General features: G+C 71.8%; 51 protein-coding genes and 1 tRNA gene (1 of these 52 running past the window's edge). 29 read left to right on the top strand and 23 right to left on the bottom strand.

All coding sequences use genetic code 11. The features are described 5' to 3' along the window. Nucleotides 1-1,206: the 5' portion of a glycosyltransferase family 4 protein gene (locus AC0ZLC_RS11380; protein WP_476751791.1), read on the bottom strand. Its footprint begins 204 nt before the window's first position; the window shows 1,206 of its 1,410 coding nt (coding positions 1-1,206); it begins with the start codon at nt 1,204-1,206; the stop codon falls past the left edge of the window. Nucleotides 1,207-1,486: 280 nt separating this feature from the next. On the opposite strand from AC0ZLC_RS11380, the gene AC0ZLC_RS11375 reads away from it, so the two are divergent. Further along, nucleotides 1,487-2,164: a TetR family transcriptional regulator gene (locus AC0ZLC_RS11375; protein ID WP_476751790.1), complete on the top strand. Its 678-nt coding sequence runs from the start codon at nt 1,487-1,489 to the stop codon at nt 2,162-2,164. 160 nt (nt 2,165-2,324) lie between these two features. Here AC0ZLC_RS11375 and AC0ZLC_RS11370 read toward each other — a convergent pair whose 3' ends face one another. After that, nucleotides 2,325-2,558 carry a ferredoxin gene (locus AC0ZLC_RS11370; protein ID WP_476751789.1) on the bottom strand — a complete coding sequence of 78 codons (234 nt, stop codon included), beginning with the start codon at nt 2,556-2,558 and terminating at the stop codon, nt 2,325-2,327. Between the two features lie 2 nt (nt 2,559-2,560). After that, entirely contained in the window at nt 2,561-4,018 is a 1,458-nt protein-coding gene (locus AC0ZLC_RS11365) for an aldehyde dehydrogenase (protein WP_476751788.1), read from the bottom strand. A 199-nt stretch (nt 4,019-4,217) separates the two neighbouring features. Between AC0ZLC_RS11365 and AC0ZLC_RS11360 the strand changes: the two genes are divergently transcribed. The 7 genes from AC0ZLC_RS11360 to AC0ZLC_RS11330 all read left to right on the top strand — a co-directional run bounded on the left by AC0ZLC_RS11360 (nt 4,218) and on the right by AC0ZLC_RS11330 (nt 12,695). Continuing rightward, nucleotides 4,218-5,243 carry an MBL fold metallo-hydrolase gene (locus AC0ZLC_RS11360; RefSeq protein WP_476751787.1) on the top strand — a complete coding sequence of 342 codons (1,026 nt, stop codon included), beginning with the start codon at nt 4,218-4,220 and terminating at the stop codon, nt 5,241-5,243. 303 nt (nt 5,244-5,546) lie between these two features. Further along, nucleotides 5,547-6,788: a prenyltransferase/squalene oxidase repeat-containing protein gene (locus AC0ZLC_RS11355; RefSeq protein WP_476751786.1), complete on the top strand. Its 1,242-nt coding sequence runs from the start codon at nt 5,547-5,549 to the stop codon at nt 6,786-6,788. Next, nucleotides 6,785-7,456 (top strand): SCO2322 family protein, encoded by a 672-nt coding sequence (locus AC0ZLC_RS11350; RefSeq protein ID WP_476751785.1) that lies wholly within the window; start codon nt 6,785-6,787, stop codon nt 7,454-7,456. The genes AC0ZLC_RS11355 and AC0ZLC_RS11350 overlap by 4 nt, the downstream gene beginning before the upstream one ends. 861 nt (nt 7,457-8,317) lie before the next feature. Then, complete coding sequence (locus AC0ZLC_RS11345; protein ID WP_476751926.1) at nt 8,318-9,403, top strand: CbiQ family ECF transporter T component; 1,086 nt, start codon at nt 8,318-8,320, stop codon at nt 9,401-9,403. Next, nucleotides 9,400-11,079, top strand: coding sequence for an ABC transporter ATP-binding protein (locus tag AC0ZLC_RS11340; protein ID WP_476751784.1), 1,680 nt, complete (start codon nt 9,400-9,402; stop codon nt 11,077-11,079). The genes AC0ZLC_RS11345 and AC0ZLC_RS11340 overlap by 4 nt, the downstream gene beginning before the upstream one ends. Beyond that, entirely contained in the window at nt 11,076-11,906 is an 831-nt protein-coding gene (locus AC0ZLC_RS11335; protein WP_476751783.1) for an ECF transporter S component, read from the top strand. The genes AC0ZLC_RS11340 and AC0ZLC_RS11335 overlap by 4 nt, the downstream gene beginning before the upstream one ends. 375 nt (nt 11,907-12,281) lie before the next feature. Then, nucleotides 12,282-12,695 carry an aggregation-promoting factor C-terminal-like domain-containing protein gene (locus tag AC0ZLC_RS11330; protein WP_476751782.1) on the top strand — a complete coding sequence of 138 codons (414 nt, stop codon included), beginning with the start codon at nt 12,282-12,284 and terminating at the stop codon, nt 12,693-12,695. 276 nt (nt 12,696-12,971) lie between these two features. Here AC0ZLC_RS11330 and AC0ZLC_RS11325 read toward each other — a convergent pair whose 3' ends face one another. After that, nucleotides 12,972-14,141 carry a steroid 3-ketoacyl-CoA thiolase gene (locus AC0ZLC_RS11325; RefSeq protein WP_476751781.1) on the bottom strand — a complete coding sequence of 390 codons (1,170 nt, stop codon included), beginning with the start codon at nt 14,139-14,141 and terminating at the stop codon, nt 12,972-12,974. Nucleotides 14,142-14,454: 313 nt separating this feature from the next. Between AC0ZLC_RS11325 and AC0ZLC_RS11320 the strand changes: the two genes are divergently transcribed. Further along, nucleotides 14,455-15,699: a cytochrome P450 gene (locus AC0ZLC_RS11320; protein WP_476751780.1), complete on the top strand. Its 1,245-nt coding sequence runs from the start codon at nt 14,455-14,457 to the stop codon at nt 15,697-15,699. A gap of 208 nt (nt 15,700-15,907) precedes the next feature. Here AC0ZLC_RS11320 and AC0ZLC_RS11315 read toward each other — a convergent pair whose 3' ends face one another. The 6 genes from AC0ZLC_RS11315 to AC0ZLC_RS11290 form a co-directional block, all read right to left on the bottom strand. Next, on the bottom strand, nt 15,908-17,986 hold the full coding sequence (locus AC0ZLC_RS11315) for a bifunctional glycosyltransferase 87/phosphatase PAP2 family protein (protein WP_476751779.1): 2,079 nt from the start codon (nt 17,984-17,986) through the stop codon (nt 15,908-15,910). Between the two features lie 1,584 nt (nt 17,987-19,570). Continuing rightward, complete coding sequence (locus AC0ZLC_RS11310; RefSeq protein ID WP_476751778.1) at nt 19,571-20,188, bottom strand: hypothetical protein; 618 nt, start codon at nt 20,186-20,188, stop codon at nt 19,571-19,573. A gap of 2 nt (nt 20,189-20,190) precedes the next feature. Next, nucleotides 20,191-20,646, bottom strand: a complete 456-nt coding sequence (locus AC0ZLC_RS11305) for a hypothetical protein (RefSeq protein WP_476751777.1) — start codon at nt 20,644-20,646, stop codon at nt 20,191-20,193. Nucleotides 20,647-20,787: 141 nt separating this feature from the next. After that, entirely contained in the window at nt 20,788-21,357 is a 570-nt protein-coding gene (locus AC0ZLC_RS11300) for a M15 family metallopeptidase domain-containing protein (protein ID WP_476751776.1), read from the bottom strand. 92 nt (nt 21,358-21,449) lie between these two features. Continuing rightward, on the bottom strand, nt 21,450-21,842 hold the full coding sequence (locus AC0ZLC_RS11295) for a hypothetical protein (protein WP_476751775.1): 393 nt from the start codon (nt 21,840-21,842) through the stop codon (nt 21,450-21,452). Then, the gene (locus tag AC0ZLC_RS11290) at nt 21,842-24,232 is read right to left on the bottom strand and encodes a glycoside hydrolase domain-containing protein (RefSeq protein WP_476751774.1); all 2,391 of its coding nucleotides are present in this window, start codon (nt 24,230-24,232) and stop codon (nt 21,842-21,844) included. The genes AC0ZLC_RS11295 and AC0ZLC_RS11290 overlap by 1 nt, the downstream gene beginning before the upstream one ends. A 732-nt stretch (nt 24,233-24,964) precedes the next feature. Here AC0ZLC_RS11290 and AC0ZLC_RS11285 point away from each other — a divergent pair. Then, nucleotides 24,965-25,636, top strand: a complete 672-nt coding sequence (locus AC0ZLC_RS11285) for an O-methyltransferase (protein WP_476751773.1) — start codon at nt 24,965-24,967, stop codon at nt 25,634-25,636. A 7-nt stretch (nt 25,637-25,643) separates the two neighbouring features. Here the strand turns inward: AC0ZLC_RS11285 and AC0ZLC_RS11280 are convergent, their stop codons facing one another. Further along, nucleotides 25,644-26,039 carry a hypothetical protein gene (locus tag AC0ZLC_RS11280; RefSeq protein ID WP_476751772.1) on the bottom strand — a complete coding sequence of 132 codons (396 nt, stop codon included), beginning with the start codon at nt 26,037-26,039 and terminating at the stop codon, nt 25,644-25,646. Nucleotides 26,040-26,152: 113 nt separating this feature from the next. On the opposite strand from AC0ZLC_RS11280, the gene AC0ZLC_RS11275 reads away from it, so the two are divergent. After that, nucleotides 26,153-26,557 carry a DnaJ family domain-containing protein gene (locus tag AC0ZLC_RS11275; RefSeq protein ID WP_476751771.1) on the top strand — a complete coding sequence of 135 codons (405 nt, stop codon included), beginning with the start codon at nt 26,153-26,155 and terminating at the stop codon, nt 26,555-26,557. 178 nt (nt 26,558-26,735) lie between these two features. On the opposite strand, the gene AC0ZLC_RS11270 is transcribed toward AC0ZLC_RS11275, so the two are convergent. Together AC0ZLC_RS11270 and AC0ZLC_RS11265 are read right to left on the bottom strand one after the other, a co-directional pair. Further along, a complete protein-coding gene (locus AC0ZLC_RS11270) occupies nt 26,736-27,467 on the bottom strand; it encodes a hypothetical protein (RefSeq protein ID WP_476751770.1) in 732 nt (243 codons plus the stop codon). A 5-nt stretch (nt 27,468-27,472) separates the two neighbouring features. Beyond that, nucleotides 27,473-28,171 carry a hypothetical protein gene (locus AC0ZLC_RS11265; RefSeq protein WP_476751769.1) on the bottom strand — a complete coding sequence of 233 codons (699 nt, stop codon included), beginning with the start codon at nt 28,169-28,171 and terminating at the stop codon, nt 27,473-27,475. Nucleotides 28,172-28,323: 152 nt separating this feature from the next. On the opposite strand from AC0ZLC_RS11265, the gene AC0ZLC_RS11260 reads away from it, so the two are divergent. Next, on the top strand, nt 28,324-28,833 hold the full coding sequence (locus AC0ZLC_RS11260) for a GNAT family N-acetyltransferase (protein WP_476751768.1): 510 nt from the start codon (nt 28,324-28,326) through the stop codon (nt 28,831-28,833). Nucleotides 28,834-28,874: 41 nt separating this feature from the next. On the opposite strand, the gene AC0ZLC_RS11255 is transcribed toward AC0ZLC_RS11260, so the two are convergent. After that, nucleotides 28,875-30,938, bottom strand: a complete 2,064-nt coding sequence (locus AC0ZLC_RS11255; protein WP_476751767.1) for an MDR family MFS transporter — start codon at nt 30,936-30,938, stop codon at nt 28,875-28,877. 163 nt (nt 30,939-31,101) lie between these two features. Between AC0ZLC_RS11255 and AC0ZLC_RS11250 the strand changes: the two genes are divergently transcribed. Beyond that, a complete protein-coding gene (locus tag AC0ZLC_RS11250) occupies nt 31,102-32,193 on the top strand; it encodes a peptidoglycan-binding domain-containing protein (protein ID WP_476751766.1) in 1,092 nt (363 codons plus the stop codon). 245 nt (nt 32,194-32,438) lie between these two features. Here AC0ZLC_RS11250 and AC0ZLC_RS11245 read toward each other — a convergent pair whose 3' ends face one another. Further along, nucleotides 32,439-33,104 (bottom strand): HAD-IA family hydrolase, encoded by a 666-nt coding sequence (locus AC0ZLC_RS11245; RefSeq protein WP_476751765.1) that lies wholly within the window; start codon nt 33,102-33,104, stop codon nt 32,439-32,441. A gap of 216 nt (nt 33,105-33,320) precedes the next feature. Continuing rightward, the gene (locus tag AC0ZLC_RS11240) at nt 33,321-33,902 is read right to left on the bottom strand and encodes a TMEM165/GDT1 family protein (RefSeq protein WP_476751764.1); all 582 of its coding nucleotides are present in this window, start codon (nt 33,900-33,902) and stop codon (nt 33,321-33,323) included. Nucleotides 33,903-34,301: 399 nt separating this feature from the next. Here AC0ZLC_RS11240 and AC0ZLC_RS11235 point away from each other — a divergent pair, with 399 nt between their 5' ends. The 8 genes from AC0ZLC_RS11235 to AC0ZLC_RS11200 all read left to right on the top strand — a co-directional run bounded on the left by AC0ZLC_RS11235 (nt 34,302) and on the right by AC0ZLC_RS11200 (nt 42,320). Further along, entirely contained in the window at nt 34,302-34,946 is a 645-nt protein-coding gene (locus AC0ZLC_RS11235) for an HNH endonuclease family protein (protein ID WP_476751763.1), read from the top strand. 80 nt (nt 34,947-35,026) lie between these two features. Continuing rightward, entirely contained in the window at nt 35,027-36,676 is a 1,650-nt protein-coding gene (locus AC0ZLC_RS11230; RefSeq protein WP_476751762.1) for an alkaline phosphatase D family protein, read from the top strand. 181 nt (nt 36,677-36,857) lie between these two features. After that, on the top strand, nt 36,858-38,780 hold the full coding sequence (locus AC0ZLC_RS11225; protein ID WP_476751761.1) for an FAD/NAD(P)-binding protein: 1,923 nt from the start codon (nt 36,858-36,860) through the stop codon (nt 38,778-38,780). An 84-nt stretch (nt 38,781-38,864) separates the two neighbouring features. Continuing rightward, complete coding sequence (locus tag AC0ZLC_RS11220; protein ID WP_476751760.1) at nt 38,865-39,317, top strand: DoxX family protein; 453 nt, start codon at nt 38,865-38,867, stop codon at nt 39,315-39,317. Between the two features lie 994 nt (nt 39,318-40,311). Next, nucleotides 40,312-40,548, top strand: a complete 237-nt coding sequence (locus AC0ZLC_RS11215; RefSeq protein ID WP_476751759.1) for a hypothetical protein — start codon at nt 40,312-40,314, stop codon at nt 40,546-40,548. Between the two features lie 38 nt (nt 40,549-40,586). After that, nucleotides 40,587-40,718 carry a hypothetical protein gene (locus AC0ZLC_RS11210; RefSeq protein WP_476751758.1) on the top strand — a complete coding sequence of 44 codons (132 nt, stop codon included), beginning with the start codon at nt 40,587-40,589 and terminating at the stop codon, nt 40,716-40,718. Nucleotides 40,719-41,013: 295 nt separating this feature from the next. Then, the gene (locus AC0ZLC_RS11205; RefSeq protein ID WP_476751757.1) at nt 41,014-41,139 is read left to right on the top strand and encodes a hypothetical protein; all 126 of its coding nucleotides are present in this window, start codon (nt 41,014-41,016) and stop codon (nt 41,137-41,139) included. A gap of 566 nt (nt 41,140-41,705) precedes the next feature. Continuing rightward, nucleotides 41,706-42,320, top strand: a complete 615-nt coding sequence (locus AC0ZLC_RS11200; protein WP_476751756.1) for a DedA family protein — start codon at nt 41,706-41,708, stop codon at nt 42,318-42,320. 192 nt (nt 42,321-42,512) lie between these two features. Here AC0ZLC_RS11200 and AC0ZLC_RS11195 read toward each other — a convergent pair whose 3' ends face one another. Next, the gene (locus AC0ZLC_RS11195; RefSeq protein ID WP_476751755.1) at nt 42,513-42,737 is read right to left on the bottom strand and encodes a DUF2277 domain-containing protein; all 225 of its coding nucleotides are present in this window, start codon (nt 42,735-42,737) and stop codon (nt 42,513-42,515) included. A gap of 269 nt (nt 42,738-43,006) precedes the next feature. On the opposite strand from AC0ZLC_RS11195, the gene AC0ZLC_RS11190 reads away from it, so the two are divergent. After that, nucleotides 43,007-43,843 (top strand): ketopantoate reductase family protein, encoded by an 837-nt coding sequence (locus AC0ZLC_RS11190; RefSeq protein WP_476751925.1) that lies wholly within the window; start codon nt 43,007-43,009, stop codon nt 43,841-43,843. 193 nt (nt 43,844-44,036) lie between these two features. Continuing rightward, the gene (locus AC0ZLC_RS11185) at nt 44,037-44,384 is read left to right on the top strand and encodes a hypothetical protein (RefSeq protein WP_476751754.1); all 348 of its coding nucleotides are present in this window, start codon (nt 44,037-44,039) and stop codon (nt 44,382-44,384) included. Nucleotides 44,385-44,443: 59 nt separating this feature from the next. Here the strand turns inward: AC0ZLC_RS11185 and AC0ZLC_RS11180 are convergent, their stop codons facing one another. Continuing rightward, entirely contained in the window at nt 44,444-44,995 is a 552-nt protein-coding gene (locus AC0ZLC_RS11180) for a hypothetical protein (protein ID WP_476751753.1), read from the bottom strand. 8 nt (nt 44,996-45,003) lie between these two features. Between AC0ZLC_RS11180 and AC0ZLC_RS11175 the strand changes: the two genes are divergently transcribed. Beyond that, on the top strand, nt 45,004-45,267 hold the full coding sequence (locus tag AC0ZLC_RS11175; RefSeq protein ID WP_476751752.1) for a DUF6959 family protein: 264 nt from the start codon (nt 45,004-45,006) through the stop codon (nt 45,265-45,267). Between the two features lie 3 nt (nt 45,268-45,270). Here the strand turns inward: AC0ZLC_RS11175 and AC0ZLC_RS11170 are convergent. Next, nucleotides 45,271-45,345 (bottom strand) — tRNA-Val (locus tag AC0ZLC_RS11170). Nucleotides 45,346-45,546: 201 nt separating this feature from the next. Here AC0ZLC_RS11170 and AC0ZLC_RS11165 point away from each other — a divergent pair. The 4 genes from AC0ZLC_RS11165 to AC0ZLC_RS11150 all read left to right on the top strand — a co-directional run bounded on the left by AC0ZLC_RS11165 (nt 45,547) and on the right by AC0ZLC_RS11150 (nt 49,105). Next, a complete protein-coding gene (locus tag AC0ZLC_RS11165; RefSeq protein WP_476751751.1) occupies nt 45,547-46,365 on the top strand; it encodes a DUF4097 family beta strand repeat-containing protein in 819 nt (272 codons plus the stop codon). Between the two features lie 72 nt (nt 46,366-46,437). Further along, complete coding sequence (locus AC0ZLC_RS11160; protein ID WP_476751750.1) at nt 46,438-47,880, top strand: hypothetical protein; 1,443 nt, start codon at nt 46,438-46,440, stop codon at nt 47,878-47,880. Between the two features lie 229 nt (nt 47,881-48,109). After that, a complete protein-coding gene (locus AC0ZLC_RS11155) occupies nt 48,110-48,757 on the top strand; it encodes a DUF4383 domain-containing protein (protein WP_476751749.1) in 648 nt (215 codons plus the stop codon). 126 nt (nt 48,758-48,883) lie between these two features. Continuing rightward, nucleotides 48,884-49,105 (top strand): FmdB family zinc ribbon protein, encoded by a 222-nt coding sequence (locus AC0ZLC_RS11150; protein WP_358854342.1) that lies wholly within the window; start codon nt 48,884-48,886, stop codon nt 49,103-49,105. 402 nt (nt 49,106-49,507) lie between these two features. Here AC0ZLC_RS11150 and AC0ZLC_RS11145 read toward each other — a convergent pair whose 3' ends face one another. The 3 genes from AC0ZLC_RS11145 to AC0ZLC_RS11135 all read right to left on the bottom strand — a co-directional run bounded on the left by AC0ZLC_RS11145 (nt 49,508) and on the right by AC0ZLC_RS11135 (nt 54,068). Then, nucleotides 49,508-50,335 (bottom strand): HAD family hydrolase, encoded by an 828-nt coding sequence (locus AC0ZLC_RS11145; protein ID WP_476751748.1) that lies wholly within the window; start codon nt 50,333-50,335, stop codon nt 49,508-49,510. After that, nucleotides 50,335-52,812 (bottom strand): phosphoribosyltransferase, encoded by a 2,478-nt coding sequence (locus AC0ZLC_RS11140; protein ID WP_476751747.1) that lies wholly within the window; start codon nt 52,810-52,812, stop codon nt 50,335-50,337. Before AC0ZLC_RS11140 ends, AC0ZLC_RS11145 begins: the two co-directional genes overlap by 1 nt. Before the next feature lie 92 nt (nt 52,813-52,904). Continuing rightward, nucleotides 52,905-54,068 carry an HpcH/HpaI aldolase/citrate lyase family protein gene (locus AC0ZLC_RS11135; RefSeq protein WP_476751746.1) on the bottom strand — a complete coding sequence of 388 codons (1,164 nt, stop codon included), beginning with the start codon at nt 54,066-54,068 and terminating at the stop codon, nt 52,905-52,907. A 190-nt stretch (nt 54,069-54,258) separates the two neighbouring features. Here AC0ZLC_RS11135 and AC0ZLC_RS11130 point away from each other — a divergent pair, with 190 nt between their 5' ends. Continuing rightward, nucleotides 54,259-55,155 carry a TerD family protein gene (locus AC0ZLC_RS11130; RefSeq protein ID WP_476751745.1) on the top strand — a complete coding sequence of 299 codons (897 nt, stop codon included), beginning with the start codon at nt 54,259-54,261 and terminating at the stop codon, nt 55,153-55,155. A 66-nt stretch (nt 55,156-55,221) separates the two neighbouring features. Here AC0ZLC_RS11130 and AC0ZLC_RS11125 read toward each other — a convergent pair whose 3' ends face one another. Next, on the bottom strand, nt 55,222-55,959 hold the full coding sequence (locus AC0ZLC_RS11125) for a TerD family protein (RefSeq protein ID WP_476751744.1): 738 nt from the start codon (nt 55,957-55,959) through the stop codon (nt 55,222-55,224). Between the last annotated feature and the right edge of the window lie 259 nt (nt 55,960-56,218).

Genomic DNA, 56,218 nt, shown 5'->3' with positions numbered 1-56,218 from the left:
CCGGACGCGCAGGGCGGGGTCGCCCAGCACCCGGCTCAGGGCGGCGGCCAGGGCGCCGGCGTCGCCGGGCGGCACCGCGAGGCAGGTCTCGCCGTCGGGGCCCGCGACCTCGGGGATCGCCCCGCCGGTCGTCGCGACGAGCGGCGTGCCCGTCGCCATGGCCTCGGCCGCGGGGAGGGAGAACCCCTCGTACAGGGAGGGCACACAGGCGACTTCGGCCGACCGTACGAGGTCGACGAGTTCGGCGTCCGAGATGCCCTTGACGAACTCGACGGAGCCGGCGAGGCCGTACCGCTCGATGGCCTGGGCGACGGGGCCGTCCTCGGCACGGCGGCCGACGACGACGAGGTGGGCGCCGGGGTGCTCGGCGCGCACCTTGGCGAGCGCCTCGACGAGGAAGACGAGACCCTTGAGCGGGACGTCGGCGCTGGACGTCGTGACGATCCGTCCGGGCACCTGCGGCACCGCGGGGTCGGGCGAGAAGAGGTCGGTGTCGGCGCCGATGTGGACGACGTGGATGCGGTCGTCGCGTACGCCGAGGTGGTCGACGATCTCCTGGCGCGAGGTGCCGGAGACGGTGAGCACGGACGGCAGCCGGCGCGCGACGCGCTTCTGCATGCGCGTGAACGCGTACCAGCGGCGCACGGAGGCGCGGCGGCGCCAGCCCTGGGCGGCGTCCAGGTCCAGCCCGCGGTCCACGGTGATGGGGTGGTGGATGGTGGTCACCAGCGGGGCGCCGACGTCACCCAGCAGCCCGTAGCCGAGGGTCTGGTTGTCGTGCACGACGTCGAAGTCGCCGCGGCGGGCGCGCAGATGGCGCCGGGCGCGCAGCGAGAAGGTCAGCGGCTCGGGAAAGCCGCCGGTCCACATCGTGCCGACCTCGAGGGCGTCGATCCAGTCGCGGTACTCGCCGCGGCCCGGGGTGCGGAAGGGGTCGGGCTGGCGGTAGAGGTCCAGGCTGGGCAGCTCGGTGAGGGAGAGTCCGCGCAGGTCCTCGCCCTCGTCGAGCACGGGGTAGGGCTGCGAGCCTATGACCTCGACGCGGTGGCCGAGCCGGGCGAGCTCCCGCGAGAGGTGCCGCACGTACACGCCCTGGCCGCCGCAGAACGGGTTCCCCTTGTACGTGAGGAGCGCGATGCGCAGGGCTCGGCCGCCGTCGGCGGCAGGGTCCTCCTGGGGACCCGCCTCCATGGCCTCAGCGGTCACTCCCGGCCCCCTTCTCCCTGCACTGTCCCGCGAGATTACGCCGGGACGCTAATCTAGAACAAGTTTCAGACTTGATCGTTCAAGGAGCATTGAATCTACCGGCAGGTAGGACCGGCGTGAGCGGTGGATCAGGTGATTCACGCCACGGCGGAGTGGCCCGGTCGGCCGACTCGCGCAGGCGGCCGCCGTGTTGGGGCGGGACCGGGCGCTTGGGGAATGTCCGGTGCCCTGCCATGCTGACTCCTCGCTCCCCCTCGCTGAATGTCACGGAACGGGACTTATGCCTGCGGAAGCCAAGGCGGAAGCCACCACCGCGCGGGACCTCGCGCGGCCCGCGAACCCGCGCGCCGCCGCGCAGCCCGCCTCGCCCCCACTCACGGAGCGGCAGGAGGCGCGCCGTCGGCGCATCCTGCACGCGAGCGCCCAGCTGGCCAGCCGGGGCGGTTTCGACGCGGTGCAGATGCGCGAGGTCGCGGAGTCCTCGCAGGTCGCGCTCGGCACGCTCTACCGGTACTTCCCCTCCAAGGTCCACCTGCTGGTCGCCACGATGCAGGATCAGCTGGAGCACATGCACGGGACCCTCCGCAAGAAGCCGCCGGCCGGGGACACCGCGGCCGAGCGCGTCGCGGAGACGCTGATGCGGGCCTTCCGGGCGCTCCAGCGGGAGCCGCACCTCGCGGACGCGATGGTCCGGGCGCTGACCTTCGCGGACCGCAGCGTCAGCCCGGAGGTCGACCAGGTGTCCCGCCAGACGACGGTGATCATCCTGGACGCGATGGGGCTGGACGATCCCACGCCCGAGCAGCTCTCCGCGGTCCGCGTCATCGAGCACACCTGGCACTCCGCGCTCATCACCTGGCTGTCGGGCCGCGCGTCCATCGCCCAGGTCAAGATCGACATCGAGACGGTCTGCCGCCTGATCGACCTGACGGAGGCCAGGGGGCCGGGCTCGGCGTGACCGCGCCGCAGCCCTCGCGGAACCCGTGGAACGAGACGCCGGGGCCGCCGTCACGGCCGGCGCACCTCTTCCCGCCCCGCACCGGTCCCCCCGTCTCGTGTCTCCGCACGTGGGCCGAGTGTCGCACTGGGGCGGAGTCACGCACGGGCGTCGGCGGACGTCATTCCTCGGGTGGGAACACCGGCTCTCCTGAGCCCAGGACGGTGATCATGATCGCCTCGACCGGGCAGCCCTCCGCCGCCTCGAGGGTGCGCTCGTCGGCGTCGGTCTCCGGGCCGGCGGGGTGGGACTGCCGGCCGGCGTCGAGGCGGAAGGCGTCCGGCGCGAGGTGCGTGCACTGGGCCGAGCCGATGCAGACGGAGCGGTCGACCTCGACGTGCCAGCGGTCGCCCATCCCTACGCCTCCCAGCCGGCGGGCAGGTGGATCATCTTGTGCTCCAGGTACTCGCCGTAGCCCTCGGGGCCGAACTCCCGGCCCAGGCCGGAGTTCTTGTAGCCGCCGAAGGGGCCGAGCATGTCGAGGCTGAAGGTGTTGACGGAGTAGGTGCCGGTGCGGACCCGGCGGGCCACGTCGATGCCGTGCTCCACGTCGGCCGTCCAGACACTGCCGCTCAGCCCGTAGTCCGAGTCGTTCGCGATCTTCACCGCATCGCCCTCGTCGCCGTACGGGAGCAGGCAGATGACCGGCCCGAAGATCTCCTCGCGGGCGACGCGCATGGAGTTGTCGACGTCGCCGAAGAGGGTGGGTTCCACGTACCAGCCGCGTTCCATGCCCGGCGGACGGCCGCCGCCGGTGAGGATCTTGGCGCCCTCCTCCTGGCCGATGCGGATGTAGTCGAGGCTGCGCTGCTGCTGGCGCCGGGCGACCAGCGGCCCCACCTGCGTCGCCGGGTCCAGCGGGTCGCCGACCACCAGCGCGCCCGCCGCCGCCGCGAAGGCGTCCGCGAACTCGTCGTAGCGGGAGCGCGGCACGAGGATGCGGGTCTGCGCCACGCACGCCTGGCCGTTGTTCATCCAGGCCGCCGAGACGATGCCCGGCACGGTGGTGCCGAGGTCGGCGTCCGGCAGCACCACCGCCGCCGACTTGCCGCCCAGCTCCAGGGTGACGCGCGTGAGACGGCGCGAGGCGACCTCCATGACGCGCCGGCCGGCGGCGACGGAGCCGGTGAAGGAGACCTTGTCGACGCCGGGGTGCCCGACCAGGTACTCGCTCACCTCGCGGTCCGCCGGGAGGATTGACAGCACCCCCTCGGGCAGGCCCGCCTCCCGCGCGATCTCCCCGAGCAGGTACGCGTCCAGGGGCGATTCGGGGGACGGCTTCAGCACGGCGGTGCAGCCGGTCAACAGCGCGGGGGCGAGCTTCGCGGCGGCCACGAACTGCGGCACGTTCCACGGCGCCACGGCCGCGACCACACCCACCGGCTCACGCCGGACGAGGATCTTCCCGAGGACGCCGTCGCGCGTCTCCTCGTACGTGAAGTCCCGGGCGACGGTGATCGCCGCGTCCCAGACCATCATCGCGCCGAGCGCCTGCGCGAGGACGCTCCAGGAGTACGGGGAACCGTTCTCGGAGGAGATCACCCGGGCGATCTCCTCGTGGCGCAGCGCGATCCCGTCCTTGATCCGGGTGACGACCTCGATCCGCTCGCCGAGCGTCATCCGCGGCCAGGGTCCTTCGTCGAACGCCCGGCGCGCGGCGGCGACGGCCCGGTCGACGTCCCGCGCCGAGGCGTGCGGCACCCGCCCGATGACCTCCTCCGTGTGCGGCGAGATCACCTCGATGACGTCCTCGCCCAGGGGATCCGTCAACTCCCCGCCGATGAAAAGCTGTCCGTGTTCCACGAGCTCGGTCATGGCGACTGCTCCTCCGGAGGACGTTTCCTGACGACTCATCAGATACGAGAACTGATACCAGCTCCGGCCCGATGAGTCCACGGAGCCCACGCCCCCGGACGACCCCGGGGCCCAACCAGGGCTCCGGGCAGCCGACTTGGGCCACCGTTGGAACTGGTTCTAGTTATAGTGGCCGGGACACGGCGACGGGGGGAAGCCCATGACGCAGGTGACCGACCACGGCGGGGGCGTACGGTCGATCAGGGTCCCCATCCCGGACAACCCCCTCGGCCACACGCTGGTGTACGTCGTGGACACCGACCGGGGGCCCGTCCTCATCGACACCGGCTGGGACGACCCCGCGTCCCTGGACGTCCTCAGCGCCGGGCTCACCGGCTGCGGCACCTCCGTCGCCGAGATCCACGGCGTGGTCGTCACCCACCACCACCCCGACCACCACGGCCTGTCCGCCGCGGTGCGGGAGGCGTCGGGCGCCTGGATCGCGATGCACGCGGCGGACGCCTCGGTCGTCCGGCGGATGCGCGAGTACCGGCCCGAGCGGTGGTTCACGTACATGGCGGACAAGCTCTCGGCGGCCGGCGCCCCCGAGGCGCACGTGGCACCGCTGCGCACCGCCCGCCCCCGGGCACTGCCCGGCCTCTCCCCCGCGCTCCCCGACCGCGAGATCGTCCCCGGCGACCTCCTCGACCTGCCGGGCCGCCGGCTGCGCGCGATCTGGACGCCCGGCCACACGCCGGGCCACGTCTGCCTGCACCTGGAGGAGGACCATCCGGCACGGCTCGCGGGCCGCGGGCGCCTGTTCTCCGGCGACCACCTGCTGCCGGAGATCACCCCGCACATCGGCCTGTACGAGGACCCGGACGACGCCACGGTCACCGACCCGCTCGGCGACTACCTCGACTCACTGGAGCGCGTCGGCCGTCTCGGGGCCGCCGAGGTGCTCCCCGCCCACCAGTACGCCTTCACCGACGCGGCGGCACGCGTCCGGACGCTGCTCGCCCACCACGAGGAACGGCTCACCGGGCTGCTCGGCCTGCTCCGCGTCCCGCTCACCGCATGGCAGCTGGCCGAGCGCATGGCGTGGAACCGTCCCTGGGAGCGCATCCCGTACTCCTCGCGGAACATCGCCGTCTCCGAGGCCGAGGCCCATGTGCGCCGGCTGGTGAAGCTGGGCCGGGCGGAGACGGTACCGGGGAGCGATCCCGTCACGTACCGGGCCGTGTGACCGGGCGCGGGGGCGGACCGCCCGCCGCGGGGGCGGACCGGGCGGCCCCCGGGCCGTGGACCGCGGGCCGGTAGAGTGAGCGCGTCGTCATCACACCCGTACGGGGGGAAGCCGGTGCAATTCCGGCGCTGACCCGCAACCGTGAACCGTCCGCCGGACGGTGAGCCGGATCGCCTCGCGCGGGACGTGACCGGCTCGTGCCTGCGGCAGCCCGCCGCCGGCCGGCACCGTCGAGGGATACGGAGCCGGAGCCACCCGGTACTCCAGCGTGCCGGTGCCGCCCGGCTCCCCGCAGGGAGAGTCATGTCTGTTCGCCGCACCGCCGCGGTACTGGCCGTCACCGCCGTGATCGGTACGGCGGTCGCACCCGCCGCCCTCGCCGACGACTCGTCCCCGTCACCCTCGCAGGCGATCCCCTCCGGGCTGTACGGCTCCACCGACCCCACCTACGACGGTGTCTGGCGGCAGTCGCTCACACTGCTCGCCCAGCACACCGCGGGCGTGAAGCCCGCCCGCAAGGCCGTCGACTGGCTGACCGGACAGCAGTGCGCGAACGGCGCCTTCGCGCCCTACCGCGCCGACGCGTCCGCGAAGTGCGACGCGAGGACGACGGTGGACACGAACAGCACCGCCGCCGCGGTGCAGGCGCTCGCCGCGCTCGGCGGCCACGCCGCCGAGACGGACAAGGCCGCCGCCTGGCTGAAGTCGGCGCAGAACAAGGACGGTGGCTGGGGCTTCGCCGCGGGCGGGGCCAGCGACGCGAACTCGACCTCCGTGGTGATCGGCGCGCTCGCCGCCGCGGGTGACCGGCCCGAGGACGTCACCAAGGGCGGCAGGTCCCCGTACGACGCCCTGCTGAAGCTGGCGGTCCCCTGCGGCGACGACGGCGGCGGGGCCTTCGCCTACCAGCCCGACAAGAAGGGCGCGCTCGCGGCCAACGAGGACGCCACCGCGGCGGGCGTGCTCGGCGCCCTCGGCAAGGGGTTCGCGGCGCCGGCGGGCAAGGCGGCGGACGGCTCGGCCTGCGCGGACGCGAAGAAGCCCACGCCCCGGGACGCGGCCCGCAACGGCGCGGTCCACCTCGCCGACGCCCTGCACGGCACCGCCTACCTGAAGTCGGCGATGCCCGGCGCCAAGGACCAGCCCGACTACGGCAACACCGCGGACGCCGTCGTCGCGCTCGCCGCCGCGGGCCGCACCGGCGACACGGACAAGCCCCTCGCCTGGCTGGAGAAGAACTCCGGCGCCTGGGCGGCGAAGTCCGGGCCCGCCGCGTACGCGCAGCTGATCTTCGCGGCGCACGCCACCGGCACCGACCCGCGCGACTTCGGCGGCGCGGACCTGGTCCGGCAGCTCGGCGCGACCGGTCCGGCGACCCAGACCTCCGGCCACTCGGACGGCCCTGGCACGGACCAGGGCGACAAGAAGAAGGACAGCGACGAGGACGGCGGGCTCGGCGTCTGGTGGATCGTCGGCGTGGGCCTCGTCGCCGGCGTCGGCGTGGGCTTCCTGATCAGCGGCCGCAACAGGAAGCGGCAGCCGTGACCCGGCGCGGCGGCGTCGCCTCGGTCCTCGCCCTGCTGCTCCTCGTACTCGGCGGGGCGGGCGAGGCCCGGGCCGCCGGCTACCGCTACTGGTCGTTCTGGGACCTGACCGGCGGGACGTGGGCGTACGCCACCCAGGGGCCGTCGACGGCGCGGCCGTCCGACGGTGACGTGCAGGGATTCCGGTTCGCGGTGAGCGAGGACTCCTCGCGCGCGGTGAAGCCGCGCGGGGACGCGGACTTCGGGTCCATCTGCGCCGGCACGCCCGCCCGGGACGGTACGAAGCGGATCGCTCTCGTCCTCGACTTCGGTACGGCCGCGGACGCGCCGTCCGGTGAGACGCCGCCGCGGACGCGTACCGCCTGCGCGCGGGTCCGTCCCGACGCGACGACGGCCGACGCGCTCGCCGCCGTGGCGAAGCCGCTGCGCTACGACGGCAACGCGCTGCTGTGCGCCATTGCGGGCTATCCGCGGGCCGGCTGCGGAGAACAGGTCGCGGCCGCCGAGCCGGGCGCCTCCGCCCGCCCCCGCTCCGAGTCGGGGTCCGGCTCCGGCTCCGGGACCGGGACGGGGGACTCCGGCCCGTCGGTCGGGCTGCTCGCGGGTCTCGCGGCGGTCGCGGCACTGGGGGCGGCGGCGGTCTGGCAGGCTCGGCGCCGCCGACACTGACGTGAGGTGGAACCTGTGACGACGGACGAGCACGACCGTCCCGCTCCGCCTGCCCCACGGAAGGTCGGCCGCCCAGCGGCCGGGTCGACTCCGGCGGAGGACAGCCGCCTCGCGGACGGGCCGCCTCCGGCCGAGGACAGCCGCCCCGCGGACGGCCGCGCTGCGAAAGGGGCAGCTCCGGCGGCGCACGGCCGCCTCGCGGGACGGTCTGTCCCGGCTGAGGCTAGCCGCGCTGCGGAACGGCAGGCCGCCCAAGGCGCGGACGGCCGCACCCCGGGTCGGCCGGACCCGGTCGAACCCGTCCGCACTCCGGGGCAGTCGGCCCCGGCCGAGGACAACGGCCCCTCCCGACAGGGGGGTTCCCAAAGCCGGGACAACCGCACCCCGAGACAGCGGGGTTCCCAGGGCGCGGACGGTCGCCAGGCGGAACGGCCGATGCGGCCCGAGGACAGCCGCCGCATGGACAGCCATCCGCCGGAACAGCCGACTCCGGCCGAACACGCCCCCACCCCGGAACAGCAGGGCCTCAAGGGCCAGGACGGTCGCCGGGCGGAACGGCCGACCCCGGCCGAGGGCAGCCCCTCGGAACGGCAGGCTGCCCGAGCCACTGACGTCCCCACCCCGGGACAGCCGGCCCCGGCCGAGGACAATCCCACCCCGGGACAGCCGGCACCGGTTGAGGACAGCCGGTCGTCGGAACGGCAGGCCGCCCATGGTGTCCGTCTCCGCGGGCACGGTGCGGCGGTCCCGCAGGCGCACGGCACCGGCACGACGCCGGGCGACCCCACCGGAGCAGGTGCCCTTCTCGGCGGCCTTCACCGGGGGCGCGGTGTCACCCGCCCGGGCGCCCTCCGCCGGCACCTGACGGCGGAGGCCAACCGCGGCAACGCCCTGCACCCGGGCGCCTGGTGGATATGGGCCCTGGGCCTCGGCACCGCCGCCTCGCGTACCACCAACCCGCTCCTCCTCGCCCTGCTCGTCGGCGTCGCCGGCTATGTCGTCGCCGCCCGCCGCACCGACGCGCCCTGGGCCCGCTCGTACGGCGCGTTCGTGAAGCTGGCCCTCGCCGTCCTCGCCGTCCGCCTGGCGTTCGCCGTGTTCCTCGGCTCCCCCGTCCCGGGTACGCAGGTCGTCGTCACGCTCCCCGAGGTCCCGCTGCCCGACTGGGCCCAGGGCGTCCGCATCGGTGGCCGGGTCACCGCGGAGGGCCTGGTCTTCGCCCTGTACGACGGCCTGAAACTGGCAGCGCTGCTCATCTGCGTCGGCGCGGCGAACGCGCTCGCGAACCCGGCGCGGCTGCTCAAGTCGCTGCCGGGCGCGCTGTACGAGGCGGGCGTCGCCGTGGTGGTCGCGCTGACCTTCGCGCCGCACCTGATCGCGGACGTGCAGCGGCTGCGCGCGGCACGCCGGCTGCGCGGCCGCCCGGACCGGGGTCTGCGCGGGCTGCTGCACGTCGGACTCCCGGTGCTGGAGGGCGCGTTGGAGCGTTCCGTGGCGCTGGCGGCGGCGATGGACGCGCGCGGCTACGGGCGCACCGCCGAGGTGCCGGCCGCGGTCCGCCGCACCACGTCAGCCCTCACCCTGGGCGGTCTGCTCGGCGTGTGCGCGGGCACGTACGGGCTGCTGACCGCCGAGGGCGGAAGCTACGGACTGCCCGTGCTCCTCGCCGGGCTGGCCGCGGCGCTCGGCGGCCTGGGGCTCGGCGGCCGCCGCTCCCCGCGTACGCGCTACCGGCCGGACGTCTGGGGCGTGCGGGCCTGGCTGGTGTCGGCGTCCGGGGTCGCGGTGGCCGCGCTGATGATCGTCGCGGCCTCGCACGACCCGGCGGCGCTGCACCCCGGGGTGGTTCCGCTGACCGCCCCCGCTCTTCCCCTGTGGCCGGCCGCCGCGATCCTGCTCGGCCTGCTGCCCTCCGTCCTCGCCCCGGCCCCCAAGGAGTCCTCATGATCCGCTTCGCGGACGTCTCGGTGACGTACGAGGGGGCCGCGGGACCGACCGTCCAGGGGCTGGACTTCGAGGTCCCGGAGGGTGAACTCGTACTGCTGGCCGGGCCGTCGGGGGTCGGCAAGTCGACGGTGCTGGGCGCGGTCAGCGGTCTGGTGCCGCACTTCACCGGCGGCACCCTGCGCGGCCGGGTCACCGTCGCCGGACGGGACACCCGCACGCACAGGCCGCGCGAACTCGCCGACGTCGTGGGCACGGTGGGCCAGGACCCGCTGTCCCACTTCGTCACGGACACCGTCGAGGACGAGCTCGCCTACGGCATGGAGTCGCTGGGGCTCGCGCCGGACGTGATGCGCCGCCGTGTGGAGGAGACCCTTGACCTGCTGGGCCTGGCCGGCCTGCGCGACCGTCCCATCGCCACGCTGTCCGGCGGGCAGCAGCAGCGGGTCGCCATCGGCTCGGTGCTGACGCCGCACCCCGGGGTGCTGGTCCTCGACGAACCGACGTCCGCGCTGGATCCCGCCGCCGCGGAGGAGGTTCTCGCCGTCCTCCTGCGTCTCGTCCACGATCTCGGGACGACCGTCTTCCTGGCCGAGCACCGGCTGGAGCGGGTCGTGCAGTACGCGGACCGGGTGGTCCTGCTGCCCGCCCCGGGGGCCGCGCCGGTCCTCGGCACCCCGGCCGAGGTGATGGCCGTCTCGCCGGTGTGCCCGCCGGTGGTGGAACTGGGCCGGCTCGCGGGCTGGTCGCCGCTTCCGCTGACGGTGCGCGACGCCCGCCGGGCGGCGGGGCCGTTGCGGGAGCGGCTCGCGGCCCGCACGCCGGCGGCTCCGGCGCCCCGGCGGGTGGCGGCTGTCTCCGTCGTGTCCCGAAACCCCGGCTTCCTGCGCGGACGCGGTCCGTCCACCCCGGCCGCCGCCCCGGCCGCCGCCCCGGCCGTGGTCGAGGGTCTGGCCGTCCGCCGGGGCCGGGTCGAGGCGCTGCGGAAGGTGGATCTGACGGCCGCCCCGGGCGAGACCATCGCGCTGATGGGCCGCAACGGCGCGGGGAAGTCGACGCTGCTCGGCGCACTGGTCGGCCTCGTCGAGCCGGCCGCCGGATCGGTACGGGTGGGCGGTTCGGTGCCGCACCGCACCGCCCCGCGGGACCTCGTACGCCGCGTCGGGCTCGTACCGCAGGAGCCACGGGACCTGCTGTACGCCGACACGGTGGCCGCCGAGTGCGCCGCGGCCGACCACGACGCGGGCGCCGAGCCGGGCACCTGCCGCGCGCTGGTCGGTGAGCTGCTGCCGGGCATCGGCGACGACACGCATCCGCGGGACCTGTCGGAGGGGCAGCGGCTGGCGCTCGCGCTGGCCGTGGTCCTGACGGCGCGTCCCCCGCTGCTGCTGCTCGACGAGCCGACCCGCGGCCTCGACTACGCGGCCAAGGCCCGTCTGGTGGCCGTGCTGCGCACACTGGCCGCCGCCGGGCACGCCATCGTGCTGGCCACCCACGACGTGGAGCTCGCCGCCGAACTCGCCCACCGGGTGGTGATCCTCGCCGACGGCGAGGTCGTCGCGGACGGTCCCACGGCCGAGGTGGTCGTCGCCTCCCCTTCCTTCGCCCCACAGGTGACGAAGATCCTCGCCCCGCAGCCCTGGCTCACGGTCGCCCAGGTCAGGGAGGCACTCGCGTGACCGGGTCCGAGGACGGGGGCCGCCCGCAGGCCCGGGCCGTCCGGCTCGGCCCCCGCTCGGTGGCCGCGCTCGTCCTGGTCAGCGCGGTGGGCGTCGCCGGTTTCGGCTGGCCGCTCCTGGCCGGGCGGGGCTCCGAGGTCGGCGCGCACGCCCAGGACGCGCCCTGGCTCTTCGCGGGGCTCCTCGTGCTGCTCGTCGCCGTCGTCGCGGCGACGATCTCCGAGTCCGGGCTGGGCCCGAAGGCGGTGGCCATGCTCGGCGTGCTGGCCGCGACCGGGGCCGCGCTGCGGCCGATCGGGGCGGGGACCGCCGGCATCGAGCCGATGTTCTTCCTGCTGGTGCTGAGCGGCCGGGTGCTCGGCCCGGGGTTCGGCTTCGTCCTCGGGTCCGTGACCATGTTCGCGTCCGCCCTGCTCACCGGGGGTGTCGGGCCGTGGATGCCGTTCCAGATGCTCGCCATGGGGTGGTTCACGATGGGCGCCGGGCTGCTGCCGGGGCCCGACCGGCTGCGCGGCCGGGGCGAGCTGGCCGTGCTCGCCGGGTACGGGTGCCTCGCCGCCTTCGCCTACGGCACCGTCATGAACCTGATGGGGTGGCCGTTCCTGGACGCCCTGGCCGCCGGCGTCGCCTTCGTCCCGGACGACCCGCTCCACTCGAACCTCGTACGGTTCCTCGCCTACTGCGCGGCGACCTCGCTCGGGTGGGACCTGGGACGGGCGGTCGTCACCGTCGTACTGACCCTGACCCTCGGCACGCCCCTGTTGAAGGCGCTGCGGCGGGCCACCCGCCGGGCGGCCTTCGAGAGCCCGGTCACCTTCCTGCCGTGACGTCCTGCGTCGCGGGTCACACGGGCCGACCGCACCGGGTGACGCGCGGCCACGCCGAGTCAGTCCGGGGGTGAGCCGTCCCACAGGACCTTGGTCCTCTACGAGGCGGGGCCGTAGCCGGAGAGGGTGGCATGCACGCGTCGCCCAGAGCGCTGACCTGGGCTTTGAGAGCCAGGTCACAGAAGGTACTGGTCCCCCGCATGCGACCACCACTAGTAACAGCGGTCGTTGCGGACGCCTGCCGGGCCTGTTTCTCTGGAGGAGTCGCCAGGCGCCGACGTGCCCTCCCGGGCCGCGGCGCCGCCGTATGCCCCCGCCGCCCCCGCGTGGTTCCGGCATGCCGGCGCACCCCCGTCCCCGAAGAAAAGGTGCTTCGTGCCCGTCTCCGTCATCCGCCGCATCGCCTCCCCGAAGAAGGCCCTCACCACCGCCGCCGTGGCCGCCGCCACGACCGGCATGGTGCTGGCCGCGGCCCCCGCCCAGGCCGCGACCCCCACGGTCTCCTCCGCCCAGTCGGTCGCGCACAAGATGATCCCGGACGCCGCGCAGTACAACGCGTTCAGCAAGATCGTCGAGCACGAGAGCGACTGGAACGTCACCGCCACGAACTCCTCGTCGGGCGCCTACGGTCTGGTCCAGGCGCTGCCCGGCAACAAGATGGCCTCCAAGGGCTCCGACTGGAAGACCAGCGCCGAGACCCAGATCAAGTGGGGCCTGGACTACATGAACGACCGCTACGGCAGCCCGGTCGGCGCCTGGAACTTCTGGCAGAGCCACGGCTGGTACTGACCGGCCCGGGCCGTCCCGGACGCGCATGCAGCGCGGCCCCTGCGGCACCCCCGTACGCGAAGGCGGCGGCTCCCGATCCCCGGGCCGCCGCCTCCGCCATGCCCCGATCCCCGGGCCGCCGCCCTCGCCGCACCCCGGGCCCCGGGCCGTTGCCCTCGCCGTACCCCGGGCCCCGGGCCGTTGCCCTCGCCATACCCCGGCCCTCGGGCCGCCGCCCTCGCTCTGCCTGCGGTCCCCGGGACACCGCCCTGCCCCGGCCGCCGGGCGGGGCGCGCGTCACAGCCGCTGGATGATCGTCCCCGTCGCCAGCGCCCCGCCCGCGCACATGGTGACGAGCGCGAACTCCCTGTCCCGGCGCTCCAGTTCGTGCAGTGCCGTCGTGATGAGCCGCGCCCCCGTCGCCCCGACCGGATGTCCGAGCGCGATCGCGCCGCCGTTGACGTTGACCTTCTCCAGGTCCTGCTCGAAGACCTGCGCCCAGCTCAGCACCACGGACGCGAAGGCCTCGTTGATCTCGACGAGGTCGATGTCCCTGAGCGACATGCCCGCCTTGCCGAGCACCGCCCGCGTCGCGTCGACCGGCCCGTCGAGGTGGTAGTGGGGGTCGGCGCCGACCAGCGCCTGCGCGACGACACGGGCGCGTGGCCGCAGCTTGAGGGCCCGCGCCATCCGCTTGGACGCCCACAGGAGGGCGCAGGCGCCGTCGGATATCTGCGAGGAGTTGCCCGCGGTGTGCACGGCGGTCGGCATCACCGGCTTCAGCCCCGCAAGTGCCTCCATACTGGTGTCGCGCAGCCCCTCGTCCCGGTCGACCAGGCGCCACATGCCCTGCCCGGCCCGCTGCTCCTCCTCCGTGGTGGGCACCTGCACGGCGAACGTCTCGCGCTTGAACCTCTCCTCCGACCACGCGTTCGCGGCCCGCTCCTGGGAGATGAGCCCGAGCGAGTCCACGTTCTCGCGGGTCAGTCCGTGGCGGCGCGCGATGCGTTCCGCCGCCTCGAACTGGTTCGGCAGGTCGACGTGCGCCTCCTCGGGGAAGGGCTTGCCCGGACCGTGCTTGGACCCCGAGCCGAGCGGCACGCGGGACATCGCCTCGACCCCGCAGCTGATCCCGACGTCGATCACGCCCGCCGCGATCATGTTGGCCACCATGTGCGAGGCCTGCTGCGAGGACCCGCACTGGCAGTCGACCGTCGTCGCCGCGGTCTCGTAGGGCAGGCCCATGGTGAGCCAGGCGGTGCGCGCGGGGTTCATGGACTGCTCACCGGCGTGGGTCACCGTGCCGCCGACGATCTGCTCCACGCAGTCGGCGTGGATACCGGTGCGTCCGAGGAGTTCGCGGTAGGTCTCGCCCAGGAGGTAGGCGGGATGCAGCGCGGCGAGCGCGCCGCCGCGCTTGCCGATGGGGGTGCGTACGGCTTCGACGATCACGGGTTCCGCGGCCATGGGTCGTCCTCTCCTAAGGGCCTGCCAGGCGGCCCGGCCCTGCTCACCCGCGCGGCGCGGGCGTCCCGGCCACCCGCCACGCTGAACTAGTACGCGTTCTAGTTCTGCGTGCAGTCTGCTGAGCGGAAGGTCCGCCCCGCAAGGGTCGTGCAGTGCCCGAAGTCGTGATCTGCCCTGTTTCCGCGCGCAATTGGGGGCGCCACACCCCTTGCCTCTTGTAGAACCCGTTACTACCTTCACGGCAGTTCCCGGTTCCTGATGAACCGTCAGAACATGGCCGGCACCGCAGTACGCGCCAGACCTGGAGTTGCCGATGTCCTGTCCAGCGCTGCCCGACGGATTCGACTTCACCGACCCGGACGTGCTGCACCACCGCGTCCCCCACCCCGAGTTCGCCGCACTGCGCCGGGTCGAACCGGTGCACTGGATCCCGCAGCGGCCCGGCATCGCGGGGTTCGACGACGACGGCTACTGGGCCGTCACCCGGCACGCGGACGTCAAGTACGTCTCCACGCACCCCGAGCTCTTCTCCTCCTGGGTGAACACCGCCATCATCCGCTTCAACGAGCGTATCCAGCGTGAACAGATCGAGGTGCAGCGGCTGATCCTGCTCAACATGGACCCGCCCGAGCACACCCGGGTCCGCCAGATCGTGCAGCGCGGCTTCACCCCGCGCGCGATCCGCGCCCTGGAGGACGCCCTGCGCACCCGCGCGGGACAGATCGTCGAGCGGGCGCTCGCGGAAAAGGACCCGGACGGCACCATCGACTTCGTCACCCAGGTCGCCAGCGAGCTGCCCCTCCAGGCCATCGCCGAACTGATCGGCATCCCGCAGGACGACCGGGCCAGGATCTTCGACTGGTCCAACAAGATGATCTCCTACGACGACCCGGAGTTCGCGATCAGCGAGGAGGTCGGCGCCGAGTCGGCCACCGAACTCATCTCGTACGCGATGAACATGGCCGCCGACCGGAAGCAGTGCCCGGCGAAGGACATCGTCACCCGGCTCGTGGCGGCGGAGGACGAGGGCAACCTGGCCGCGGACGAGTTCGGCTTCTTCGTGCTCGTGCTGGCCGTCGCCGGCAACGAGACGACCCGCAACGCGATCACGCACGGCATGCACGCCTTCCTGACCCACCCCGACCAGTGGGAGCTCTACAAGAGGGAGCGGCCGGCCACCACCGCCGAGGAGATCGTGCGCTGGGCCACACCCGTCGTCTCCTTCCAGCGCACCGCGACCCAGGACGTCGAACTGGCCGGCCGCCGCATCAGGAAGGGCGAGCGCGTCGGCATCTTCTACTCCTCGGCCAACAACGACCCGGACGTCTTCGACCGTCCCGAGGTCTTCGACATCACCCGCGACCCGAACCCGCACCTCGGCTTCGGCGGGGGCGGCCCGCACTACTGCCTCGGCAAGTCCCTGGCCACCCTGGAGATCGACCTGATGTTCCGCGCGGTCGCCGACGCGATGCCGGACCTGCGCGCGGCCGGTGATCCGCGCCGGCTGCGCTCCGCCTGGCTGAACGGTGTGAAGGAGCTGCGGGTCACCCCCGCCTGAGCGGCCGCCCCGGGGCCGGCCCGGGCCGACGGCCTCCCGGCGCCGCCGGCCCGACTCCGGGGAGGCGGGGACACCCCACGCCCCCGCCTCCCCGGGCAGCCGACCACGGCCATTGCGCCCGCGCCCGGCCCGCCACCCCGTCACAGCACCCGGTCACTGCGCTCGGTCACTGCGCCCCGTCACGTCACAGCTCGGTCACTGCGCTCGGTCACCGCGCCCCGGGCGGGTGTACAGGACGGTCTGCAGGCCCTGCCTTCGCGGCCGTCCCCGCCCGGGCCCGCGAGGTCTTTCCGCCGGGCGGGGCGGGGGCCCGCGGCCCGGACAGCAGATACGTCAGGCCGAACCCCGCGCCCACCACCACCGCGCCCCCGGCCGCGTCCAGCACCCAGTGGTTGCCGGTCGCCACGATCGCCGCCGCCGTGCCCAGCGGATGCAGCAGCCCGAGGGCCTTCATCCACCGCTTCGGGGCAAGCAGCGCGACCACGAGACCGCACCACAGCGACCACCCGAAGTGCAGGGAGGGCATCGCCGCGTACTGGTTGGTGAGCGCGGTCAGCGTGCCGTAGTCCGGCCGGGAGAAGTCCTGCACGCCGTGGACCGTGTCGATGACGCCGAACCCCGGCATCAGCCGCGGCGGCGCCAGCGGGTAGAGCCAGAAGCCGACGAGGGCGAGCACGGTGGTGAAGCCGAGCGCCGAGCGGGCCCAGCGGTAGTCGGCGGGACGGCGGGCGTAGAGCACGCCGAGGACGGTCAGCGGGACGAGGAAGTGGAACGACGTGTAGTAGAAGTCGAAGAACTCGCGCAGCCGTCCGGCTCGCACCACGGCGTGGTTGGCCCAGTGTTCGATGTCGACGCGCAGGAGGCGCTCCACCGCGAGGATCTGCTCGCCGTGCCGCTCGGCGAGCGCCCGGCCGCCGGAGTTGGTGCCGCCGGTCGCCGCCAGCCTGACCTGCTGGTACGCGGCGTAGCCGACCCGGATCAGGAGCAGTTCGAGGAGCAGGTTCGGACGGCTCAGCACCCGGCCGGGGAGAGCCGGCAGCGGGACCCGGCGGAACCGGGCCGGGACGGGCGGCGCGTACTCGGTGGGGACCGGGGTCCGGTAGTGGGGCGAGGAGAGGGACAGGAACGGGACGGCGCAGGCGGCGGCGAGCGCGGCCACCAGGACCAGGTTGTCGCGCAGAGGGTGGAGCAGCGTCACATCCGGCAGCACCGTCCGCGCGGGCAGCGTCGTCACCAGGACGATCGCCACCGGCCACAGGTACCGGTCCGAGGCCCTGCGGCCGACCCGGCCGACCACCGCGAGCAGCACCCACAGCAGCTGGTGCTGCCAGGTGGTGGGCGACACCGCGACGGCGACGCAGCCGATGATCGCCACGGCGAGCAGCGACTGTCCGTCGCGGGCGCAGCGCACCGCGCGACGGGTGCCGACGACGGCGACGGCCGCGCCGAGGACCAGGAAGAGACCGGTCTCCAGGGGCCCTTCGAGGCCGAGGCGCAGCAACGCGCCGTGCAGGGACTGGTTCGCGAGGCCGTCCGCGCGGCCGCCGAGTCCGACGCCCGCCACATGGTGGACCCAGTAGGTGGACGAGTCGTGGGGCAGCGCGGCCCGGGCGAGCACCGTGCAGGCGGCGAACGTGATCCCGGTGGAGACGGCCGCGCGTCCGCGTCCGGTGCACCACAGCAACGGAACGAAGAGCAGCACGGTCGGCTGGAGGGCCGCTGCGACGCCGATGAGCACGCCGCTCGCGCCCTGTCCGCGTACGGCGAAGCAGCCGAGGAGGACGAACAGGACCGTAAGGACGCTGGTCTGGCCGAGGTGGAGGGTGTTGCGCACCGGCAGCGACAGCACGAGCAGGCTGACGGCGACGGGGGCGGCCAGCAGCCGGGTGCGCAGGGTCACGGGCCGGGGCAGGGCGCGCGCCGCGACCAGCCCGAGCGCGACGACCAGCAGCAGCGTGCCGAAGGTCCAGCCCCAGCCCAGCGCCTGTTCAGCCGAACGAGTGAGGGGCTTCAGGACGAGTCCGGCGAACGGGGTGCCGGTGAAGCGGGTCGAGTCGTACAGGGAGCCCTTCGTGTGCAGGACGCCGTTCGGGCCGGCCCAGGTCTCCAGGTCCGTCAGGCGGTCACCCCTGGGCGTCGCGAGGACGACGGCGACCTGCCGCACGGCGAGCCCGGCGGCGACCAGCCAGAGTCCGGCGCGGGCCGCTTCAAGCCGTGCCCGGGGCGTTCCGGCCGTCCCGGGGGCGAAGGCCTCGCCCGACGGTTCTCCGTGCTCCGCATTCGCCACGCCGCGCCTGCCTCCCGCCCCGCCGGCTCCGGCGGTATGTCCTTCCCCGAACCCTATGAGGCTCTCGCCACGTTCATGGACATACGCGGTCGATCCGGCGCCTATCTGCTGTCCCGTCGCATCCGCCGTTAACGGGCCCCGGCCGGCCCGAGGTCACCGTCACCGACCCGGCTCTGGTCAGGCGCGCCGTGAAGGCCGCCGCGCTGGGCAACGCGATGGAGTGGTTCGATCGACTACGGCGTCTAGGCCGTTTCGCATCTGATCGTTGGTTCGGCCGTGTCGTTGACCCGCGGTGGGCACGAATTGAGCCGTTGCTACCCGCCCGGATGCCGAAGCGGGGTGGCCGTTGGCGGGACCACCAGTAGGTGATCGATGCGATCGCCTTCAAGCCCCGGTCCGGAACGCAGTGAATCCACCTGCCGGAGCGGTACGGCAACTGGAGAGGCATACACAACTGGCTGCCGATGCGGGCCGTCGACGGCCCTGGGAGCGAATGCTCACCGCTGATGGCCCAAGCCGACGCCGACGAAGACCTCAACCGGGGCGTCGCTCCACAACCGTGCACGCTCACCAGCACGCGTCCGGGGCCTGCAATAGGGCGCCCCACGAAACGAGCCCAACGACCGCAACATCGGTCGCTCTCGGGGTGGACCGACCAGCCGACCACGGAGATCCACCTCGCTGCCGATGCCCACCGCCGGCCCCGAGGCTTCGTCCTCGCCAACAGAACGAGCCTGCCGCCAGCAACGTCATGGACCGCCTACGGCGTTCCCCGGCGAAGCGACCCACCCGCACCGGCCCGGCCTGGCCGACGCTAGGAGAAGACAACGACCATATAAACCGGCCGGACTCCACGTCGCAGACCGCCTTCATCTGGCCCAGCCGATGCCTAAACGAACCCGCATGCAGTTATGTCGGGGTGACGCTCTGCAGAACGTTTCTCCGGTCCGACAACCCACCGCGCAGATACGCTCGGCCTTCGGCAGGTCCGCAGCAGCCTTCCTCGTCCGGCTCCTCGGCGGCATGGTGTTCAGGCTCGGCCACCGCTTCGGCCGCAGGGTCCCCCTCAGTACGGTCTCGATGGCATCGTGGGGGTCGTGCGCTTTCCAGACCTGAGCGAGCCGCCCGCACTTACGGGCGCGATCAGCTGATAGCAGCTGGCCAGTACAGCTCTTCGCTTGCAGCCCCTTTCGCCGCTCACCGCTACGCGGCGTACAGGGCGTGCAGCTGCCACGCTAGGCCGTGATAACGATCAGGAGATCAGGAAGGAGATAATGCCGACCTCCCGCGTTTCGGCTCAGGCTGGGGCTCGCAGTTTTGGAGTCGACGCGTTCCGGGCCGCACGCGCCTGTTCGGCCCACTGCTTGACGGCGGGCTCGATGGCCCGCGCCCTGGCGGCAGTGCTGCCCACAGGCTGCTGCGATCGGGCCCGGTCGTCGTGTTGAGTCTGCTGCGTTGGCGGTGTTCTCGTGGACCCCGGAGGAACGGCGCCGGCGACCAGGTCAGCTTCACGCTCTCTGACCTCTCAGCGGCTTCCCGCTCCTGCTGCTGCGAAAGGAGCAGGAAGCCGCTGAGAGGTGCTCATCAATGACCGTGTTCTTTACGTTCCAGTCTGACGACAGTAATGTGCGGACGCTTTGGGGGTGCATGGGAAGCGTCCGTCGCCGTCAGCTCTGTGGGCCATGAGGTATCCGGGTACAGACCGACGACGTCCATCGAGGCGCTTACTGTTGCGTCAAATCCGTTGGTGCCAGTGACGCGGATGGTGAATCGGTAATAGGCGCGCTTATTACCACTATTAGTGATTTTAACCGGGATGGCCAGCGCGTCGCCTATGACTTTCGATGTGTACACCGTCAGATCATTTTTCCGTATTATAGGATCCCCGAAGTTCTCTCCCCCTTCCGTAATTCCCGTGACCGGCGAGGGTGAGATTACCTCACCAGCAGGCGCCGCCTCTCTTCGTTGCCGCTCAACCTTGTCCTCCACTGATTCCTTTTTCCGCTTCTCCGCGGTTTTGGTGGAGACTGGAGCAGTGGATTTCCCCAAGGATGGGCTGTCCAGGCTACCGTTCCGGGCGGGACGAACCTGTTCCCGGTTTGCGCTGTCCTGCTGCGCCGATCCGCAGCCGGCCAGCAAGAACGCGCCCGACAGGATGGCACCTATGGCGAGGTATGCACTACTAAGCGGTGTTCTTTGCATGATCAGTCACATGCCGCGACGGTCGTAACACGATCGATGATGGGAACGCCATCCTGCCACATGACAGCCGCAACAGTGGAACAGTCAACCCATACGCCGCTGCCAGCGCTCTCGTATTTTACCGGTCCGGCATACTGCGAGTACGTTCCCTCGTCCACCTTGCACGACACGCCAGCCTTATTTGGGCACAGCTTGAGCTTCATTTTTTTCGGGGTGCCGATGTTGTTTTCGAAAACTGCGCACGCCCCATTTTGACCTGACGCGAGTTTGGTGTAAGTGAACAGTGTTCCGAAGCGTCGCGCATCGGGCAGGCGTTCTGCATACTCCAGCTGGTAGCCGCTTCCGCACAGAGTTGCCGTGGCACGGATTGCTGCGGGGTCAGCGCTTGCAACGGCGCGTGTCTTCGCGCTGCGCGCACCGGCTGCCGAGAATGCGACATCGGTCCCGGGAACGATCATGTTGACGGCTGTAGAGGCGTGGTCGTCAGCCGGGGACTGCGGGGCGGCTATGAGGACGGATACCAGGGCGGCGACCGGGGCTAGGACGCCTAAAAGTTTATGCATGGACTCAGGTGTTCCTTTCATGGAGGATGAGGCGGCTCAGAGGTAGGCTGCGGCTGTCTTGCGGCGGTCGGGAAGGAACGGGTCGATTGCCCCGGCTGCAGAACCGGAGCCGGCCTCTGCACCACGGATTCGACGGGCTAGGGCCGCAAGACTGGGATCATTGGGCCGAACATTGATCTGGAAGTGGGACTCTTTGGCTGGCTTGGCATGTCCGCCCCAGTAGATGATGCCCTGGCAATCGGCGAGGATGTCGGCGACGACGACCTTCTCAAGATCGGACAGCCCAGTGCCCGGCTGGGCATTGAGCGGGTAAAAGAGTGGGCGAATCTCAACCGCGGTGCCAGACAGGTGGTTTGACTCAAAGTCGGCCTTGATGGTCCGGTGGGTAGAGTGGCCGCGAACGTCGCCGGGGCGGAGCATGTCGATCTCATATGCGAATCGGCGGGCCACGTGCAGTAACACCGTGGAGACGTCGCCCTTCAGCAGCGGTACGTTGACGCTCGTGCCCTCAACACGGAAGAGCTCGACGCTGTTGCCATCAACAAGGGGCCAGCCGTTCTGCGATCGCCGACCGGACCAATTGCTCTGCGAGGGGGTGGATGCCACAGCAGTCGAGACTGTCGTGAGAAGCACTCCTGCGGCGATGCCGGATGTCAGCCCGAGGGCCTGTCGGCGAGTGGGTGAGTGAGTAATGTCGCTCAACGTTTGTGTCCTTTCCGGTATTGGCGGTAGGCAAGGACTGCCGACGACACCAGAGAGCCTAGCAAGATGGTCATACAGATGAACAGGAGCGGATTGACCCACCCACTCACGAGTTCCTTGCTCGCACCGTCTTCCCAATAGCAGGTCGCGTGCAACGGAAATGTGCTGTCGTCGAAGTGGTCGAATTGGACGATGGGACGTCCTTCGAAGTAATCGGGACATGCATGCGACGGGAAGGCGAACGAGACCTGAGACCAGCCGAGGAGATAGCAGAGTGTTCCCGTGGCGGTGGATGCCTTGATCAGGCCAAGGAGCCGTCGCCCCGCCCGGATACGCACGAAGGCCAGACCGAAGCCGACGAAGAGGACCGCCAGGATCCAGGAACCCATCAGGCTGAGCCGTGTGCGAACAAGTTCGCATGGTTGGATTTCATCTTCGCCTGGCTACGGGCCTCCGACCCGGCGCGACCGATCAGGGTCGCCGAAAAGCCAAGGCAATAATTCCTCAGCCTATCCTCCGGAAGCAGGTGGGACAGGATCATTGCTACTCCGCCCGTCTGCGTTTCGAGGGCGATTCGTCCGACGTTGACGAGCGGATCTTCGATGGATGTGAGGATGTCGTATGCAGCGTCCACCGCGGTGTCCTGCGTGGGGAACCTTTTTGCAAGGTAGTCCCTGAACCGGGTTATCCCACCAGTCTTCTCATAGTGCTCACCCAGCGCTGCAGTGATGGATACGCCGGACCGCATCTTCTCGGCGAGGAGGAATCCGTCGGCGTCCTCTACGAGATCGTTGAATCCGAACGAGGACACTAAACCTATTTTCCCAAGTCGTTCGGCACAATAGGTGTACCCGGAGGCAAAGGAGTCGCTGTCGCGACGCCATTCTCCGTAGAACGTCATGAGATCTCCAGCCCAACCGGCCACGTCACCCCTGTTGGCCTTGCGCTTGTCGGACAGCGGCGGCTTGAGCATGTGTCCCGCTGCGGTGGCAAGCAGGTGCTGTGGCCCCAGCGTCTGCCCCGTAAAGGGATCGGTGAAATCGGACATCAGTTCCGCGCCATGGCTGTTGGCGTATTCGATGAACGACCAGTCTACTTCACCGATGAGGTCTGTCCACTCACGTCCCGCATAGCGCTGCTGCCGGTAGTAGTCGGTAACCAGCTTATTTGGATCGCCCTTGCCGTAACTCTTGGCAAGGTTGTACACCTGGTCAATATTCGCGAGGAAGCCCGCAGCGGGAGACACAGCTCGGTTGATGTTCTGCTGGCCATTATCAGAGCCAGCTCGGTGTGCGTCACGGTCCAGCATGAACGAGTCACTGCCGTTCGTGACCTTGTATTCCTTGACCTGGTTAAATGACCAGTTCGCGGGGAGGGGAAATCCGAGGTTTCCGGAAAATCCCCAGGACATGCCAGAGACGAACGAGTAGACTGCGGAAGACTCCTTCGTTACCTGAGTGCACACATTCCGGGAACCGTAGACGCCATGGACGTAGCGCTTACCCCTGGATGCAAGACCGGAGGTGACCCCTCGGAAGTACTCCAGGATGTGCGGCATATCTTCCTGGGTAGCGTCGTAGTCGACTGCGAAGTAGATCACGGTGCCCCGATTAAAGCCGAAGTGTACGGCTTGATCATGGGCAAACTGACCATGTTTGTACCCATTTCCCCAGTAGTACTCCGCTAGGGTCCTGCCATGGTCTTGAAAGATCGGGAAGACCCGCAGCCCGGCCTTGAAAATGTTGTCGAGCTCTCCTTGTTCCAGCATCTTCGATCCGCCACCGGCCGAGGCCTCGTTGAGGTAGCGGCCGACGTAGCGGTAGCCATCGGCGTACAACTTGGCGCCGCGGGACGGGGTTATCGTGTAGGCGGTATCGGAACCAGTGGCCGGCCGGTCGGGATCCCCCATGGACACCAGGAGCTGAGCCCACGTGGTGTAGTCGCCCTTGCCTGTGACGGGGAGCTGGGAGAATGTCTGGAACGCCTTTACCCAGCCCTCGACATCTGCATCCCAGGAATCAGTGAAGTGGGTGGCTGCGTTGGGCTCACCATATCCGGGAACGGGCTCGTTGAACACGCAGGCTGCGGAGAACAGTTGGACAAAGAGGCCGGACGAACCGGGTCCGACGGGGTGGGCCTTGACACCGGTCTGCGTGCTGGGACCGAAGTTGCCGTTCGCGTCCGCTTCCGCGATGCCGATCGCGAGCTGGATCGCCTTCATCAGCGACTGCTGCACGTCGCGCGAGTAGATCCCGTCGGTGGGACCGACAGAGAACGTCTTCTTCGTCCAGTAGTTCCGATTCAGCCACTGCTGGATGGACCGAATTTTGTCCGTGCCGCCAGCGACGGTGATGTATGCATCCATGTTGAGCAAGGCTTTAAGCACCTTTGCCTGGACTACCCCACCGTCCTGGGGGAGGCCCATGTTCTCCTTCATCTTGTCGACGGACGCCGCTGCAACTGTGTCGAAATCGGCCACCGACATGTCACCGCCCCAGTACCCCTTACAGAAAAGGGCGTGGCGGATAATCTTCACAATGTTGGGCTTCTGCTTCCATCCAATGCCGATGGTGCCGAGCGCCGTGACCTTGGCAAGAGTGCCGTCGCCGAAATTCGCTACGAGGGGACTAATGCCGAGCTCATGCTGTAAGCCCATCGTAAGGGAATACATGGTGGGCCAGCCCGTCGTCCCGTTCTCGGGGCACTTCACGTAGCCGACCAGATTGCCATACGTCGCGTTGGCCCATTTTTGGGCAGCAAGAACCTTCTCATCGGACATCTGACGGACTCTCTTCCAACGATTGAAGCGCTTCAGAAGAATAAATGGCGAGCAAGAACATGCCGCGTTATTCCGAACAGCACGCCATGTCGGGGGCAGTGGTCGCAGCGTGAAGGGAAGGACACGTACGACTGCATTGGCGTGCGTGCGCAACGGTTCGGCAACAACGCATGGCGATAATCCCCCGTGGTGGCGGCTCCCGAGGTCAGGGGCGGGCGCCTGATTAAGCAGCTTGGTCATAGCTGCGTCATGTGAGCGTCACGATACGCATGGGTCAAAGGCAAGGGGCAAGCGAAACAGCTGGGACTGAAGAAGGAATGGCCGGAATTATCCCCGACGACAGTGCCAATGGCCGGTCGTCGCACCCACCCTCGTGACTTCGCCTCTACCTCTGCAGCCTCTGTAGCTGTGGGCGATTCACAGCCCGGCCGTCATCGGCGGCGTGGCGGTGTGGTTCATGGCCGAGTCGGCGGGCCGCCCCCTGCCCGGCTCCGCCCCGTCCGTCGAGCCCGCCGACCACTGACGGCGCCCTTCGCACGGCCGACGGCCCGAGCCGATCTCCAGCGGGCGGGCCGGTCACCGGTGGACGGGGGCCGCTCACCGGTGGACGGGGCCGGTCGGCCGACATGTGGGGCGGGGGCCGGAAAACCCGCTGACAATCGCCACACGCGCGACTAGATTCGCCCGGGAACTAGTTAGCTCATCTAACTAGGCATACGAAAGGCGTGGTGCATGAGCGAGGCCCAGTCCTGGGACACGGTCGACGACTACTTCACCCAGCTTCTCTCCCCGCCCGACGACGCCCTGACGGCGGCGCTCGCCGACAGCAGGGCCGCCGGACTGCCACCCATCAACGTCGCACCCAACCAGGGCAAGCTGCTCCAGCTCCTCGCCCGGATCCAGGGCGCCCGCCGGATCCTGGAGATCGGCACTCTCGGCGGCTACAGCACGATCTGGCTGGGCCGCGCACTCCCCGCCGACGGCCGGCTGGTCACCCTGGAGTACGACGCCGGGCACGCCGAGGTCGCCCGCGGCAACCTCGCGCGCGCCGGTCTCGACAAGGTGTGCGAGGTCCGGGTGGGCCCCGCCCTCGAGTCGCTGCCCGCGCTCGCCGCCGAGCACCCCGAGCCGTTCGACCTCGTCTTCATCGACGCGGACAAGGTCAACAACCCGCATTACGTCGAGTGGGCGGCGAAACTCACCCGCCCCGGCAGCCTGATCGTCCTCGACAACGTGGTGCGCGGCGGCCGGGTCACCGACGCGGGCAGCGACGACCCGAGCATCCGGGGCACCCGCGCCGCCCTCGAACTGATCGCCGGGCACCCGAAGTTGAGCGGCACGGCGATCCAGACCGTCGGCAGCAAGGGGTACGACGGCTTCGCGCTGGCCCGGGTACTGGACTGACCGGCCGTCAGGCCTCGTGGTAGAAACCGACGTTCACGCTGCGCGGGCCGGTGCGGTCCTGGATGACGAGCTCCCCCGAGCCACCCCCGGGCAGTCTCGCCGTCCCGCCGTACGGCAGGGGCTGCGGCGGCAGACCCGCCGCCGCCAGGCGCACCTCGGACGAGGGGTCCGGGTGCGAGCCGCGCAGCCAGGTCACCTGCCAGGTGCCGTCCGGCCCGCACAGGAACTCCAGGTGGACCCGCGAGACGAACAGCCAGTCGTCGGGGGTGGCGAGCCGGCAGACGGCCTTGTCCCGGCCCACCCGCAGCACGGCGCCCGGCTCGCTGGGCGCCTCGGCCATCAGCATTCCGGCCGTCGCCCCGGCGTCCGCCCCGGAGACCGAGGCCATGGTGAGTTCGAGCACGTGCGCTCCTTAGAGGCTCAGCTGTCCGGTCCCTGTGCGGGCGTCGTCGACCACCGCCGACGCATGATAATTCGCCACGGGACCTGCCGGGTGGCGTCCGGCACAATGGACTCATGACCGAGCGAAAGCCACCTGGTGTCAGCTTCGAGTCCTGGGTCGACAAGCAGATCCGTGAGGCGGAGGCCCGCGGGGAGTTCACCGAACTCGCGGGCGCGGGCCGCCCGCTGCCGGCGGTCACCGACGCCCCGTACGACGAACTGTGGTGGGTCAAGCGGAAGATGGCCCGCGAGGGACTCTCGGTGCTGCCGCCGACGCTGGCTCTGCGCAAGGAGGCCGAGGACGCGCTCGCGGCGGCAGCGGCGGCCCCCTCGGAGGGGGCAGTCCGCCGGATCGTCGAGGCCGTCAACGCCAAGATCCGCGAGGTCATGTTCAAACCGCCGCCGGGACCCCCGCTCGGGCTCAAGCCGTACGACGTCGAGGAGATCGTCCGCGACTGGCGCGAGCGCCGGGAGAGCTGACCGGCGCGCGGCGAGAGGCCGCGCCCGGGACATGGTCCGGGACGCGGCCTCTCGCCGTGCGGTACGGGCGGCGCGGGCGCCCTACGAGCCGTGCGCCGTACGCGTCGTCCGCCGTACGGGTCGCGCGCCGTACGAGTGCGCCGTACGGGTCGCACGCCCGTACGGGTAATGCGTGTGCTCAGGTGTGCAGCAGCCGCTCCGCCATCTCCCGGTAGTCCCGCAGGGCCAGCCGGAGCTGCTCGGTGTCGGTGGCCGTGCCCTTGCCCTCACCTGCGGACTGCCAGGCGGAACGAAGGGTGCGCCGCCGCTCGGTGATCGCGTCGGTGAACCGCGCGGCGATCTCCTCCAGCACGTGGTCGGCCTCCTCGACGGACGTCCGGGGCTCGTCCACGAACCCGCCGACCGCGTGCTGGAGCCGCCGGGCGAGCTTGTCGGACTCCTCGTGCGCCAGCAGCGGAGTCCCACTGCCCCGGCCTTCACCGGAACCACCTTCGCGGGAGGTCACGCCGGCGCCCTCGCGGGCGCGGGCGGCGAGGCCCTCGGCCGCCGTGCCGGCGCTCCGGCCGGTCCCCGTGGGGGTACCCGCGCCGTCCCGCCAGGCGGTCGTCGCGCCGTCACGGTCCGTCTCCGTGCCGAGCCCCTCGCCGCGGGGCGCCGCGCCGGCGCCGCGCGCACCCGTCCCCGGGTGGGTGCCGGGGGTGCCCGTCGTCCCGTCGGCCTCGCGCGCCGCGGCCGTCTCCCGCGCCTCGGCGGTCTCCCGGCTCGTGGTGAGGTCACCGGTCACGCCCTGGTGGTCCTCTCGCCCGTCACGGCCGGGCGTCCCGGCCGCGGTGACATCGGCGCCCGGGCCCTCGGACCCTCGTGCCGTCCCCCGGCGCTCCGCGCCCTCACCTCGTGTCACGTCTGCCATTTCTGTCAACTTCCCTTCGCGTGGCGCCCGTTGAAGGTCCACGGTGCGTGTGTGCGGTTGCCGGAACGATCCGTCTCCGAGTCGTCGGCGGCCGTCTGCGCACCGTTCGTGCCGTTGTCCGCGCGGTGGCGGGCGTCGTCCTTGCGGCTGGGTGTCACCAGCTCCTCGAAGAGGGCGCGGGCGTCGAGCATGGCCTCACGCATCTCCTCGGTGGAGGTGCCGTTCCCGGCGGCGCCGTCGGCACTGCCGTGTGCCGCGCTGTGCACCCGCCGGTATCCGTGGACGTGGTGCGCGTGATGCACCGAGAGGGCTTCGAGCTGCTCCTCGTAACGGCCGTGCTCGGGGAAGCCCCGCTCCCCGGCCAGTTCACCGAGCAGCCGGTCCGCCTCGGCCACCGCTTCCCGCGGCGAGTCGACGAAGCGTTCCTGAGCGGCGGCCCAGCGGGCCTCGTACTGCTCACGGGCCGCGGGCTCCAGGGGCCGCTCGCGCAGCGAACCGTGCCGCTTCACCCGCTCGGTGAGGTCTCGTTCGGCGGCCCGTTCGTCGCCGTCGTGCCGGGCGACGGCACGGTCGTACTCGGGGCCGAAGCGCCGCTGGAGGCTGCGCCCGCCCTGCGGCCGGCGGGCGAGCAGCTTCAGGACGACCGCGACAAGCGCCACGGCCGCCACAATCACGATCAATGTGATGATCACGCCTGTGGACATGGGTGCCTTCCGGAGTTTTCGACCCAACGGGCCGGTTCAGTTCTCGGATTGCCCCGAAGCCGCTCCGCAAACGGTGCGCGCCCCCGGCCCTGCCCGCCGCACGGGGAAAACCGCTTGCGGACGGAGGACGGCACATCGCGACAATGACGGCCATGACCCGTACGCCCTCCCCTTGGACCATCGCACCGGCACCCTTCGACTCGCCGGACGCCGCCGCGCTCTGGCGGGCGTACTACACGGAGGTCAGCGACCGCTGGTACCTGCTCCACGAGGGGCACCGCACCGACCCCGCCGAGCTGGAACGGGAGATCGCCGCGGACAGCGGGGACTGTTTCGCGCCGCCCGGTGGCGTGCTGCTGCTGGCGCGGTACGCGGGCGAGCCGGTCGGGAGTGCGGGCGTGCGGCTGACGGACGCGACGACGGCCGAGCTCAAGCGGGTCTTCCTCCGCGAGGAGGTGCGCGGCCGGGGCGGCGGCGCACTCCTGGTGCGCGCCGCGCAGGACGCGGCCCGCGCCCTCGGCGCCGGGCGGATGGTGCTCGACACCCGCGGCGATCTGGTCGAGGCCCGGACGCTGTACGCGCGCCTCGGGTACGAGGAGACGGAGCCGCACAACGACGAGGAGTACGCGGAGCACTGGTTCACGAAGGACCTGAACGGCTGACCGGCTCCACGAAGCCCGCGGACGTGCGGGCGCGGAGAAGCTCAGGCCACCCGGCGGTACGGGCGTCCCGGCGTCCCGTGCGGGCGCTCCGCGTCGGAGCCGCACATCTCGGTGGTCAGTTCCTCCACCAGCCGGATCAGGTCGGTGGGACGGTCGGGGCCCCACCAGTCGCCGAGCAGCTCGGCGAGGGACTCCTCGCGGGCCCGGGCCAGCTTGCCGGCAGCGGCGCGTCCCTGGTCCGTGAGCACCAGTTCGACACCCTCACGGCGGGCCAGCCCGCGCTCCTCGATCTGGCGGGCCGCGGCGATCACGACGTCCAGCGGTACGGCGCTGTGCTCGGCCAGCACCGCCGGTTCCTCCCGGCCGTGCTTGCGGACGCGCAGCAGCAGCCAGCCGGCGGCCGGGAGCAGGTCGACACCGGCCCGCTCGGTGATCCGCTCGTAGATCTCGCGCCGCCCCTCGCGGGTGCCGAGGACCGACAGGGCCCGGCACACCTCGTCGTACGAGGACCGCTCGACCGGATTGCTGGCCAGCGTCTGTGTGGCGTCCGGTGCCGTGACGGAACCCCGCAGCCGGTCCTCGCGCAGGAACCAGGCGAGCACGAACCCGACCAGCGCGACCGGGGCGGCGTACAGGAAGACGTCGGTGATCGCCGAGGCGTAGGCGTGCAGGACGGGGGTCCGCAGCGTGGCCGGGAGTTCGGCGATGCCCTTGGGGTCGGCCTTGAGGGAGTCGACCCCGAGTCCCGGGGGGAGCTGCTGCCCGCTGAGCGCGGTGGTCAGCTTGTCGCCCAGCCGGCTCGCGAAGACCGTGCCGAAGATGGCCACGCCGAACGAGGCGCCGATGGAGCGGAAGAAGGTGGCGCCGGAGGTGGCGACGCCCAGGTCCTCGTACGGGACCGCGTTCTGCACGATCAGGACCAGGACCTGCATGACCAGGCCGAGGCCGAGGCCGAAGACGAAGAAGAAGGCGCTCATCTCGGCCGTGCCGCTGTTCTCGTCGAGCTGGTGGAGCAGGAGCAGTCCCACGGTGGTGATGCCCGTGCCCGCGACGGGGAACACCTTCCAGCGGCCGGTGCGGCTGACGATCTGGCCGGAGACGGTGGAGGAGAGCAGCAGGCCGAACACCATGGGCAGCATGTGCACGCCGGACAGGGTCGGGGAGACGCCCTGGACGACCTGGAGGAACGTCGGCAGATAGGTCATCGCCCCGAACATGGCGAAGCCGACGACGAAGCTGATGACGGCGGAGAGCGTGAAGGTCCGGACGCGGAACAGCTTCAGCGGCAGGACCGGTTCCGCCGCCCTGTGCTCCACGGCCACGAAGGCGACCGCAAGGACGACGGCGAGCACCGCGGTCCCGACGAGCCGCGGCGAGGTCCAGCCCCAGGTGGTGCCGCCGAGCGAGGCCACCAGGATCAGGCACGTCGCGACGGCGGCGATGAGCAGGGTGCCCAGGTAGTCGATGACGTGGCGGGCGGCCCGGCGCGGGATGTGCAGGGCCGTGGCGATGACGGCGAGCGCGACCACGCCGACGGGCAGGTTGATGTAGAAGACCCAGCGCCAGCTCAGGTGCTCGGTGAAGAAGCCGCCGAGCAGCGGCCCGAGGACACTGGTCGCGCCGAAGACGGCACCGAACAGCCCCTGGTACTTGCCGCGTTCGCGCGGCGAGACGATGTCGCCGACGATCGCCATGGACAGCACCATCAGCCCGCCGCCGCCGAGGCCCTGGAGCGCCCGGAAGCCGATGAGCTGCGGCATGTTCTGCGCCATGCCGCACAGCGCGGACCCGATCAGGAAGATCACGATCGCCGTCTGGAACAGCCTCTTGCGGCCGTACTGGTCGCCGAGCTTGCCCCACAGGGGTGTCGCCGCCGTCGAGGCGAGCAGATACGCGGTGACGACCCAGGACAGGTGTTCCAGCCCGCCGAGCTCGCTGACGATGGTCGGCAGCGCGGTCGACACGATGGTCTGGTCGAGGGCGGCCAGCAGCATGCCGAGCAGCAGCGCGCCGATCGACACGAGAACGCTGCCGTGCACATGGTCCTCGCCGGACACGCTCCCGTCCGCCACCGCCGCGTCGGTGCCCTGCGCGTCGCCGGTCATACGGATCTCCCTGGGCCCAGGCGTCTCGGTCATCTCCCATCGTGGTCGGTGTGACCGGTTATGGCCTGTTGAGTCCTCCCCCGGGGCCGGGAATCCCGGGGTGCCGGGGGGATCTGAGGCGGCCTGGATAGTCTCTGGAGGTCGTGAGGGGGAGGGGCCACACGTGAGCGGATCCGAGGGACACGTCTGCCCGGAGTGCGGCACGCGCCGGGAGCCGGACGGTACTCCGTCCTGCGCCTGCACCCGGCGGGCGTCGGACGCCGCGCGTGACGCCCGTACGGCCGAGGCCGCGGCGGCGGAGGACTTCGACCCGCTGCGCATCCGTCCCTACGTGGAGCTCGGCACGGCCTCCCCCGGCGCCGGTGAGGACTCCGACTCCGCGCGCACGGGCCCCGCCGGGCCGAAGCCGCCGGACGCGTGGACGCGGGAGTCCGCCACGCGCCCCGTGCCCCTGCCGCCGGAGCGGCCGGCCGAGCGCACGATGCCGCTCACGGCGGCGACGCCCGTACCCGCCCCTGCACCTGCTCCTGCTCCATTTGCTCCTGCTCCATTTGCTCCTGCTCCTGCTCCTGCTCCTGAGGACGTCCGGCTCTTCCAGGAGGCGGATCCCGGGCCCGGCACCCCGCCGCCCGGTACTCCTCCGCCGGGCGACGAGCCGCCCCGGCGCCGCCGCCGCACGGTGCTCCTGATGGTGGCCGGCGCGGCGGTGGCCGTCGTGGCCGTCGCCGGGCTGGCGAGCGGAGTCCTGTCCTACGACACACCCGAGCGGGACGGCGCGGCGCCGGAAGCGGTACGGGCGAGTGTGCCGCAGGAGCGGTCGGCCCCGGCCTCCGCGTCCCCGAGCCGGAGCAGGTCGTCCGCGCCGGCCTCCCCGGACCCCACGGCGTCGGAGAGCGCCGGCCCCTCGCCCTCGAAGTCGTCGAGCCCGTCGGCGACGCCGTCCCCGTCGAAGAGCCCGAAGGGGACACCGACGACCGCCCGCGCCACGGGCTCGGTACGGCCCCCGTCCGAGGCTCCGGACGAACACCGCGCCACCGTACTGCGCCGCGGCGACCAGGGCTCCGAGGTCACCGAACTCCAGTTGCGGCTGCGGCAGTTGGCCATCTACAACGGGGGCATCGACGGCACCTTCAGCCGCCAGGTCGAGGACGCCGTGCGCCACTACCAGTGGACCCGCGGGATCAGCTCCGACGAACTGGGCGTCTACGGCACGGCCACCCGCGCCCGCCTGGAGTCGGAAACCCCCCAGCCCTGACCGGCCGCGGGTTCTCCCCGGGCTCCTTCGCACGCGCCCGACGGACGACCGCCCGCACGGGGGCCGGACGCCACGGCACACCGCGGGCGGGGCGAGCCCGCACAGGGCGACGGTGAACACCCGCCCCACGCGTCTGCGACAGCCACACGCGTCCGGGACAGCCACGGAGGTCACAGCGGCGACCGACGCCCGGGGACCAGCGACCGGAACCCCGGCCTCACGCAAGCGGCGGCCCCGGGAACCCCTCAGCCGATGTGCAGCCGGACCGACCCGTCCGCGCCCGCCTCGACCCGCACCTGTGTGAGGTCGTCGACCAGTGCGTCGGGGCCGTGGGCCGCGGCGCGGGGGCCGACCCCGACGACCCGCATCCCGGCGGCCCTGCCGGCGGCGATCCCCGCGCCGGAGTCCTCGAAGACGACGCAGTCCTCGGGCGCGACGCCCAGTTCGGCGGCACCCTTGAGGAAGCCCTCGGGATCCGGCTTGCTCGCGCCGACCGATTCGGCGGTGATGCGCAGGTGGGGCAGCCCGAGCCCGGCGGCGGCCATCCGCGCGGTGGACAGGCCGACGTCGGCCGAGGTCACGAGCGCGTGCGGAAGCCCGGCGAGGGAGGCGAGGAACACCGCGGCTCCGGGCACCTCGACGACACCGTCCATGTCGGCGGTCTCCTCGGCGAGCATGCGGGCGTTGTCCGCGTGGTTCTGCTCCATGGGCCGGTGCGGCAGCAGGACCGCCATGGAGGCGTAGCCCTGACGGCCGTGGACGACCTTCATGACCTCGTCCCCGTCGAGCCCGTGCCGGTCGGCCCAGCGCCGCCAGCAGCGCTCGACCACGGTGTCGGAGTTGACGAGCGTTCCGTCCATGTCGAGCAGGAGGGCGCGGGCGGTCAGAACGGTGGTGGCCGTCATCGGCATGCTCCAAGAAGCGTGAGGGGGAGCCGCGCGGGGCCCCCGGGGACAAGGCGGCCCCGCCCGCCGGTCAGGGAGAAACGGGCGGGAGCCACTTTGTTCCTTCACGATACAAAACAAAGGCCCCCTGGCGCCACCACGCCTGACCAGGGGCTTCGCCTGCACCTGCGCGAGGGCCCGGGCCGGGACGCCGAAAGGAGGTGATCCCCCGCGGTGGCGGGCTCATCCGGTCACCGCCTCGTACAGGCTCCACAGGCCGAGGGCCAGCATCAGCAGCGCCGCGACCTTGGTGATGAGCGCGAGCGGCACCCGCTTCATCAGGGCCCTGCCGCCGACGATGCCGAGCCCGGCGACCGCCCACAGCGCGAGGACCGCGCCCAGACCGACGGAGAGCGGATCGTCGTACCGGGCGGCGAGGTTGGCCGTCATGATCTGGGTGAGGTCGCCGAACTCGGCGACCAGGATGAGCATGAACCCCGCGCCCGAGACCTTCCAGAAGCTCTGGTTCGCGGGGTCGCGGACCTCCTCCTCGTCCTCGTCCTTCTTCATCAGCAGCACCGCGGCACCGGCGAGGAAGAGCACACCCGTGAGGGCGTGCACGATCTGCTGCGGCAGCAGGGTCAGCACGCTGCCCGCCGCGACGGCGAGCGCCACGTGGACGGCGAAGGCGGCGGCGACGCCGGCGAAGACGTACGAGGCGCGGTAGCGCGTGCCGAGCACGAGTCCGGCGAGCGCGGTCTTGTCCGGCAGCTCGGCAAGGAAGACGACGCCGAAGACGAGCGCCGTCACGCTGAAGCTGATCAATGTTCCTCAATCGGTCGGGGCCGCCCCGCCGAGAGTGCTGCGCTGCGCTTGGACACCTCGGCACGGCAGCACACACGGGCACCCGCACGGGGACGCGCGGGCGGTGCACTGCTTGCCGAAGGTCTCGCTGGCCGGCCCCGCGCACGAGGTCTGCCTCCGGGCGCCGGCTCAGACGAGCTGAGCAGTATGTCGACGGTCCGGCGAAGAGCTACTCCCCTTCTGCGCCGTCCATCCTACGCGACGCCCGCGGACGCCCCCCAGGGTCTTTGGTCCCGTCATGACCCTTGCTTTGTCATGTACCCGTCATTAGCTTCTCACCCGACGCACATCTCCCGGAAACAAGCCGCCGCAAGCATGTGCTCGCTCGCCCCAACGGTCCTGCTCTGCAAGGGAGTTCGCATGCCAAAGGTCTACGCGCGTCGACGGCTGAGCATACTCGCAGCCGTCACCGGTCTGATAGCCATGGCCGGGATTTTCAACAGCCCGACGGCCTCCGCCGCTCTGCCCACCCCGGTCAGCGCCGCCACCGCCCGCAGCTACCTCGCCTCGCTCAGCGTGGCGACCGAGGACCGCACCGGATACAACCGCGACCTCTTCCCGCACTGGATCACGGTCAGCGGGGCGTGCAACACCCGTGAGACGGTCCTCAAGCGCGACGGCACGAACGTCGTCACCGACTCCGCCTGCGCCGCCACCAGCGGCAGCTGGTACTCGGTCTACGACGGCGCGACCTGGACCGCCGCCTCCGACCTGGACATCGACCACCTGGTGCCGCTGGCCGAGGCATGGGACTCCGGCGCCGACGGCTGGACCACCGCGCAGCGCCAGGCCTTCGCCAACGACCTGACGCGTCCCCAGCTCATCGCCGTCACCGACAACGTCAACCAGGCCAAGGGCGACCAGGACCCCGCCACCTGGATGCCCTCGCGGACCAGCTACGCCTGCACCTACGTGCGCGCCTGGGTCCAGGTGAAGTACTACTACGACCTCTCGGTCGACAGCGCGGAGAAGAACAAGCTGTCCTCGGTGCTCAGCGGCTGCTGAGGGCCCGACACTTCCCGGGAACCCTGTCGCCAGTCTCCGTCGTTCCGTACCGTACGGGACGACGGAGGAAGGTGATCGCCGTGTCGGAGCTGCTCCTGGGCCCCCTGCTCAGGTTTGTCGACGACTCGTCCGCGACCGTATGGGTCGAGACGAGTGGTCCGTGTACCGCAAGGGTGCGGTGCGCCAAGGGTGCCGAGGGCGAGGCCCGCACGTTCCAAGTCGCCGGCCACCACTACGCGCTGGTGGTCCTCACCGCCCTGGAGCCGGGCACCGAATCGACGTACGAACTGCTGCTGGACGACACACCCGTCTGGCCGCTGCCCGACTCGGGCTTCCCGCCCCCGGCCATCCGCACCCTGGACCGGGACAGCGGGGACAGCGTGCGGGTCACCTTCGGCTCCTGCCGCTGGGCGGCGCCGCCCGGGGACGAGAAGGACCCCGTCGGCCCCGACGCCCTGGACACGCTCGCCGCGCGCCTGTTCTCCTCCCCGGAGGCGGAGCGCCCCGACGTGCTCCTCCTGCTCGGCGACCAGGTGTACGCGGACGAGACCTCCGAGTCCACCCGCCGCTGGATCGCCTCCCGCCGCGACCTGGACCAGCCCCCGGGCGAGCAGGTCGCGGACTACGAGGAGTACACCCGGCTGTACCACGAATCGTGGCGGGACCCCGAGATCCGCTGGCTGCTGTCCACGGTCCCCACCTGCATGATCTTCGACGACCACGACGTCATCGACGACTGGAACACGAGCGCGTCCTGGCTCGCCGACATCCGTGCCACGTCGTGGTGGCGCGAGCGCATCCTGGGCGGCCTGATGTCGTACTGGGTCCACCAGCACCTCGGCAACCTGTCACCGGCCGAGCTGGAGGCCGACCCGCTCTACGCCGCCGTCCGCGCGACCTCCGACGGCACGGACGTCCTGCGGGAGCACGCCGCCCGGTCCGACGCCGACCCGGCCTCGTTCCGCTGGAGCTACCGCCGCGACTTCGGCCGCGTCCGCGTGGTGATGCTGGACTCGCGGGCGGCCCGCGTCCTGGACGAGGACAACCGCTCGATGCTGGACGAGGGCGAGGAGCGGTGGCTGCGGGAGCAGGTGCTGGACCGCCGCGACGCCTACGACCACCTCCTCATCGGCACCTCGCTGCCCTGGCTGCTCCCCCACCTCATCCACGACGCCGAGACGTGGAACGCGGGCGTGTGCCGGGGCGAGCGCGGGGCCCGCTGGGCGCGCATCGGGGAACAGGTGCGCAGGAAGGCCGATCTGGAGCACTGGGCGGCGTTCCCCGAGTCCTTCGAGGCGCTGCGCCGGCTGATCGCCGAGGCGGGAAGCGGCGAACAGGCCCCGGCCACGGTGCTCGTGCTCTCCGGTGACGTGCACCACGCCTATGTGGCCGAGCCCCTGTGGCCCGCCGACGCCACCCCGGACGCCCGGGTCCTCCAGCTGACCTGCTCGCCCGTCCACAACTCCATCCCCACGTCCATGCGGCTCGGTTTCCGCTTCGGCTGGAGCCGGACGGGACGCGCGATAGGGCGCCTGCTCTCCCGGCACGGACGTCTCGGCCGGCCCGCGGTGGACTGGCGCAGGACGGGCGGACCCTGGTTCGGCAACCAGCTCATGACCCTGACCCTGCACGGACGCGAAGCCCGGCTGCGCCTCGAACAGGCCCGCGCGGTCGAGGGCGCCGACGCCCGGCTGACGACGGTGGAGGAGTCCCGCCTCACCCCGCAATGAGCCCATTGCGCCCGGTTGCCCGGTGCGTTGTCCCGGATGCCCGTGACGCATCCCACACCCGGCGCCGATCATCCGCTCCGGGCTCGGCTCGCGCCCCGTACGACGGCATGATGAGGCAGACCGTCCGCTTCTGGCGGACGGTCTGCTGCCCTTGCGCCCCATACGCCCGGGAGTCACCCCCTTGTCTGCAGCACCCGCGGAAGCCGCGCACGCCTCCGTCGCCCTGATTGGCGCGGGTCCCCGCGGCACCAGCGTCCTGGAGCGTCTGTGCGCCTCCGCACCCGAACTGCTCCCACCGGGCGCGTGCCTGACCGTCCATGTCGTCGACCCGTCGCCGCCGGGGCCCGGCCGGGTCTGGCGGACCACGCAGCCGCCGGAGCTGCTGATGAACACAGTCGCCTCGCAGGTGACCCTCTTCACCGACGAGAGCGTCGAGTGCGCGGGCCCGGTACGCCCCGGCCCCAGCCTGCACGCCTGGGCCGCCGGCTCCGACACCGAGGCGGCGCCCGGCCCCGACGACTACCCGACGCGGGCCCAGTACGGCCGCTATCTCGCGTGGGTCTTCGCCGAGACGGTCCGCGCCGCGCCGCCCTGCGTGCGCGTCGAGACGCACAGCGCCCGCGCCGTCCGCCTCGACGACGGCCCCGACGGCCGGCAGACGGTCACGCTCTCCACCGGCCGGACCCTGCGGGACCTGTCCGCGGTGGTCCTCGCCCAGGGCCATCTGCCGGTGCTAGCGGACCCCGGGCACCGGCACCTGACCGCGTACGCCCGCCGGCACGGGCTGCGCCACGTCCCGCCCGCCAACCCCGCCGACGTCGACCTCGCCCCGATCGCCCCCGGCGAACCGGTGCTGCTGCGCGGGCTCGGCCTCAACTTCTTCGACCACATGGCCCTGCTGACGACCGGCCGCGGCGGCCAATTCGTCCGCACGGACGGGGGCCTGCGCTACCGACCCTCGGGCGACGAGCCCCGGCTGTACGCCGGTTCCCGCCGGGGGATCCCCCACCATGCCCGCGGCGACAACGCGAAGGGCCCGTACGGCCGCCACACCCCGCTGGTACTCACGGAGGAGGTGATCTCCCGCTTCCGCAAGCGCGCGGACTCCGGGGAGGCGCCGGACTTCCTCACCGAGATATGGCCGCTGGTCGCCAAGGAGGTCGAAACGGTCTACTACGACGGGCTGTTGCGGCGCCGGGGAACACCCGCGCGGGCCGCCTTCCGGGCCCGCTTCCTGGCCGGCGCGCACCGCAGCCCCCAGGAGGCGGCGCTGCTCGACGAGTTCGGCGTCCCGCACGCCGACCGCTGGTCCTGGGACCGGCTGTCCCGCCCGTACGGCCCGCGGTCCTTCACGGGACCGGACGCCTGGCGCGGCTGGCTGCTCCCGCATCTGCGCGCGGACGCCGGACAGGCCGCCCTCGGCAATGTCGACGGCCCGCTGAAGGCCGCCCTCGACGTACTGCGCGACCTGCGCAACGAGCTGCGGCTGATCGTGGACCACGGCGGCCTGTCGGGCACCTCACGCCGGGACCATCTGGACCGCTGGTACACCCCGCTCAACGCCTTCCTCTCCATCGGCCCGCCCCGGCGGCGCATCGAGGAGATGGCCGCGCTGATCGAGGCGGGCGTGCTGGACGTGGTCGGCCCGCGGATGGAGGTGCGGACCGAGGGCGGCAGGTGGGTCGCCCACTCCCCCGAGGTGCCCGGCTCGGCCGTCCGGGCCACCACGCTCGTCGAGGCGCGGCTGCCGGAACCGGATGTGCGGCGGACCGCCGACGAACTCCTCGCCGGGTTGCTGACGTCGGGCTGCTGCCGCCCGCACACCGTCGACGGCTACGAGACCGGCGGGCTGGACGTGACCCCGCGCCCGTATCGGCTGATGGATCGTCAGGGGCGGGCGCACGCGCGCCGGTTCGCCTTCGGCGTGCCGACGGAAGGTGTGCACTGGGTGACGGCGGCCGGGGCCAGGCCAGGGGTGGATTCGGTCACGCTGTCGGACGCCGACGCGGTGGCGCGGGCGGCGCTACGTGCGACGGCCCCCGAGACGGAACCGGAAACGGAGCCGAAACCGAGGCTGGATGTTGAACTTGCAAGTATAGATTAGGTACGCCTAACCTTTGGCTCACTCGGTTCCGTCCCCGAGACCGGTCCGTCCGCGGACCGGCCCCGACCGAAGGAGTCCCCCCACATGACCGAACGCCTCGACAGCGCCCAGCCCTATGCCATCGGCCTGTTCCGCATCGTCGTCGGCCTGCTCTTCGCCTGCCACGGCGCCGCCTCGCTCTTCGGCGTCCTCGGCGGCGCCGTGGGCGGCGGTTCCGTCCCCGCCGGGACCTGGCCGGGCTGGTACGCGGCCGTGATCCAGCTCGTGGGCGGCACCCTGGTACTGCTCGGCCTCGGCACCCGCGCCGCCGCCTTCGTCTCGTCGGGCTCGATGGCGTACGCGTACTTCGACGTGCACCAGTCGGCGGCCCTGTGGCCCATCCAGAACGGCGGCGAACTCTCCGCACTGTTCTGCTGGTCCCTGTTCCTGCTCGTCTTCACCGGCTCGGGCGCTCTCGGCCTCGACCGGCTCCTCGCGGGCCGCACCTCCCCGGCGGCCGACAAGGACACCGCGGGCCAGGCACCGGTCACGGCCTGACCCCTCGCGCGCCGGCGTCCGTCCCCACCCCCGGGCGGACGCCGGCGTCCGCCGGCCCGCGGCACCCGCCGACACGAGCTGCGCGCCGTAGGGGCCGGCTCCAGCGGCCGCGGCACATCTGCGGCAGGTTTCGGACGCTTCAGAGCATCGCCGCAAGGCAGTCGGTTTCGCCGGTGACGTCCTGACCGTCGGCAAGCTCGGAAGTCAATTGGGAAACGGCGACTTTTCACGGGTGCGTTCGGGACAGTGCTCAGCACTGCTGCGGACAAGGCTTTCACCGCAGGCTGTACCGCCGCGACCGGCGCCGTCGGAACCGTTCCCTGCGCATTCGGCGGGATGCTGGTCAGCGAGGGAGTCGACAGGCTATATGAAGGTGCAACTTCGTGACGGAAGGTAGTGACACAATGTTCCAGGAAATGACCAGTTTGGCTTTTCGGGGGTCCGGCAGTTCCATGCCGATCTGGCTCTTCATTGTTCTCGCGATAGTGGCCCTCGGGGGGATAGTTCTGGCCATGCGCGCCAAGCGCAAGTAGCACTCCTCGGACAGACGGATCCGGTGGCCCAGCCCGTGCTGGGCCACCGGATCCGTCTGCCAGTTCACCCCTGTATTCCCTGCCGTCCCTACGACTGGGGCATCGGAAGTGCTCGGTCGGGGAGTTGGCGCGACAGCTATATGCGACGTGAGCAGGGAAATCGGCTGTAGGCAACAAAGATGGTCGCCCCGACCTACCGATGTCGGCAACTACCACTATTCCGCTGGCCTCTACAACCTCAAGGCCTGCGCCGCTTTCAATGCCGAGGTGTGAGATGTCGAGCCTCCTGCCGCAGATGACCGCCCTGCGTGAAAAAGTGAGGCCAGGCCCGCTACTACGACGCCAACTCCGGCCGCTTCACCCAGCCCGACCCCTCCGGCCAGGAACAGAACCCCTACCTGTACGCCGAAGGCGACCCGGTCAACCGTATCGACCCGAACGGCACCCTCAGCCTCGGGAGCGTGCTCGACGCTGTCGGCCAGGGAGGGGACGCGATCGCTGCCGGCCAATTCGTCGGACAGCTGGTCACCGGGAATTACAAGGCGGCTGGAACGGTGATCAGTGTCGCCGCTGACAAGGCCTTCGCTGCCGGCTGCACCTACCTGACCGGCGGGGCAGGAGCCATCCCCTGCGCAGTCGGCGGGATGGCAGTCGGCCAGGCCACGGAAGCGGCGTACGACGACGCCGCCACGAGCTAGGTCAGAGCCCTCGTCCCGCTTGCAACGAAGGAGACACCATGCAATCGACCGCAGCTTCGACTGTGCTGGCCTACAAGGGACTTGGCGGCGTCCCCCTCTGGCTGCTGGTCGGGATCGTCATCCTGGCGTTCATCGCCTTCGGCGTTGCCCAGGCTCGCAAGAAGAAGTAGCACCCGAGATCCGTGCAGCTTGCGGAGCCTGTTCTTTCCGGGGCTCCGCCCGCCGCCGTCCAGCGCGGTCGCACCGGCGGACGAGGACGGCAACATGGCCGACTCGTACGCCTACAGCCCCCGCGGCGTGCGCACCCTGGCCCGGTCCAGTGCACCCGTCGCCCCTACCGCTTTGCCGGCGGCAGGACGAGGGCAACTACTCGGATACGGCGCGCGGGCGAACCGGGGGAGACGGCCGCAACCAGCGTCCTGAATCAGACACCGCTGAGCAACAACCAGCTGACAGGAGAACTACATGTCGCACGGTCAGCTCCTGGCCAAGGGCGCCGGGGAGGGCACTCCCTCCTTCTGGATCATCGCTGTCGCTCTGGTCGCCATCGTCGGAGTGGCGTTCTTGATCAGCAAGGCCCGCAAGAGGTAGCACCATCCACGGAACACGGAGGAAGTGTGGCGCTTCGCCCGGCTGGTCCGGTGGCGCCGGGTCTACCCGCCGACGGGCCGGGAGGGCTTGGTGCCGGTGGCGTTCGTGTTCGCGGACACCACCGAGGCGAAGGTCGCCGACGCGGTCGCCGTGCTGGAGGAGGCCGGCCACCGCTACCGGGCTCCGCGCCGGTTCGAGACCTACCACCCGGAGGATCACGGCCCGGGACTGCGGCCAGGCGGTGTCCGTCCTCGCCATGCACCCCGGAGCAGCTCCAGGGTGCATGGCGCCGGTGTGGCGGCCGCTGGCGGAAACGATGTCGTCTGTGCGGGAGCCGACCGGTGCCCCCTCGCCGGCCCAGTACCCGCAGGCCGCGCCCGTCTTCACCTGCCCTGCGCCAAGGGGAAGAACCCGGAAGCCGACGCATGGCGTGACGACACATGCGCCCCCCGTGGCTCTCCTGTCACACCTCACGCGTACGCTGAATGGCTGTCACAGGCCGCCCTGCCGCTCCTCCCGACGTCGCGGCGTGGTCGTGCCCACGGGGGAGTCCAGGGGGAGTGTTCGTGCTTGAGAGTGTGGGGCTGCTGACCGGCAGCCCATGGATCTACGCCGTGGTGGCCGTGTCCGTGCTGCTGGACGTCTTCCTGCCGGTCCTGCCCAGCGGCGTCCTGGTCATCGCCGCGGCCACGGCGGCCGCGGCGGGCACCGCGACGGGCGCGCGGGTCCCGCACGACGTGCCCGACATCCTGGCCCTCACCCTCTGCGCGGCGACCGCGTCGGTGCTGGGCGACATGGTGGCGTTCCGCCTCGCCCGGCGCGGTGGCGAACGCCTCGACCGCGCCATCGCCCGCTCCCGCCGGCTCACCCGCGCGCAGGAACGTCTCGGCGCCGCGCTCGCCCGGGGCGGCGGCGGCCTGGTCGTGATCGCCCGTTTCGCCCCCGCGGGCCGCTCGGTCGTCTCCCTCGGCGCGGGCGCCGCTCACCGCCGGGTCCGCGACTTCCTGCCGTGGTCCATCCTCGCGGGCGTCGCGTGGGCCGCGTACAGCGTGGCCCTCGGCTACTTCGGCGGCCAGTGGCTGGGCGCCACCTGGCTGGCGACGGGCGTCTCCTTCGCGGCCCTCTGCGCCGCCGGCGCCGCGGCCGCGTTCCTGGTGCGCCGCCCGGCGGTGCAGCGGTAGCAGCGTCCCACCGCCCCCGCCCCCGCCCTCCGCCCCGCCTGCTCGCCGGGACAGGCCGGGGCCCCGCCCCCGCTCGCCGCACCCGCCCAGCGGAGCGAGGCCGGGGGCACGGCACCCGGAGCGGGCATGGCGAAACCGCGGGCGGGCGGCCGGAAGCCCGGCTACGGGACGCGCCCCCGGAACCGGGGCGGCTCAGTGAGCCGCCGCCCGCCCCCGCACCTCCAGCCCCTCCAGCAATTCGGCCGTCGCCTCGGCGACGGCCTCCACGGCACGGTCGAAGACCTCGCGATTGTGCGCGGCCGGCGCCCGGAAGCCGGACACCTTGCGGACGTACTGGAGGGCGGCGGCCCGGATGTCCTCCTCGGTCGCCTCCTCGGGGAGTACGGGCGGACGGAGCGTCTTGATGCTGCGGCACATAGGTCCAGTGTCGCGCGCACGCGACCTTCCCCGCCGGGGAACGACGGGCCTCTGTCCCCGTCCACCCTCATGGTGAGATCATCCACGGCGAGGCGGCCACCGTCACGGGGCCGACCGACGAGAGGAATGACCATATGACGGACAACCATGCCCCGGACCGGAGCGCACCCCTGCCCACCAGCACCGGAATCCACGCTTCCCCGGCCGGGGACCGGCTGACGGTCGCGGTACTGGGCCCGGGCGGCGTGGGCGGACTCCTCGCGGCGCTCATGGCACGGGCCGGCCACCGGGTGATCTGCCTGGCCCGGGACGAGACCGCGCGGACGCTGCGCACCGGCGGCATCCGCGTGCACAGCGGCCCGTTCGGCGACTTCACGGCGCGGGTGGCGGCGGACACCGAGCTGCGCGAGCCGGTCGACGCGTGCCTGATCGCCGTCAAGCACACGGCCCTGGACGAGGCCCTGGACCGCGTACCGCCGCACGCGCTCGGCGAGAACGGCCTGGTCGTACCGTTCCTCAACGGCGTGGAACACCCCGCGGTCCTGCGCGCCCGCTACGGCGCCGCCCGGGTGGCCCCCGCCGTCATCCGGGTGGAGTCGACCCGCGTCGCCCCCGGGGTGATCGAGCACGGCAGCCCCTTCGCGGAGATCGACCTGACCGGGGACACGGTGCCGCGCGAACGTCTCGACGCGCTCGCCGGGGCCCTCGCGGCGGCGGGACCGGCCGTCCGGGTCCGGGACGACGAGGCGGCGACGCTGTGGGCGAAGATGTCGTTCCTGGCGCCGTTCGCCCTGCTGACGACCCGATACGGGCTGCCGCTGGGCGACGTACGCACCGGTCACCGCGAGGAGTTGACGGCACTGGTCGAGGAGACGGCGGCCGTCAGCCGTGCGAGCGGCGCCCCGGCGGACCCGGCGCAGGCCCTCGCCCGTTACGACGCGTTCCCGCCCGGCACCAGGTCCTCCATGCAACGGGACGCGGAGGCGGGCCGCCCGCTGGAACTCGACGCGATCGGCGGCGCGTTGCTGCGCGCGGCGGAACGGTACGGGGTGTCCGTGCCGGTGGCGGCGCGACTGGTGCGGGAGTTGGCGGACGCGGCTGGCTGAGCCCGCGGTGGCCCGGGAGCGGCGGGGGGCGGGCGCGCATCGCGCGGGCCCGGTGCGGCGGAGGGCGGGGCGCGCATCGCGCCGGCCCGGTGCGGCGGGACTCGGCCCGCGCCGCCCCCGCCGCCCACCCGTCCGTGTTCGAAGTCACCGGAGGAACTCGCATCACTAAATCGAACAGGCGTACCATTGCCGCGTGGCAGCGACTCCCCATGACTTCCCGAGTGACCTCCTGGCCGGTCAGGAGGAGCTGCATCAGGTCCGGGCGGAGCTTCTGGCCCTGTTCAAGCGGCTCCCCTGGTCGGTGGAGCCGCTGGACGGCTTCAGCGACGGCAGCGGCTGGCGCAAGGTGGAGCGCCCCGCGTCCCCGGGCTGGACGGCCGACGACCAGGCCGAGGTGGAGAAACTCCGCCGACGCGAACGCGAACTGGCCGTCTTCGTGACCTGCCACCGCTTCTGGGACCAGGTCGCGACCGCGGAGAGAGTCGACGCCCGGAGCAGACTGAAACACACCCGCGAGACCCCCGCGAGGACCGGGGACTGACCGCCGGACGCGGCCCGGCTGCGCCCCTCCAGCCGGGCGCCGGCGGTCTCAGCCAGGTTTCAGTGCCGGCCGCGGCGCCCCAGCAGCATCGCCTGCTCGCTCTTGAGGCGGGTGAACCGGTCGCGGGTGTACTCCCTCAGCTCCCGGCCCGGGAACGGTATGAGCGACAGATGTTCCTCGTACCTGCCCGCGGCCCACTGCGCGGCGGTGATCTCGTATCCGGCGACATGCGCGCAGAGCTGGAGCAGGACGGGGGGCATCTCTTCCTCGATGAGGAGATCGGCCTTGGTGACCACCACGTCGCGCATGGCCCGGATGTTGGGGATGAAGACGGTGGTGGCCCAGGTGCGCCACCGGGCCAGTTCCTGCTCGGTGGGAGGCATGTCGTGGTGGAAGGGATCGCGGCCGTCGGGGCGGACGTACGTCTCCGCGAAGGCGTCGTAGGCACGGCTGTTGGCTTCCATCAGCGCGAAGAGCGGACCGTAGAAGTCGCTCAACTGCATGTTGACCCGCGCCAGCCGGGCCTGCCTCTGCGCCAGCCGCAACCCGTTGAGATAGGTCGCCAGGTAGCCGATGAACGCCAGCCCTACGGTCAGGATCACTGTGGCCATGAGGGCCGATGTTAGGCGGCGGACGCAAGCGCCGGATGGCCGCGGGCCCCGCAGCGAGGTGGCCGAGGTGCGAGCGTGGCGACCTTGCCGAGGCTCAGGACTCCGCCGGCCTTCTTCTGGCAGGCGTCGACACCCTGCTGACGCGCTACGCGGATGCGTTGCAGGAGCACGGCATCCCGCGAAGTGGCACGGCGGCCTCGAACCGCCACCCACGACAAAGGCCCAGGTCTCCGGGGAATCCCCCGCTGACCTGGGCCTTAGTCATGTCCTGAACCTGGTGGGCGCGGACGGTTTCGAACCGCCGACATCCGCCTTGTAAGGGCGGCGCTCTACCGCTGAGCTACGCGCCCAGGACGAGTCGACAGCCTACATTGCCCGAGGGCCTGTCCTGCAAACCCGTGTACGGGGTGGGCGGGGGGTTATCCCCACCCCTCTTCCGGGAGCGGCCCGGATCCTTTGGCGGGCCCTGGATCCGTACGGTCGAAGGGCGTCGGAGGAGCGTGTGCCCGAGGGGCCCGGCGCGTCGACGTTCGCCTCAGGGGGAGATCCGCATGACCCGCTTGACCTGCCCGACCCGCACGGCGCGTACCCGGAGTACGGGCAGCACGCGGCGCGTCCGGACGGCTGCGGCGTCCGCCGCAGTCGTCGGACTCCTCGCGGCGGTCTCCGCCTGCGGTGCCGACGCCGCGGACGACGCAAAGCCCGACCACCGCTCGTTCGCCCTGCACGGCCGCACCCTGACCGTCGACTCGGACGACTCCGCGCTGGAACTCGTGGTCGCGGACTCCGACGAGGCCGACGAGGTCGAGGTCACCCGGTGGTTCAAGGGGAGCGTCGTCATGGGCGGGGACCCCCGGGTCACCTGGACCATGCGGGACGACCGGCTCGTCCTGCGGATGAAGTGCTCGGGCGTCGTCGCCGACTGCTCCGCCAGGCACCGGATCGAGGTGCCGCGCGGGATCGCCGTCACCGTCGAGGGCGGCGACGGGAGCGTGACGGCCAAGGGGTTCGAGGAGCGGCTGAGCGTCCGTACGTCGGACGGTTCCGTCCGCGTGACGGACTCCGCCGGCCCGCTGGACCTGCACAGCGGCGACGGTTCGATCACCGCCCTCGGCGTCGGCTCGCGCCGCGTGCGTGCCACCACCGAGGACGGCTCCGTACGGCTCGAACTGGGCGTCGTACCGCAGCTGGTGGAGTCCCGCAGCCACGACGGTTCCATCACGATCGGGCTGCCCCGCGAGACGTACCGGGTGACGACCGGGAGCGACGACGGTGCCGGGGACGTGTCCGTGCCCCGCGACGACAACAGCCCCCACGTCGTGTCCGCCCGCACCGGCGACGGGAAAGTCACGGTACGAACCGTGAACTGATGAGCCCGTGTGTTCGTCCCTATCGGGTGGGAGAATGACACCGGGTAGCGGATGACAGCACGGGAGAGGGATGTGACGGCGACACCTTCGCAGCCGTACACGCCGTATGTGCCAGGTGCGGAGCAGACACGCCGTCGCCCTGTGAACCCCCGGACCGGCCGCGCCGCCGGAACGGCGTGCGGCGCCGGTGTCCCCCGCGCCGCCCGGGACACACTGACCCTGATCGCGCTGCCGCTGCTCGCCGTGCTCGCCCTGCCGGCCGCTTTCGCCGGTGGCGGCACGCGGCGCTGGTTCGGGGGCCGCTCGGAGAGCCAGCGGGCCGAGGCACAGGCCGCGAAGGACGCCGCGGCCGCCGCCTTCTACGAGCTCGACACCGCCCAGCGCGATCTGCGGATCTCGATAGAGACCATCCGGGCCGTCGACGACTCCCCCGCGGCCCGTCGCGCGGTCTCCGACTTCGAGGCGCTCGGCCGGCGCATCGACGAAGCAAGCCACCAGTACATCAACGCCGTCGACGCCCACGACCTGGACCACGACGACCTGGAGGCGTCGGCCGCCGCGCAGGCCCGCACCGAACTCACCGCCGCCAAGGACGAGCTGGGCCGGGTCAAGCAGGACCTGGACCGTTTCGGCCAGGGCCTCGAGCCGCTGCTCGGCAAGGCCGAGACGCAGCTCGCCCGGCTCGCCCCGGCCGTCGAGCGCGCCCGCCAGGCCCTGCTCGCCGCCTCGAACGCCCTCGACGCCGTACGCGGCTCGAAGCTGAGGGCCGACGATCTCGCGGCCCGGCTCGCCGCCCTCGGCCCCGAGCTGACGAGGCTCAACCAGGGCGCGGGACAGCACGGCGTACCCGAGACGCTGGAGCGCGCCGAGCGGGTCGCACGCGAGGCCGAAACGGTACGGGCCGAGGCGCAGCGGCTGCCCGAGCGGGCCGCCGAGATCGACCACCGGCTCGTCTCGCTGCGCACCCGCGCGGAGGCTTTGACCACCCGGTCCGGGCAGGTCGAGCCGGTCCTCAGCGAGCTGCGGCGCCGGTTCACGGCCGCCTGCTGGCAGGACCTGCAGCACGTGCCGGACCAGGCCGGGGAGAACCTGCGGCAGGCGGAGCTGAAGCTGAAGGAGGCGCAGGCGGCGCGTGACGACCAGCGCTGGCCGGACGCGGCCTCGCTGCTGTCCACGGTGCGGGCGCTGCTGAACCACACCGACGAGGCCGTCTCCGCGGCCGGTGACCGGCTCCGGCGGCTCAACGCCGTCGCGAAGGACCCGCAGCACGAGATCGACCGCACCCGCTTCGCGATCCGTGACGCGCAGCGTCTCGCCATGACGGGCCGCAACACTCCCGACCCCCGGCATGCCCGCCCGCTCGACGACTCGGTGGCCCGCCTGGACCGTGCCGTCGCCTCGCTGGAGAGCCGCCACCCCGACTACTGGCACTTCCTCACGGAGACGGAGGTGGTCCGGCGGACGGTGGCGGAGGTGGTCGGGCGGATCCGTGAGGAGCGCGGAGGCGGGGCGTGAGCGTCGTGGGGTGCTGCCGCCGGACGCGCGAGGAGTTGCGGCGCGCCCCCGCCGGAGGTACGGGTCCTCTCCTCGGTCCGGGATCGGGGCAACGGGTCTTTTCCTTGCGGTGACTGGGGTCCGCGGCCCGCTCCCCGGCGGTCGGGGCGGCCTGATGTTGCCGGTACCGGTCCTGCGGGCGGATCCTTGGGGATACGTGCACCTCCGCTGACGGCCGAGGGAGGCGAACATGGCCACACAAACACTTCATTCGGGGTCGAGGCGTCGCATCCGGTTCGACGAGCATCTTCCGGTCGACCACCATCTCAGCAGGTTCTACCGGGTCGGCGCCGGGCTGATGGGACTCGTCCTGCTCGCCTTCGGCATCCTGGGCCTGATCGACAAGATCGGGTTCTTCGACACCCGCGGGGACACGGTGGCAGGCCTGAGTACCAACGGCGCGCTGAGTGTCATCTCGATCTGCGTCGGCCTGCTGCTCTTCGTCGGCATGGTGATCGGGGGGAACTTCGCCTCGACGGTGAACATGATCGTCGGCGTTCTGTTCATCCTCAGCGGCTTCGTGAACCTGGCGCTGCTCGACACCGACAGCAACTTCCTCGCCTTCCGCATCCCGAACGTGCTGTTCAGCTTCGTGGTGGGCGTCATGCTGATGTTCTTCGGCATGTACGGGAGAGTCGGTTCCGCTCTGCCGCACGACAACCCGTACTGGCGCTCCCGCCATCCCGAACAGGCGGAGACCGAGGAACGGGTGCGGGGCGGGATTCTCGCGGCGGAGGGGACGAGGCGACGGGGGCACCTCGCGCCGGGGCGCGGCGGTCAGTCCGGGGGCGACTCGGACTCCGGTCCCGGGGACTCCGGTCCCGGCCGGCCCTCCTGAGTTCCCGGCCCGGGTGTGAATTCCGGCCTCGCGTGACCCGGGGCAGTCACGGCCCCGCATGGGCTCGGGACCGGCCGGCTTCAGCTCCGGGGCCCCGCGAGGGGCGGTGCCGGTTAACCTGTGCGCATGCCTCGCTACGAGTACCGCTGCCGGACCTGCGGCGACACCTTCGAACTGAGCCGCCCGATGGCGGAGTCCTCCGCCCCCGCGGCCTGCCCCTCCGGTCACGACGACACGGTGAAGCTCCTGTCGACCGTCGCGGTCGGCGGCTCCGCCTCGGCCTCCGCGCCGGCGCCCCAGGCGGGCGGTGGCGGTGGCGGCTGCTGCGGCGGGGGCTGCTGCGGCTGAACCGTGCGGGGGCCGCACCAGGAGGGTAGGCCCACAGGACCAACGAGCGTGTTCCCTTACGGGTGCCTCGCCCACGGGTGCCTCGCCCACGTTCGCCCACGGGTGCTTCGCCCATGGGTGCCTCGCCCGGGGGCCTTCATCTACGTGTGTCTGCCCGCGGGTGTCCCCACCTCAGCTTCCCTTCAGCTCTCGCCTCCTGGCGTGGCCGCATGGCAGCCATCGCAGCGGCGACCGCGGCAGCCGGGCGCGCGCGGGGCGGCCCGGCTGCCGCTGGTGAAGGCCTGTGACGTCGACGAGGACCGAGGCCTGGTTCCTGCGGCACGGCACGAAGGCCGTGTAACCCGGCGGATGGCCGTGTAACCCGGCGGATGATCCCCGCGGTCTTCGTGGGGCTGCGGCTGTTCAGGCCGGCCGGGGGTGCTCGCAGGCGGCGAGGAATTCCCGGAGGATCCGCTCCCCCGCGGCGACACCGAGCTCAGGAAGAGCGGTGATCGCGGGGGCGGTCCAGCCGGCCTCGGCGAGTTCGCCGTGGCCGGGACGCCAGCCCCGGTCGGCGGCGAGCAGCAGATCGGCGTCGAGGAGCGAGTCACCGGCGGCCAGTGTACGGGCGGCGCCGGTGCGGCGGGCGACCTCGCGCATGGCCGCGCTCTTGGTGAGCGGCTTGGGAACGGCGTAGATCTTGCGGCCCTGCAGGGAGACGGTCCAGCCGCGGTTCTCGGCCCACACGGCGAGTTCCTTCACCCAGTCCTCGGGGAGCAGTTCGCGCTCGACGACGAGGTAGACGAAGAGGTCCTCGGCGACGCGGTGCTTGCGGACCCAGAGCGGGTCGGACGTGGCGGCCATGTGCTCGCGCACCTCGGCGAGGGAGGCGCATTCGTTCGCCAGGCGTTCGGTGACCCGGGCGTGCCAGTCGGGGTCGGAGACGCCGTCGACGAGCAGGTGACCGCCGTTGGCGCAGATCGCGTACCGCGGGGCGGGGCCGGGGAGGCTGATGCGCCGGTACTGCTCGCGGGTGCGGGTCGTGGTGGGCACGAAGAGGGCGGTGGTGCCGAGTTCGGTGAGGAGAGCGGCGGCGGTCTCGGTCATGTACGACAGCGGCTTGCCCTCGTAGATCTCGACGCAGAGCAGCCGGGGGGCCTCGGCGTCGGGCACGGCGAGGGAGAGCGCTGCGGTCGAGTAGATGAGGGTGCGGTCGAGGTCGCTGGCGACGAGCACCTGGGGCGGGGCCATCAGGCGGTCACCGCCCGGCCGTCGGCGCCGGTCGCCCCGCGGGTGAACTTGGGGTGGATCAACCCCACGCAGGTGTAGGGGAGTTCGGCGACCTCTTCGACGGGGACGCCGCGCTGTTCGGCGAGCAGGCGTACGTGGTCGAGGTCGGCGCCGGCTCCCGCGCGGGCGAGGATCTTCCAGGGGACGCGGCGCAACAGGACGCGGGTGGTCTCGCCGACGCCGGGCTTGACCAGGTTCACGTCGTGGATGCCGTACTCCTCGCTGATCCGCTCGACGGCGGCCCAGCCCTCCCAGGTCGGTGCGCGGTCGGCGGCGAGCAGGTCCTTGGCCTGTGCGTCGACCGCGTCGCAGACGTCGGGGAAGTGGGCGGCGACGGCGTCGAGGAAGTCGGCGGAGACGTCGGCGGCGGCGAGTTCGCGGTAGAACTTGGCGCCGTGGTAGTCGTGTTCGCCGACGAGGTCGGCGCGCAGGACGGTGCGGGAGATCAGCCCGGAGACCGTCGAGTTGAGGCAGGCGGAGGGTATGAGGAAGTCCTCGCGGGTGCCGTAGGTGCGGACGCAGGCGCCGGGGTCGGCGAGCACGGCAATCTCCGGGTCGAATCCGGTGATGCCGTCGGACGCCTCGAACTCCTCGACGGCCTGGGCGAGTTCGCGGGTGATGGCGCCCTTGCCGGTCCAGCCGTCGACGAACACGACGTCGGCGGGGTCGTGGTGGGCGGCCAGCCAGCGCAGGGCGTTGGCGTCGATGCCGCGTCCGCGCACGATGGAGACGGCGTAGTGCGGGAGGTCGAGTCCGTGGCGGTGCTGGGCCCAGCGCCGCATGAGGACGCCCACGGGTGTCCCGGCGCGGGCGAGGGAGACGAGGACGGGTCCGGGTGAGCGTTCGGCGAGTACCAGTTCGGTGACGGCGCCGACGGCCAGGGCGATGCGGGCGGCCGAGGTGCCGAGGGCCGCGTGGAACAGCTCCTGGTACTGCTCGCTCGGCTGGTACTCCACCGGCAGTGACTCCGCGTAGTGGGCGCCCCCGCTCTGGATCGCCTCCTCGCGTTCCTCGGTGGGGGCCTCCAGACGGACGTCCGAGAGGTCCTGGAGCAGCCAGCCGACGTCGTCCGGTGCGTACGAGGAGAAGGCGGGGCCGCGGAGGGGCGCGGGGAGCATGAGGGGCCTTTCGGGGGCGGTGTGCCGCGGGGCCGCGTGCGGCGCGGCACCGGAGGCGGTCGCCGGCGACGGGACGTGGGAGGGGACGACGGCGAGCAGGACGGCGGGGGTGTGCGCGCCGAGCTGGGCCAGCAGTCCGTCGGGGGCGTGCAGCTCGGGGGTGTCGGCGGCGGAGTCGACGACGGCGACGACGGCGTCGAATCCGGCACCGGCGACGTTGTAGGCGTAGCGCGGGCCGGGTCCGTCGTCGGGGTGGTCGTGGGCGGGGAAGACGAGGCGGGTGCGTATCGCGTAGCCGGGGTCGTCGACGGCGAGGACGGGTGAGCGGGTGGTGGTGGAGTACCGCACCTCGGCGTCCGTGGCCTGCTCCAGTTCCCGCGCCAGCCGCAGCGGGGCGTACATCAGCTCCTCGAAGCCGAGGACGAGGACGCGCCGGGCCGCGTCGGGCAGGGCGCCCGCTATCCGGGCGGCCATGGCGGGCAGCGCGTCCTCCAGGCGTGTGCGGTGCCCGGGGGTGAAGCCGTGGCGGCCGCCGTCGGGTACGCCCTGCGGCCAGCCGAGGGCGACGCGACGGACGTCGCCGGTGCGCTCGGGGGTGTGGAAGGCGGGGGCGGCCGGCTCGTGGGCGGCGACCAGCGCCTGCCCCTTCTCCAGGACGCCGTCCGGGAGGACGACCGTGCCACGGGCGGCGGTGACCAGGTCGATGCGGGCGCCGATCTCGCGGCCGAAGTCCTCCAGGCGTCCGAGGTCGGCGGCGGAGCGCAGGTCGACCAGGGCGACGACGACGTACCGCTCGCGCGGGTAGCGCTCGTGCAGGGCGCGGACGGTGTTCAGGACGGTGTTGCCGGTGGAGAACTCGTCGTCGACGAGGACGAGCGGACCGGGGCCGGCGAGCAGCCGCGGGTCCTCGGGGAGGAGCAGGTGGGAGGTGGCGTGGGAGTGGGACTCCTCGAAGCCGCCCGCCCGTGCGACGCCCGGGACGGGGCGGCGGGTGGAGTGGAGGTAGGGGGCCACGCCGATGCCGTCGGCGACGCAGTGGCCGAGGCCGGTGGCGGTCTCCGCGTAGCCGAGGACCACGGCCGTGGGCGCCTCGTCGCCCAGCAGTTCGCGGACGCGCCTGCCGAGCGCGAACCCGTACCCGTGGACGAGGGAGGGCGACTGCGGGACGTGTTTGCCGAGCACGTTGGAGACGAGGAGGTGCGCCCGCTTGGGGTTGCGCCGCAGCGCGAGTCCCAGCAGGCCGGGCAGCTTCTCGTCACCGACGAGTTCGACCCCGAGCCGCCGCGCGACCCAGGTCCCCGTCCACTCCACGTTGTTCATCGATTCCTTGTTGGTTCGGTCGGTCCGGCCGCCCGGCCGCCCGGCCGGTCCGGGCGGCTGCGGTTTCGGGCGGCCGGTCGGTCCTCGCTGCTTCAGGAGCACAGTCCGGCGGCGAGCAGTTCCACGAAGCCGATGTCCTCGTTGGCGACGCCGAAGACCTCGGCGCGCTGGAGGGTGCGTTCGGCCCAGGCGCGGTGCGGCTTCACCTCGTTCATCTTGTTCGTGTACGCGGAGCGGAGCACTCCGCCGCCGCACCGGTCGGGCCGCAGGATGTCCTTGGCGTCGCTGTACTCCTCGTGACTGACGACGGACAGCGCGTGCACGGGCAGGACGTGCGAGGGATGGATGCAGGTCTTTCCGAGGAGGCCGTTGGCGCGGTCGAGGGCGATCTCGCGCAGCAGGCCGTCCATGTCGTGCTCGATCAGGGTGGCGCGCAGGTGCTCGGCCGCCGGGGTGAAGGGGCTGCGGCGCAGCTGTGGCTTGAACATGCGCTCCTGGAGCCGGAAGTACTCCCAGACGGGTCCGGTCACGGTGAATCCCGTGCCGTCGGAGCGGCCGAGGACGTTCACCACGTCGGCGATGACGGAGGCGACGATCTGGACGTCGTAGGCCGTCATGTCGGGCGGGCGGCGCAGTCCGTACGCGGAGCAGAAGTCGGTGACGCCGAGGCGCAGCGCGAGGACTCTCTCGCGGTACTTGTCGACCGCGCGGTAGATCCCTTCCAGGGTCTCCCGGCGGCTCTCCAGGTGGAGCAGTTCGGGCGACTCCAGGACGGGCATGGCGAACAGGCGCCGTCCGCTCGTCGCCTCGGCCGCGGTGAGGGCCTCCAGGTAGGGGGTGCCGCGCTCCTCGGTGAACTTGGGCAGGACGAATCCGGACAGCAGCCGGACGGTGGGGCCGAGCCGCCGGACGAGGTCCGGGATCTGCTCGGGGGCGCGGACCCGCACGAACAGCAGCGGGAGCGCCGCGTCGGGCCGTCCGGCGAGGTCGGTGAACTGCCTGACCAGGTTCTCCTCGCCGTACGCGACATCCGCGTCGTCGATCGAGTCCTCCAGGCACAGCACCATGGAGACCACGCCGCGCCCGGACTGCTTGACGATGTCGTCGGCGAGCTGCGGCCGGGTGGCCGGGCTGTAGAGGGTGGCGCCGAGGCCCGCGGCCAGGACGTGGGCCGGGGATTCCGCGCTGAAGTCGCACGGCTCCCGGTGGAAGAGGCGTTGGCGCTCCTCAGGGGCGATGTGCCCGAAATGACGCATGGGTCTCCCCCCGTGGCGGCTGGACGGCCTGACGTGATGTGGCCGGTAATAGTACGTAGATATCCATGTCAGCAGTTCCCAGCGAGCATGAAGTTCTGGTAACCCAGCTGTGTCCGATGCCTGCTGTTCCTGTACGGAAGCCGAGTACCCCGCGTTGTCGTGACCAGGCCCGAGAGGGCAGGATGACCGCATGACGCACGCGATGCTGAAGGGGTCGAACGTCCCGCTGGACGCCACAGCGGTGCGTGCCGTGCTGCGCTGGGCGCCCGGGCAGGGCGTTCCGGACGTCGATGCCTCGGCGCTGCTCCTCGGCCCCGACGGTCGTGTGCGATCCGACGAGGACTTCGTCTTCTACAACCAGCCCCGGCACCCGTCGGCCAAGGTCTGGCGGCTCGGCAAAAAGAGGGTCGCCGAGGGACTCACGGACACGATCCAGACGGATCTGGCGGGTGTCGAGTCCGCGGTCGGCCAGATCCTGCTGGTCGCCTCGGCGGACGGGGTCACCTTCGACCGCGTGCGCGACCTGCGCATCCTGCTGTACGACGCGTCGGTCGCCGAGGGTGAGCCGCTGGCGTACTTCGACATCAGACCGGAGACCGGCGCGGAGACGGCGCTGATCTGCGGGGAGCTCTACCGGCGCGGCGAGGGGTGGAAGTTCCGGGCGCTCGGCGAGGGCTACTCGAACGGTCTGCAGGGCCTCGCGACCGACTTCGGCATCTCGGTGGACGAGTCGGAGCCCGACTCCGCGTCCGAGGAGACGTGGGCGGCGCCGCCGAGTTCCGCCGAGGAGACGTGGGCGGCGCCCGCCGGTCCGCCCGAGACCTCGGTTCCGCTGCCGCCCGAGCACCCCGCGCCGGTGCCGCAGCAGGCCTCGCAGTCCGCCTACGGTCATCCCCCGGCGCCCACGCAGCAGCCCGCGTACGGCTATCCGCAGCCGGCCGCCCGGCCGGCGGACGAGTCGGCGTACGGCTATCCGCAGACGGCGGCCGTCGAGCCGCCCGCGTACGGCTATCCGCAGCCGGTCGGTCCGGTACCGGACCCGGACTTCGAGCTGCCGCCACAGGGCCCGCAGTTCATCGGCCGCTGACCGGCGCGCCGCGGGGCCCGGTGCCGCCTTCCGCGGGGCGGCACCCGGCGCGGCGGCGCGTGCTGCTCACCGGCCGGCCTTCGACTTGTAGCCGCGGCCCCACTGCAGGCCCCAGCCGTACAGGCGGTCCAGTTCGGCCTGGAAGCCGTACACGAATCTGACCTCGCGGCGCACGGTCAGTTCGCCCTTGTTGTTCTCGATCATCACGACGGCGCAGGACCGCGCCTGCGGGTGGCGCTCGTCGAGGCCGATCTCGATCCGGGGGCCGTTGCTCGGGTAGAGGGTGACGATGGCGTGCGTACGGTCGAAGGCGGGGGTCTGGTCGTAGATGTAGACGAAGACGAGCAGCCGTTTGATGTCGTCGCGGTGGTCGAGGTTGACGAAGATCGTCTCGCCGGATCCGGAGCCGAAGCGGTCGTCGCCGCTCAGTTTCACGTACGGCGGGGCGTTCAGTTCGCCGAAGAAGCCGCCCAGCGGCTGGACCACGCCCTTCGAGCCGTCCGCGAGCTCGTACATGCAGCCCAGGTCGAGGTCGACGTTGACCATGCTCTGCGTGTGCGCCTGGACCACTTCGGGCTTGAACGCCTGGAAGGGGTGGCGCAGCAGGCTGCCGCGCTCGGGCCCGCCGATGTCGGAGGTGCGCATCCGCCAGGACAGGTTGACGCGCAGGTTGCCGGTGGCCGCGCCCTGCTGGGTGAGCGAGACCTGGCGGTGCCGCTTGGTCAGTTCGATGGCGTTGGTGGACGCGCTGCCCGAGTCGAAGTCCGCCGACCGGCCGCGCCACAGGTCTTCCCAGAAACTCATTCCGCCCCCCACATGCCTGATTCGTACGTCGTGCCCCTGACGTCCCCGCCCCGCGCGCGGTGTCCGTGCGGCGCCGGTGACGTCCGCGTGGACCATGCCGTGCGGGGCGGCACCGAGGACGCGTCCTCGGTGCCGCCCCGCACAGAGCGTTCCTCATCGGGCGGGGTGTCAACCCCTCGGCCCGGTGCGCGTGTCAGACCCCGGACGAGACCTCAGTCTTGTCGTCCGAGGTCTGGCCTTTTCCCTCGGCGGCCGCGAG

Source organism: Streptomyces sp. GLSS-08, from assembly GCF_056387915.1.
This window is presented reverse-complemented; position numbering and strand designations above follow the sequence as displayed.

Coding starts and splice junctions, on each gene's coding strand:
- AC0ZLC_RS11375 (WP_476751790.1), top strand. CDS start 1,487: ATGCCTGCGGAAGCCAAGGCGGAAGCCACCACCGCGCGGGACCTCGCG.
- AC0ZLC_RS11370 (WP_476751789.1), bottom strand. CDS start 2,558: ATGGGCGACCGCTGGCACGTCGAGGTCGACCGCTCCGTCTGCATCGGC.
- AC0ZLC_RS11365 (WP_476751788.1), bottom strand. CDS start 4,018: ATGACCGAGCTCGTGGAACACGGACAGCTTTTCATCGGCGGGGAGTTG.
- AC0ZLC_RS11360 (WP_476751787.1), top strand. CDS start 4,218: ATGACGCAGGTGACCGACCACGGCGGGGGCGTACGGTCGATCAGGGTC.
- AC0ZLC_RS11355 (WP_476751786.1), top strand. CDS start 5,547: ATGTCTGTTCGCCGCACCGCCGCGGTACTGGCCGTCACCGCCGTGATC.
- AC0ZLC_RS11340 (WP_476751784.1), top strand. CDS start 9,400: ATGATCCGCTTCGCGGACGTCTCGGTGACGTACGAGGGGGCCGCGGGA.
- AC0ZLC_RS11325 (WP_476751781.1), bottom strand. CDS start 14,141: ATGGCCGCGGAACCCGTGATCGTCGAAGCCGTACGCACCCCCATCGGC.
- AC0ZLC_RS11320 (WP_476751780.1), top strand. CDS start 14,455: ATGTCCTGTCCAGCGCTGCCCGACGGATTCGACTTCACCGACCCGGAC.
- AC0ZLC_RS11310 (WP_476751778.1), bottom strand. CDS start 20,188: ATGCAAAGAACACCGCTTAGTAGTGCATACCTCGCCATAGGTGCCATC.
- AC0ZLC_RS11305 (WP_476751777.1), bottom strand. CDS start 20,646: ATGATCGTTCCCGGGACCGATGTCGCATTCTCGGCAGCCGGTGCGCGC.
- AC0ZLC_RS11295 (WP_476751775.1), bottom strand. CDS start 21,842: ATGGGTTCCTGGATCCTGGCGGTCCTCTTCGTCGGCTTCGGTCTGGCC.
- AC0ZLC_RS11290 (WP_476751774.1), bottom strand. CDS start 24,232: ATGTCCGATGAGAAGGTTCTTGCTGCCCAAAAATGGGCCAACGCGACG.
- AC0ZLC_RS11285 (WP_476751773.1), top strand. CDS start 24,965: ATGAGCGAGGCCCAGTCCTGGGACACGGTCGACGACTACTTCACCCAG.
- AC0ZLC_RS11275 (WP_476751771.1), top strand. CDS start 26,153: ATGACCGAGCGAAAGCCACCTGGTGTCAGCTTCGAGTCCTGGGTCGAC.
- AC0ZLC_RS11270 (WP_476751770.1), bottom strand. CDS start 27,467: ATGGCAGACGTGACACGAGGTGAGGGCGCGGAGCGCCGGGGGACGGCA.
- AC0ZLC_RS11265 (WP_476751769.1), bottom strand. CDS start 28,171: ATGTCCACAGGCGTGATCATCACATTGATCGTGATTGTGGCGGCCGTG.
- AC0ZLC_RS11260 (WP_476751768.1), top strand. CDS start 28,324: ATGACCCGTACGCCCTCCCCTTGGACCATCGCACCGGCACCCTTCGAC.
- AC0ZLC_RS11255 (WP_476751767.1), bottom strand. CDS start 30,938: ATGACCGGCGACGCGCAGGGCACCGACGCGGCGGTGGCGGACGGGAGC.
- AC0ZLC_RS11245 (WP_476751765.1), bottom strand. CDS start 33,104: ATGCCGATGACGGCCACCACCGTTCTGACCGCCCGCGCCCTCCTGCTC.
- AC0ZLC_RS11235 (WP_476751763.1), top strand. CDS start 34,302: ATGCCAAAGGTCTACGCGCGTCGACGGCTGAGCATACTCGCAGCCGTC.
- AC0ZLC_RS11220 (WP_476751760.1), top strand. CDS start 38,865: ATGACCGAACGCCTCGACAGCGCCCAGCCCTATGCCATCGGCCTGTTC.
- AC0ZLC_RS11210 (WP_476751758.1), top strand. CDS start 40,587: ATGCAATCGACCGCAGCTTCGACTGTGCTGGCCTACAAGGGACTTGGC.
- AC0ZLC_RS11205 (WP_476751757.1), top strand. CDS start 41,014: ATGTCGCACGGTCAGCTCCTGGCCAAGGGCGCCGGGGAGGGCACTCCC.
- AC0ZLC_RS11195 (WP_476751755.1), bottom strand. CDS start 42,737: ATGTGCCGCAGCATCAAGACGCTCCGTCCGCCCGTACTCCCCGAGGAG.
- AC0ZLC_RS11190 (WP_476751925.1), top strand. CDS start 43,007: ATGGCACGGGCCGGCCACCGGGTGATCTGCCTGGCCCGGGACGAGACC.
- AC0ZLC_RS11180 (WP_476751753.1), bottom strand. CDS start 44,995: ATGGCCACAGTGATCCTGACCGTAGGGCTGGCGTTCATCGGCTACCTG.
- AC0ZLC_RS11175 (WP_476751752.1), top strand. CDS start 45,004: ATGTTAGGCGGCGGACGCAAGCGCCGGATGGCCGCGGGCCCCGCAGCG.
- AC0ZLC_RS11165 (WP_476751751.1), top strand. CDS start 45,547: ATGACCCGCTTGACCTGCCCGACCCGCACGGCGCGTACCCGGAGTACG.
- AC0ZLC_RS11155 (WP_476751749.1), top strand. CDS start 48,110: ATGGCCACACAAACACTTCATTCGGGGTCGAGGCGTCGCATCCGGTTC.
- AC0ZLC_RS11150 (WP_358854342.1), top strand. CDS start 48,884: ATGCCTCGCTACGAGTACCGCTGCCGGACCTGCGGCGACACCTTCGAA.
- AC0ZLC_RS11145 (WP_476751748.1), bottom strand. CDS start 50,335: ATGGCCCCGCCCCAGGTGCTCGTCGCCAGCGACCTCGACCGCACCCTC.
- AC0ZLC_RS11140 (WP_476751747.1), bottom strand. CDS start 52,812: ATGAACAACGTGGAGTGGACGGGGACCTGGGTCGCGCGGCGGCTCGGG.
- AC0ZLC_RS11135 (WP_476751746.1), bottom strand. CDS start 54,068: ATGCGTCATTTCGGGCACATCGCCCCTGAGGAGCGCCAACGCCTCTTC.
- AC0ZLC_RS11130 (WP_476751745.1), top strand. CDS start 54,259: ATGACGCACGCGATGCTGAAGGGGTCGAACGTCCCGCTGGACGCCACA.
- AC0ZLC_RS11125 (WP_476751744.1), bottom strand. CDS start 55,959: ATGAGTTTCTGGGAAGACCTGTGGCGCGGCCGGTCGGCGGACTTCGAC.